Source organism: Rhodobacter sp. JA431, assembly GCF_900217725.1.
GTDB lineage: Bacteria > Pseudomonadota > Alphaproteobacteria > Rhodobacterales > Rhodobacteraceae > Rhodobacter > Rhodobacter aestuarii.
The window spans coordinates 285,700-342,279 of sequence record NZ_OBMP01000001.1 but is presented as its reverse complement, the minus strand read 5'-3'; the positions used below and the strand labels follow the sequence as shown (position 1 = coordinate 342,279).

Sequence of the window (56,580 nt, the reverse complement as noted above, 5' to 3'; positions counted from 1 at the left end):
GGCGGCCTCGCCCTTGGTCAATGCCTCCACTTGGGCGCTGATGCTCACGGGCAAAGTGCTCGAAGATGGCGAGGGTGTTGCGGGCACGCTGCGTGCGATGGTGCGAAGGCTGGGAGAGCCGGTGATCCGCGCTGCCGTGGGCCAAGCCATGCGCGAGATGGGGCGGCAGTTCGTTTTGGGCGAAACCATTGAAAAGGCGCTCAAGCGCGCGCAATCGCGCGAGGCGCAAGGCTATACGCTCAGCTATGATATGCTGGGCGAAGCTGCGCTTACCGCCGCCGATGCCGCCCGCTACCGCGATGCCTATGCGCAGGCGATCACCGCGATTGGCAAAGTGGCCAAGGGTGGTTCGGTACACGACAACCCCGGTATTTCGATCAAGCTTTCGGCGCTCCACCCTCGCTATGAGGTGGCGCAAGAGGCCCGCGTGATGGCCGAACTTGTGCCGGTGGTGCAGGCCCTTGCCCGCCAAGCGGCTGCGGCGGGTATTGCACTTCATGTCGATGCCGAAGAACAAGACCGGCTTGCGCTCTCGCTCAAGGTGATGGAGGCGGTGATGGCCGACCCCGCCACCGCCGGGTGGGAGGGCTTTGGCGCGGTGGTGCAAGCCTATGGCAAACGCGCAGGCGCGGCGATTGAGACGCTTTACGACGCGGCTCGGCGCCATGATCGGCGTCTCAATATCCGGCTTGTCAAAGGTGCCTACTGGGACAGCGAGATGAAGCGTGCCCAAGTGGAGGGGCATCCGGGCTTTCCGCTTTTCACCAGCAAAGTGGCGACCGATGTGGCCTATATCTGCCTTGCGTCCAAGCTTTTTGCGCTGTCAGACAGGCTCTATCCGCAATTTGCAACGCATAACGCTCACACCGTCGCGGCGGTGCTCGAACTTGCACAAGGCCGACCTTTTGAATTTCAGCGCCTACACGGCATGGGGGCGCAACTGCATGACAGTGTGCTGGCCGAAACGGGCGGGCGGTGCCGGATTTATGCGCCCGTCGGCGCGCATCGCGACCTGCTCGCCTATATGGTGCGGCGGCTGTTGGAAAACGGGGCCAATGCCTCTTTCGTGCATCAGATCACCGATGCCACTGTGCCCCCATCCGTGATTGCGGCCTGCCCGTTTGAGCGGTTGCCCTCTGCTGCCCCGCCGGGCGGGCTTGTCGCGCCTGAAGCGCTTTTTGCCGATCGCATCAATTCGCGTGGCTTTGATCTTAGCGATCCTGCCGTTCTGGCCAGCCTTGACGCGGTGCGGGTTGGCGAAACGCCCGATGCCACGCCAATCATTGTGGGGGCGGCGAGCGGACCCACGCGCCCGGTGTGTAACCCCGCCACCGGGGCCATCGTCGCGCAGGTGACGGAGGCCGATGCCGCTACCGTCGCTACCGCTTTAGACGGGGCGCAGGTTTGGGACGCGCCCGCCCATGCGCGCGCAGAGGTGTTGCGCCGCGCTGCCGACCTTTATGAAGAACACCACGGCGCGATTTTCTCCGCACTGGCGCGCGAGGCGGGCAAGACCTTGCCAGATGCGGTGGCGGAGCTGCGCGAAGCGGTTGATTTTCTTCGCTACTATGCGGCGCAAGGGGCCGCGGATTCGCGCGCGCCGCGTGGCCGGATCGTGGCGATCAGCCCTTGGAACTTCCCGCTTGCGATCTTTACAGGGCAAATCGCAGCGGCGCTGATGGCGGGCAATGCGGTGCTCGCCAAACCCGCCGAGCAAACCCCGCTGGTGGCTGCGATGGCGGTGCGGTTGTTGCATCAAGCGGGGGTGCCGCGCGCTGCGTTACAACTGCTGCCGGGCGAGGGGGCAACGGTGGGCGCGGCGCTCACGCGCGACCCGCGCGTGGCGGGGGTGGTCTTCACTGGCTCAACCGAAACGGCGCGCGTTATTGCGCGCTCAATGGCCGCCCACATGGCCTCCGGAACCCCGCTGATTGCCGAAACCGGCGGGCTGAATGCTATGGTGGTGGATAGCACCGCGCTGCCGGAACAAGCGGTGCGCGACATCGTCAATTCAGCTTTCCGCTCGGCGGGGCAGCGATGCTCGGCGCTGCGCTGCCTTTACGTGCAAGAAGATATCGCGCCTCGGCTGATTGAAATGCTCAAAGGCGCGATGGAGGCGCTATCTATCGGTGACCCTTGGGGGATTTCGACCGATGTCGGTCCGGTGATTGATGGCGACGCAAAGGCCGGGATCGCGGTTTGGATTGCCGCGCATCAAAACGAAATACTGCATCAAGTCGCTGCACCAGAAGCGGGGCATTTCGTTGGCCCGACACTGATCAAGGTGGATGGAATTGCCCAAATCGAACGTGAGGTCTTTGGCCCAGTGTTGCATCTTGCAACTTTTTCCGCCGAAGACCTGCCGCAGGTGATTGCCGATATCAACGCGCGCGGTTTTGGCCTGACCTTTGGGCTGCATACGCGGATTGATACCCGCGTGGCCGAGGTGGCGGGGCAGGTGCAGGCGGGCAATATCTACGTCAACCGCAACCAAATCGGCGCGGTGGTGGGCAGCCAGCCCTTTGGTGGAGAGGGGCTTTCGGGCACCGGGCCAAAAGCGGGTGGGCCGCTGTATCTGGGGCGGTTTTTCGCGCCCGCGCCGCGCGACGGCACCATCTCGTCGGAGCCGTTCTCGGCAGAGCAGTTGTTGCCCGGCCCGACGGGGGAGTTGAACCGATTGAGCCTGCATCCGCGCGCCCCCGTTTTGTGCCTTGGTCCGAGCGCGGCAGAGTGTGCCGTGCAGATGACGGCCGTTCAGGCGCTGGGCGGGGTGGCGAGGCAACTGGATCGGGGGCTCACGCCAGAAGAGCTTATGGAAATCAAAGATATTTGTGCGGTTCTTTGGTGGGGCGATACAGAAAAAGGGCGGGCCTATGCGCAAGCGCTCGCGTTGCGCGAGGGGCCTTTGGTGCCGCTGATCACCAGCCTTCCAGACCGCGCGCATGTGATGCATGAGCGGCATCTGTGCGTGGATACGACGGCGGCCGGGGGCAATGCGGCGCTTTTGGGCAGCTGATCCATGCGCAAAACGCATGAGGAGCCGCACAATCGACGGTCGATTTGCGCGGCCCCACGCGCTACCAAGGCCATGGCGCAAGGGCGCGCCAAGGGAGCGTTCGAATGTCTGAAGCACCTCTAACGGGGCTCAAAGTGGTTGAACTGGCGCGGATTCTGGCGGGGCCTTGGATCGGCCAGACCTTGGCGGATTTGGGGGCCGAAGTTGTAAAAGTGGAATCCCCCGAAGGGGATGATACCCGCCGCTGGGGCCCGCCTTTCATTGAGCGCATCCGACCCGATGGCACTTTTGAAACTGTGGCCGCCTATTTCCACGCTGCAAACAGAGGAAAAACTTCGGTCACCTGTGACTTTTCCAACAATAATGATCTGAACCGGCTTAAACGGCTGATTGCCGAGGCCGATGTGGTGATTGAGAATTTTAAACTCGGTGGGTTGAAAAAGTATGGTCTCGATTATGAAAGCCTTTCGGCCACCAACCCCGGTTTGATCTATGTTTCCGTTACCGGATTTGGCCAAACCGGCCCGCGCGCAGCGCAGCCGGGTTATGATTTTCTGATCCAAGGCATGTGCGGGATCATGGATTTGACCGGCCAGAAGGGTGGTGAGCCGCAAAAGGTGGGTGTGGCTTGGATTGATGTGTTCACCGGGCTTTATGGGGTGATTGGCGTGCAAGCGGCCTTGGCCGAGCGTGCACGCTCTGGCCTTGGGCAGCAGGTGGATATGAGCTTGCTGGATTGTGGAGTGGGGGTGCTCGCGAACCAAGCGATGAACCATCTCTTGGGCGGGCAGGTGCCGCATCGCTTGGGCAATGCGCACCCTAATATTGTGCCTTATCAGGTGTTTCCGGCGTCAGATGGGCATTTGATCATCGCTTGCGGCAATGATCGGCAGTTTTTGGCGCTTTGCGATCTGCTCTCGCTTCCCGAACTTGCCCTGAACCCCGATTATGCCTCCAATGCGGGCCGTGTCGCGCAGCGCGATGCCCTTTGCGCACAAATCGCGAAGGCCACAGCGAAACGTCCGAAAGCCGATCTGATCGCTGCGCTAGAGGCCGGGGGTGTGCCTGGTGGTCCGATCAATGATGTGGCCGAGGCCTTGGCCGAGCCGCAGGTGGTGGCACGCGGGATGCGCATTTCCCCCGAGGGTATTGCCGGGCTGCGCACGCCGATTGTCTTTTCGCGCTCTGATTTGGCGCTTGAGAAGGCGAGCCCCGCGCTGGGTGACGGGGAATGGCATTTTTCGGTCGGTTGAGGCGTTGCCATTGCGACCCCGCGCCGCATATCTGGGCGCAAGACGCGCGGGGGACCAGTGCAACAGACGCCGAGATTCGAGTTTGACCGGGGGCCGGAGGGCATCGGGCTGCGCCTGACGCGGCCTGTTTCGGTTATTCGGGCGGATCATCCGCAGGAGATGGCGCAGGCTTTTGCCGAAATCGCGGCTGCGCGGGCGGCGGGCAAATGGCTTGCGGGGATGCTGAGCTATGAGCTGGGTTATTTGTTCTCGCCCAAGCTCGAACCGCTTTTGCCGCAAAAACGGACTCTGCCGCTGATGCTCTTTGGCGTTTATGACGCCCCCGAATTGGCCGTGCCCGAGACACAGCCGAGCGCCGAGGCACCGCAGTTCACCCCGGTGATTTCCCAACATGCCTACCAGCAAGCCTTTGACCGCGTGCAGGCCTATATTGCGGCAGGCGATACCTATCAGATCAACCTTACCTTCCCGCAAACCGCGCCTTATGCGGGCGATCCGCGCGCGCTTTATGCGCGGCTGAAGGCGGCGCAGCCGGTGGGGCATGGGGTGCTGGTCGAGGCAGGGGAATTTGCGCTTTTGTCCCGCTCGCCCGAATTGTTTTTTGCCATTGACGCGGTAGGGCAAGCCACGGTGCGCCCGATGAAAGGTACGGTCGCGCGCGGTGCAAACCCGCAGGCTGACCAAGCTGCTGCTGCTTGGCTAAAGGGGTCGGAAAAGAACCGGGCCGAGAATCTGATGATCGTTGATCTGTTGCGCAACGATCTAAGCCGGATTTCCAAGGTCGGTTCGGTCAGGGTGCCCGCGCTTTATGACATTGAAAGCTATACGACGGTGCATCAGATGACCTCCACCGTCACCGCGCAACTGCTTGGGGGTGTTGATTTTCAGCAGATTTGCGCCGCCCTCTTTCCCTGTGGCTCTGTCACCGGAGCCCCAAAGATCCGCGCGATGCAGATCATCCATGAACTGGAAACCGCGCCAAGAGGTGCCTATTGTGGCGCCATCGGCTGGATCGCGCCCGACGGGGCGATGGAATTCAACGTCGCGATCCGCACGATCGAGCTGCGCGACGGGGTGGCCACGCTCAATGTGGGCGGCGGTCTGGTGCATGACAGTGAAGGGGCATCTGAATGGGCGGAAGCACTGAGCAAGGCAGCCTTCGTGCGCGCGCCCCTTCCGGATTGCACCTGATCGAAACAATGCGCTGGGCGCCGCGGTTTGGCGTTGAATTGCTTTTGGGGCACATGGCGCGTTTGAGCGAGGGTTGCGAAGCGCTCGATATTCCCTGCGATATGTGGCGCGTTGAGCAGATGATTGACGCCGTGAAGGGCGACGAACCGCTGCGGTTGCGTTTGACCGTGGCGCTTGATGGCACACCCGAATTGATGAAAGCGCCGCTGCCCGCGCCGAAGGCGATGTGGCGTGTGGGGCTTGCGAAAGAGCGTGTCGATTCCGGCGATGATTTCCGGCGCATAAAATCGACCGAGCGGGGGATCTATGATCGCGCGCGCGCCGCGTTACCCGAGGGGCTTGATGAGCTGGTGTTCTTAAATGAGCACGATGATCTGGTCGAAGGCACGATCACCAATATCTTCCTATGGCGCGATAATGCGCTGCTGACGCCGCCGGTGAGTGCGGGGGCATTGCCGGGGGTGTTGCGGGCTGAGTTGATCCGCACCGGGCGCGCGCGCGAGGCGCGGCTTGGCTGGTCCGACATCATGGATGGGCGCGTTTATCTGGGCAATGCGCTGCGCGGGTTGGTGCCTGCGGTGGTGATCTGAGGTTTTAAAGCGCGCCCGGCTGTGGCACTTTGTGCGCGCTAACGGAAAGGGAAGACATGCGGAAAGTGGAACTGGGCCGGACCGGCGTGATGGTGAGCGAAATCTGCCTTGGCTCAATGACTTGGGGCACGCAAAACACCGAAGCCGAGGGGCATGCGCAGATTGATTGCGCGCTTGACCGGGGGGTGAATTTTATCGACACCGCCGAGGTCTATCCGGTCAACCCGATCAGCGCGGAAACGGTGGGCCGCACCGAAGAGATCATTGGCACGTGGTTTGCCAAAACCGGGCGGCGCAAAGATGTGGTGCTGGCCACGAAAATCGCAGGCGACGGCATGAAAGCGGTGCGCGATGGCGGCCCGATCACGCCTGCCTCGATCCGGGTGGCGGTGGAAGGCTCGCTCAAGCGGCTGCAAACGGACCATATCGACCTTTACCAATTCCACTGGCCGAACCGGGGCGGCTATCACTTCCGGCAGAACTGGAAGTTTGATCCCTCCAAGCAGCCCGGCAAAGCGGAAATCGAAGACAATATGACCGCCTGCCTTGAGGCGCTCGCCAGCCTGCGCGGCGAGGGCAAGATTGGCCATTTCGGTCTGTCGAATGACAGCGCTTGGGGCACGATGGAGTTCATTCGGTTGGCCGAAGCGGGGCATGGGCCGCGCGTTTCCGCAATCCAGAACGAATATTCGCTGATGTATCGGCTCTACGACACTGATTTGGCCGAACTGGGTGTGCATGAAGGGGTGACGCTTTTGGCCTATTCGCCGCTCGCCACGGGCATGCTGAGCGGGAAGTATTCCGGCGGGGCCGTGCCCGAGGGCTCGCGCCGCGCGATCGTGCGCGAACTCGGTGGGCGGTCGAACCCGCGCGCCTTTGAAGTGGCCGATCTTTACGTGGCGCTTGCGCGTGACGCTGGGCTGGACCCTGTGACGATGGCGATTGCTTGGACGCTGGGCCGCCCCTTCCCGATTGTGCCGATCATCGGCGCCACCTCGATTGCGCAGCTTGAAAAGTCGCTCGATGCGGCGGGGATGGCGCTCGATAAAGCGCTGCTGGCAGAGATTGACCGGGTGCATCATGCCCATCCGATGCCGTTCTAAAATCGCCCTTTTGGGGCTGGCGGTTCTTTTGGCTGCCTGCAAACCGGGGGCGGACGACCCGCCCCCCTTGCCACCAGTGGGGGCCGCCGCCGTCGCGCGTGACAAGGGGCTATGCGAAGCGGGTGGCGGCCAATGGGCAAGCCTTGGCGGTGCGCAATATTGCGTGACCCGTACCAAGGATGCCGGGCGGTCTTGTCGGGCAAGCACGGATTGTGAAGGCGCTTGTCTGGCGCGGTCCATGACCTGTGCGCCCGCCAAACCGCTTTTGGGCTGCAATGAGGTGCTGTCCAGCACGGGCCTGCGGGGGACCGAATGCATCGAATAGCGGTGGGCCTGAGCATCATCGCCCTCTTGGGTGGCTGCATGGCCGCCCCCCAGCCAAGCCTGCGCGATCCGGAAAAGATGATTTCTTCGGCGGCGCTTTTTGACCCGGCGCGGTTCGCGGGCGATTGGGTCGTGGCGCAATCCGCCACGCCGGGCTGTGCCGGTGCGCAGCAGAGCTGGAAATTGCATGGCGCGGGCGCCTATGCGCTTTCGGGGATTGATTGCACGGGGCCCGTGCCTGCGGTGCTCGAAGGGCGCGCAGTGCTGACCGGGCCGGGCGCGCGGCTCAGTCCAACGCAGGGCTTCGCGAAAGAGCCAATTTTTGTGCTCTGGGTCGATCAAGATTATCGCGTGGCTGCGCTTGGGACGCCTGCGGGCAATTGGGGGATTGTGCTCAACCGTCCCGGCATGGCGCGGGGCGATCTGATTGCCGCCGCGCGCGAAGTGCTGGATTTCAACGGCTATGATCTGAGCCGTATCGGGCGCTGATCCTACCCCAGCCTCACACTACCCCAGCCGCGCGAAGGTGGCTCTTGGCCCGCGATTGTCAAAAAACGGGATCGTTGCAGGCGGGCCGCTGGACAATTGCGCCTGCACCTCGGCGAGCACCACCTCGGTGATGAAGGGCAGGTTGAGCGCGCGCGCTTGCGGTAGCGACACCCAATGCAAATGGCTCAGCTCATCACAAGCGCGGCTGAAATCATCGGGGTCGGAGGCGAGTTCCGATGCCTCGACCAAAAAGAACCGCGCATCAAAGCGGCGCGGACGACCCGGCGGGGTAATGGCGCGAAAGAAAAACCGCAGCCCCGCTGCCGAAGGGCGATGACCGGTGGCGGCAAAACCCGCCCAATCTGCCGGGATATCGCCCTGCCAAGCACCGGGCGCGCCTAAGATGAGCCCGGTTTCTTCCCACAACTCGCGGATCGCGGCGACGGCAAGTGCGGGGCCAAGATCGGCCTCGGTCTCTTGTGCAAGTCGTTTGGCGCAGGTCTCGGGCAAGGGGGCGGCAAGCGCAATATCACCATCGCCCGCATCCAGCGCCCCGCCCGGAAAGACGTATTTCGACGGCATGAAGGCTGCGCCTGCGCCACGCATCCCCATCAAAACGGCGGGGCCTTCGGGCAGATCGCGGCGCAAAACCACCAAAGTGGCGGCGTCGCGCAGGGCAGATTTATCTATGCTCATCAAGCCTTACTCCCTTGGATGGGATAGCCTAGCCGCAGCTTGCGCGTGAAAAAAGAGCCAGTGTCACGTCACGGGCGCGTGAAGGGGCGACGGAAGCGCAAGGCTCGCCCGTTTCTCTTGCATCAAACGGCCAAAAGCCGTGCGCGAACAGGAGAATGAAGATGAAATCTGCTTTGACCAAGACGATGATTGCCGCCCTCGCGACAAGCGTGGCCTTGGGGGCTTTGCCGGTGTTTGCGCAAGACGCGCCGCCGCCTGCGCCCGAGGCTGACATGGTGCAAGCTGCGCCGCCCGCCCCGCCGGCACCGGGGCCCGGCCCGATGGATATGGTCTCGGGGCCGTTCCCGCGCTTTGATCTGAAAAGCTTCGATGCCGACGGGGATGGTAAAGTGACCTTGGCCGAGATTGAAGCGAAGCGTGCCGCTACAGCGAAAGCAATGGACACCGATGGCGACGGGCTGTTGAGCGCCGAGGAATTGGTTGCCGCCGAGATGGTGCAGATCGAAGACCGGGTTGCGGCGCGGGTGAAGGACCGCATCGCCGCGCAAGACAGCGATGGCGATGGCAAGCTTTCGGCGGCTGAACTCGCCAGCCCGCCGCTGCCCACGCGTATTTTTGACCGGCTGGACCGGGACAATGATGGCGCGGTTAGCACCGAAGAGTTGCGGATGGCCGAAGCGCGGATGAAAGACCGCTTTGACCGGGGCGGGGATGACCGTCGGGATCGGCACGACTGGCGCGGTGACCGCGACCGCGATGACCGCCGCTGGTTCAATTTCGGGCAGTAACGCCTCATTGGGCGCGGCCCCGCGTTTGCGGCCGCGCCCACGCATTGCGGCAAAGCACGATCCGCGCTAGGCCAATGGAACGATGGATATGGCATTCGATGCGCAAAGCGAATTGAGCGACGAGGCCCTGCTGGTGCTTTACGGCAACGGCGATGGGGCCGCGGCGCGTGCGCTGGTGGCGCGGCTCGGCCCGGTGGCGTTTCGGGTCGCGTTTCGGATGCTCGGTGACCGCACCGAGGCCGAGGATCTGGCGCAAGAAGCGATGCTGCGGCTGTGGAAAATCGCCTCCGAATGGCGCACCGGCGAGGCCAAAGTGTCCACTTGGATCTATCGAGTCACCACGAACCTTGCGACCGACCGTTTACGGCGGCGGCGTGGTGTGGGGCTCGATGAAGCGCCCGAAGTTGCCGATGGCGCGGCTTCGGCCCTTGAGGGGCTGATTGCGCATGACCGCGCGGCGGCGCTTGAAATGGCGCTCGCGCAATTGCCTGCCCGGCAGCGGCAGGCAGTGGTGTTGCGCCACTTAGAAGGGCTGTCGAACCCCGAAATCGCCGAGGCGATGGAGATCGGGGTGGAGGCGGTGGAAAGCCTGACCGCGCGCGGCAAGCGGGCGCTTGCCGCACTTTTGGCGGAACGGCGGGAGGAATTGGGTTATGGGCATGACTAAAATGCACGACGACAATGACCGGGATTTTGAGGGGCTTGAGGCCTTTTTCACCGCTGCGCGTGACGCGTCGCCCGAGCCCACACCCGCGTTTCTGACACAAATGGCGCTGCAAGCCGAAGTGATCGCCACAGAACGGCGAGAGGCTGAGGCTGCCGCATTGGCTGCCCTTGCTGCCCGGCGTCAGACACCGCAAAAGCGCGGCCTTGTCGCGACGCTTGCCGCTGCGCTCGGCGGCTGGGGGGCGCTTGGCGGTATGGCAGGGGGCATGGCCACTGCCACCGTGGCCGGGCTTTGGATCGGCTTGGCCCAAGCGCCCAGCCTGATGCAGTCGATGGGGCTGCAAAGCACGGTGGTCGCTTCGGCCAGTGCGGAAGAAAACTATCTCAATGACGCCGATATTCTGGCTTTGGCGCTGATGGACTAAGGGGTTGGTATGACGAACGAAACAGAACAAACCCCGACGCCCGCAGGGACGCAAGGGCGGCTGCGCGGCGGCACGAAGGTGGTTTTCATCCTGTCGCTGGTGCTGAACTTTTTGGTCATTGGCGTCGTCGCGGGGGGGGTGATTGGCCATATGCGGGGCGAACCGCCGCCGCGCGTTCTGGACCGCGATGGCCCCGATCAGCTGAGCTTTGGCCCGTTGGGCGGCGCCTTCACCCGCGAAGACCGGATCGAAATGCGCCGGGCAGCAGAGGGCCAAGGCCGCGATTTCGGGGCGATGCAGGGGCAGATGCGGTCAGATTTTGAGCGGCTGGATGCCGCCCTGCGCGCCCAGCCCTATGACGAAGCGGCTTTGCATGGGGTGCTGACGGAGATGCGCGCCCGCACGCTCGAACGGATCGAAATGGGCGAACAGGTGATGCTGTCACGCATTGCGGCGATGAGCGATGAGGAGCGCGCCGCTTTCGCAGATCGCATGCAGCGTGGTGTCGAGCGGTTCCAACGTCGTCTGGACGAACGCCGCGAGGATTGGCGCGAGCGCCGCCGCCCGGCGGATTAAGCACATCGCTTCATGCAAAAGAAAACCCGGCCTTGTGCCGGGTTTTGTCATTCGGTTTTGGGCTGTGTTCAGGCCGCGCCGCGTTGAAAGATGGTCACCTGATTGCGCCCTTCGGCCTTGGAGCCCATCAGCGCGTAATCGGCCTCATGGATCACCTGGTCGATGCTGGTGTTTTCCGATCCACCGCCGCCAAGGGCGAGGCCGATCGAGACGGTGAGATCAAGCGTAACGCCGCCCGGCAAATCAAATGGCCGTTCTTCCATCACACGGCACAGCCGCTCTGCCACGATCCGCGCCCCTTCGAGCGTGCATTCAGGCATGGCGACCAAGAATTCTTCGCCACCCACGCGGGCGACAAGATCAACCTGCCGCAGGTTCGCACTGAGCCTGCGCGCGACCTCGATCAGCACCGCATCACCCGCAGCATGGCCATAGGTGTCATTGACCGATTTGAAGCGGTCAAGATCGAGCACCATCACCGCGAAATTGCGCCCCGAAAGCCGCGAGCGTTCCGCAAGCCGGGTCACATGCGGCATTGCATAGCGGCGGTTGTAAAGCCCGGTGAGCGGGTCCACGAGCGCAAGCCGCAGCCCATCGGCCACGCGCTCGCGCTGCCGGTCATGGCGGCGTTTGCGCGCGATATGGGCGGTAAGCCGTAGGGCCGCCTCTTCAGCGAAGGCTGGCTCGGCCAGCCCGGCAGGCGTCAGGTCAGACGCGCCAAGGTCCAGCGCCACGGCAGAGGTTTCGCGCGCCGCATCGCGCACCGCCACGCAAATCACCGAATGGCGCGAGCCCGCACGCGAGCGCAGTTCCGACATCAGCCGCAACCCCTCGCCGGGGCGGGCCAGATCGGCGGCAATCACGTAGGCATCGGGCGGCGGGCTTTCGGCGGCGGCGGAGAGCGCGGTTTGATAATCAAGCACCCGCAACAGATCATTGGGCAGATACCGCAGCATCGCGTTTTTCCAAGCCACGCAGGTTTCGCGGTCGCGCGCGACAAGGCCGATCCGCGCGGGCTGCTCGAACTCTGCCGGTGGGGCTTCGGCAAAGCCCAACTCGTGGCAGGTGTTTTCGCGCATCCGCAGCTCTTCATCGGTTTCGCGCATCCGCATCAGCGAGCGCAACCGGGCGAGCAGGGTCAGTTCTTCGAAGGGTTTGGTGATGAAGTCATCCGCGCCGCTGCGCAGCGCCTCAAGCCGAATTTCGGGGGTGGGGAACGCGGTAACGACAATCACCGGCAGATGCGCGGTGGCCGGGTCAGATTTCAGCCGACGGCAGACATCGATCCCGCTCATGTCGGGCAATTGCACATCCAGCAAGATCAGGTCGGGGCTCTCTTGCGCCACAAGACGCAGAGCCTGCGCGCCGGTGCCAGCCTGAATCGTCTCGTATCGGGCGCCCGAAAGCTTCACCTTCAACACGATCCGGTTCGTTGCGACATCGTCCACGATCAGGACTTTTCCTGCCATGAACCTTTGTTCTCCTTCCACATGCTCGATTGCAACTTTATCATGCCTTAGGAAAGGTTAACAAATCCTTTCACTTTTCGCAGGAGTAGCGCTTTGGACGAAAATTCAGCACAAATTCTTGCGATCCGAGCGCTTGGTTGGATGGCAAGCGAGGATCCGGTTTGGCAGGCCTTTCTTGGCATCAGCGGGGCCGACGCCGCGCAGGTGCGCGCCGAGGCGCAACGGGTGGAGATGCAGCGCGCAGTGCTTGCGCATGTGATGCGCGAAGATGATTGGGTGCGCGCCTGTGCAAGTGCTTTGGGGGTGGCGCCAGAGGAGTTGGTGGCAGCCGCAGCGCGGCTTGAAGGCCCTGCGGGCATGAATTGGACGTGAGGGTTCAAGTGGCTGATATTGAAGCGATCCTGTTCGACAAAGATGGCACACTTTTCGATTTTGAAGCGACGTGGGGCGCGTGGGCGCGGGCACTTTTGATCCGTCTTGCGGAGGGCGATCCGCCCCGCACAGAACGGCTGGCCGAGGCCTTGGGCTATGATTTGACAGCGGGCTGTTTTCACCGTCATTCCCCCGTGATCGCCGGAACGGTGTCTGAAGTGGCTACGCTGATGCTGCCGCATTTGCCGGGGCGGACGGCCCCCGATCTGGTCGCAGAATTGGAAGCGGCGGCGCTTGAAGCGCCCCAAGTTCCGGCGGTGGACCTGCCCCGCTGCCTTGGTGATCTGTGCACGTCAGGGTTGCGGCTTGGCGTCGCAACCAACGATAGCGAGGCCTCTGCAAGGCTTCAACTCCAGCGGGAGGGAGTCGAAACCTTGTTCGATTTCATCGCAGGTTATGACAGTGGTCATGGTGCCAAGCCCGAACCGGGGCCGCTTTTGGCTTTTGCCGCAGCGGTGGGGGTTGCGCCCGAAAGGGTGGCGATGGTGGGCGATAGCCTGCATGACCTTGCCGCCGCCCGTGCCGCCGGCATGACGGCAGTCGCCGTGCTGACCGGCCCCGCTACGCGCGAAGTGCTATCGCCCGCAGCCGATGTCGTGTTGGAGACGATCGACGGATTGGCCGAGTGGCTCGCCTTGGCTCCCGCGCGGGGCTGATCTTTCGGGTAAGGCGCTCCGTCTTTTGGCTGAAAAAGCCATTTCCAACTTGGAAAAGTTCCATGTTGTTGGGGCTTTGTTAAGGGCCGGAGCGATATTTTGACCACGTGGAGGGCCCATGCTCGGCGTAGTCAATAAATCTATTCAGTCTTTTCTTTGCAACCATCACGGCAGTTCGGTCTGGCGTGAGGTGGTGGAACGTATTGGCATTGCCCCGGAAGGGTTCGAGGCGATGCTCGATTATGAAGATCGACAAACCGAGATGCTTTTAGGCGCTGCGGAAACGGTGCTCGATATCTCGCGCGAGGCGCTTTTGGAAGATATCGGCGCTTGGCTTGCGATGACGGAATCCCTGCGGCGTTTGCTGCGCTTCGGGGGGGCCGACTATCTGGAATTTTTGTTTTCTCTCGATGATCTGCAGGGCCGCGCGATGATGGCCTTGCCGGGGCTTGAGCTCCCGGAACTGAGTCTGAATGGCGAGACGCAAGGGCGGTTTACCTTGGTTGTCTCGGGCTGGATGCCGGGCTGGGGTGCGGTGATGGCGGGGATTTTGCGCGCGATGGCTGATGATTACGGCGCTTTGGTGCTGATCGAGGCCTCTGAATTGCAATCTCGTCCCGGTGTCGGCGAAGAGCGCGTTTCGGTTTGCCTGCTCGATATGGACCATGCCGAGGGGCGGAGATTTGATTTGGCGGGTCCTGCCCATGAGGGCAGCCTGTCGACCGAAAGGGTCACTGTATGACGCATTTGGATCGGGATTTGCCGGGCGGCGGGGCGCCTGCGGCATTGACCTTGAGCCCTGATATTTTGGGGCAGTTTATGCCTTTGTTTTTATGGCTTGATAAGCGCGGGCGTATTCGCGCGATGGGGCCAACGCTGACGAAAATCTTGGGCACGGAGGCGATTGGCACGGCTTATGCGCGCCATTTCGTGTTGCGGCGCGCGCGTGGCCATGCGCCGGAAGGGGACCCAATTGGCAAAGCGCGGCGGATCGCGGTCAACCTGCTGCGGCATCCGGGGTTCAACCTACGCGGCACCGCCATTGAAATTGTAACCGGCGGTGGCGGGGGGGAGGACGGCACCGATACGCTGGTCAATCTGTCTTTCGGCATTCATCTCTCTGAAGCGGTGCGCTTTTTTGGCCTGACAGAGACCGACTTTGCGGCCTCTGATCTGGCGATTGAATTTCTGTTTATGTCCGAGGCGAAGGCTGCGGTTTTGAACGAGTTGCAGGCGCTGACGCGGCGGCTTGAAGATGCCCGCCGTGCAGCGCAAAACGAGGCGCTCAGCGATGCGCTGACCGGGCTTGCGAACCGGCGCGCCTTTGATGCGGCGCTTGACCGGGCGCTGAAGGTGCTGGGGCGGGGCGGTCGGCGCTTCGCGCTTTTGCATCTCGATCTCGACTTCTTCAAACAGGTCAATGACACGCTTGGCCATGCGGCCGGTGATGCGGTGTTGGTGCAGGCGGCGAAGGTGTTGTCCGATGAAACCCGGCGCGGGGATCTGGTCGCGCGTGTGGGGGGCGATGAATTCATGATGATCCTGCGTGGCCCGATTAATGCCGAACGTGTTGAGGGCTTTGCCAAGCGTTTGATCTCTCGTCTGGAAGAACCGATCTTGCATGAAAGCGAGCTGTGCCGCGTTTCTGCATCAATCGGTGCGGTGATCGTGGGCGAGAAAGGCGGGCATGATGCCGTTGGTCTGCTCGCCGCAGCCGATGCCGCGCTTTATGCCTCCAAGCATGCCGGGCGTGGGCGCTGCACCGTCTCTGAGGCCTAAGCACGGGCGCGCTGGAATGGTCACGCCCGTGTCACATGCCTGTAGCGCCTGCGCGCGCGATCAGGTAGGGCAGGGGTATGAAGCAGGGGTTTCCAATTGCCACGCGCGGGCAGCGCATCGGCCTTTTGGGGGGGTCGTTTGACCCCGCCCATGAAGGCCATGCGCATATCACCCGCGAGGCGATGCGCCGCTTTGGCCTCGATCGGGTCTGGTGGCTTGTGAGCCCCGGCAACCCACTCAAACCGCGTGGCCCCGCGCCGATGGCGAGCCGCATTGCCCAAGCGCGCCGGGTGATGGCTGATCCCAAGGTCACAATCACCGGGCTCGAGGCGCAACTGGGCACCCGCTACACCGCGCAAACCCTTGCGCGGCTAACCGCGCTTTATCCGGGAGTGCATTTCGTTTGGCTGATGGGGGCTGACAATCTTGCGCAATTCGACCTTTGGGAGGATTGGCGCGGGATCTTCGCGCGGGTGCCCGTTGGGGTGCTGGCCCGCCCCGGCCACCGCATGGTGACAGGGCAAGCGCGCGCGGCACGCATTTATGCTTCGGCACGGCTGCCCGCAGAGCAGGCTCTGCTCTTGCCTTTCGCGCGGCGTCCGGCATGGTGTTTCGTGCAAATGCCGATGTCGGACCTTTCGTCTTCCGCGATCCGGGCCGGGGGCGAGTGGCGGGCACGCTAAAACGGGGAGCGCGCAGGAATGCAAGTCACGCGACGGGGCCTATTGGGTGGTGCTGTGGGCCTTGGGGCCGCGCTGGCCACGCCGAGGCTTTTGCGCGCCGAGGCTGTCGCGATGCGCCCGCTTTCGGGCGAGGAACTGGTCGATGCAGCGCAATTGGGCGGCGATGTCGGCTATATCGTGGCCGATGCGCGCAGCGGCTTGGTGCTGGAATCGCGCGATGCCAACAAGGCGATGGCCCCCGCATCGACCGCGAAAACCATCACCACGCTTTATGCGCTGGAAACGCTTGGCTCTGATTATCGCTTCACCACAAGCCTTTTGGGCACGGGCGCCATTGCTGGGGGCGTGCTACAAGGCGATTTGATCTTGGCGGGGGGCGGCGATCCGACGCTTGATACCGATGGTCTGGCCGATCTTGCCGCGCGTTTGGTGAAAGCAGGGGTTCGTGGGGTCGCGGGGCGGTTTTACACTTGGGGCGGCGCGCTACCCTATGCCTCTGAAATCTCGGACGATCAGCCGGTGCATGTGGGGTATAACCCTTCGATTTCCGGGCTTATTTTGAATTACAACCGGGTGCATTTCGAATGGCGCCGCGGCTCGGGCGGTTACAGCCTTGAGATGGATGCGCGGGGCGCGGCGCATAAGCCCAAAGCCTACACGATTGACGCCTCCCTTGCCGCCCGCAAAAGCCCGGCTTTTCGTTACAGTCAATCGGGGGGCAAAGAGCATTGGTCTGTTGCCTCTGCGGCTTTGAACAAACACGGCAGCCTCTGGTTGCCGGTGCGCCAGCCAGATGCCTATGCGGGCGATGTGTTCCAAACTTTGGCGCGGGCTCAAGGGTGCCCATTGCCTGCGCCGCAGCCGTTGCGCGCATTGCCCGCCGGGGCACAAGTGATCACCGCGCGGCAATCGACCGATCTGCCGCGCATCCTGCGCGATATGATGCGCTATTCGACGAATATCACCGCCGAGGCGGTGGGGATGACAGCAACCGCCGCGCGCGGGGCCAATGCGGCGCGCGGGCCATCTGGCGCCGCGATGAGCCAATGGTTAGCGCAGCGGCTTGGCGGCGGAAAGGCGCGGTTTGTGGATCATTCTGGCCTTGGTGCGAATGATCGCATTTCCGCGCTGGAGATGGTGCGGGCGGTGTCGCTTTTGGGGCCAAAGGTCGGCCTGCGTGGCCTGATGAAGCCGTTTGAACTCCGCGACGACAATGGTGGGAAGCGGCAAAGCCAGCCGTTTCGGGTGGATGCCAAAACCGGCACGCTCAATTTCGTCTCGACGCTGACGGGCTATATGACCGCGCCCGATGGCACCGAACTGACGTTTGCGATTTTCACCGGGGATTTGGCACGGCGTCAGCGCGCGGGCGACAGTGGCTCGGGCGCTTGGGTGCGCCGCTCCAAGGTGCTGCAAAGCCGCCTGCTTGAGCGATGGGCGGCGCTCTACGGCTAAGGCGCGGGCGCAACACGCGCGCCCGCGACCGGTTCAGACGTGCTTTTGGATCAATTCACGCAGGTTGATGCGTGCGCCCATTTTGGTGGCGAGCAGATAAACGCCACCGAATTTACGCTGCAAGAAAAGCGTGTCCATCGGCGGAATGCGCATATGTTCGCGCTGCTCCGACATCGCCATCCCCGCATCGCGCATCCTCAGCGCCAGATCATTGGCGCCAAAGTCGAATTCTCCGTCATGACGCAAGGGTTCGAGCGACATCAGGAACATCGACAGCATCTGATCTTCCAGCGCCTCGGGCATGTCTTCGGACAAAAAGCCAATCTCGCGCGCGGCGGCACGAATGCCCGCGTGATCATCGGCCAGCCCCGCACGCAACAACGTGCGGTAACGCTCTGCGAAGTCTTCGTCAAAGGCGCGCGTGGCCCCGAAATCGAGCAGGATGATTTGCCCGGTCTCCGGGTCGTAACGGAAATTGGCAAAGTTTGGGTCTGTCTGCATCAGCCGGAACACGAACAACTCATCGAAGATCAGCTCAATGATGAGCCGCATCACTCGGTTGCGTTCCTCTTGGTTTGCTTCCTCCAGCACCTCGATCGGCTTGGCTTCGATATAGCTCATCGCCAGCACTTCGCGGGTGGTGAAATCGGCATGCAATTCGGGCACACGGAATTCTGGCCGGTCCTTCAAAAGCTTGCCGAAGAGGTCGAGATATTCGCCCTCGCGCTCGTAATCAGCCTCCTCATGAAGCTGGCGTTTCGCTTCCAAAATCATCGGCGTGATGTCGAGGCCCTTGGGCACCAGCCCCGCAAAGCGCATCAGCCCCGCTACATTATCGACATCGCTGTCAATCGAGCGGCGCACGCCCGGATATTGCACTTTGATTGCAAGGTCACGTCCATCGCGGGTTTGGGCGCGGTGCACCTGCCCGATGGAGGCTGCAGCCAGCGGGCGTACCTCGAATTTCTTGAACCGTTTGAGCCAATCCGGCCCCCAAGCGGTGGTGAGCACTTTTTTAAGCTGCTGCCCCGGCATGTGATGCGCTTCGGCGCGCAGGCGGGCGAGGATGTCGGCCAATTCGGGCGGCAGCATATCGCCCGCATCCATCGACATCAACTGCCCCACCTTCATCGCCGCGCCGCGCATTTGCGCAAGCTTGTCGGCCACTTTGCGGGCATTGGCGGGGGTCATCAGCAAAGCGCCCACATTCGGTCGCTGGCCGCGCGCCAATTGCTTGGCGCCTTCGGCCGCGACGCTGCCCGCGATATTCGCGCCAAGCCCGCTGAGTTTGGCAAAGCGCGAAATCCGCGACGAAGGCACGGCAAGGGGCTTGGTTTCGAACTTGCGCTCGGTCATGGGCTGTCCTTCGGCGGTAGCGGTGCGGCTGAGATAGGCACGCGCATCACTCATGGCAAGAGCAACCGCCGTGGCCATGCGCATGGCCATGGCCATGGTGATCATGCGCCTCGTCTTGATCATGGTCATGCCCGCAGCCACAGCCGCCATGGCCATGCTCGTGCCCATGATCATGGTCATGATGGTGGTGGTGATGCCCATGCGCATCGGCGCGCAGATCGGGCATGGGCGGGTTGGCTTGCGCCTCGGACATGCTGGTGATCAGCGCGCCCACAGCGGTGACGGGATCGGTTTCTTCGGTCACAGCAACCAGCACGCCCCGCGAGGCCATCCGGCGCGAAAAGCCCGCGCCTGCCGAGCCCGCGATCACCACTTTCACGCTATCAAGCGGATGCGGTCCCTCGCCGTGGAATTCGTGCATCGACATGTCTTTGGGCAGATCGAACCGTTCTACCTCGGTGATCTCTTGGCCCGGCGCGGCGTCATAAACAAGAAAGCGGCGGCTTTTGCCGGCATGGCCGGTTACGGTGCGGAAGTTTTGCGAAGCAACAGCGATACGCATGGGGAGATCCTTGAGTGAAGGGGCCGCTTAGCGGGCGGCAGAAGATTCCAGCAAGATCGCTTGCTTGGCGGTCTCGGTCATGTGGCATTCTTGGGCGTGCAGCATCCGGCGCGGCGAAGAGCGATAGAACATCGATTCAAAGTTGCAGCGCATCTGCTCCCATTTGTTCCAGCTCTCGATCATCTTATCGAGGTCATCGGTCATCTTGGCCGCGCCCCCAGCGATTTGCTTGGCATAGGGCCTGTCACGTTCTTCGGCGCGGGTGCGCATTGCCTCTTCGGCATCAGAGAGCCGCGCGCGCCACCATTGGATTTCGCGGTCATTGCACATCGCCAAATCCGTCACCTGCGGGTTGCGCTTGCGCTTGCGGCAATCGGTAGAGGTGAGCCCGATGCAGGCTTGTTTCTCCGCGTCAGTCGTAGCTTCGGCATAGCAATCGGCGGTGGGGTCTTTGCTGCCTGCCAAAGCGGGGGCGGCGGCGACAGTAGGGGCGATCATCAGGAGCGCAAGGAGCAGGTTTTTCGCATGCATCATCGGATCCTCGGAAAGGGTCTATGGAAAGGCACGGTCCGGGCGCCGCCTGCGGTGCGGGCCCGGGACCGTGAACGGCCTGCTGCGGCGTGGATCATTCGGGGGAAGCACGCCAGTCAGGCAAGCGGACCATGCCTGAAGGGGGGCGGTTGCGTCTGTGATCTTATCACGTAACAGATGCGACGGATTGGACCGATCCGTTCACGTATCCGTGCTTTTGAAAGAGAGGGATTATTTGCCGCCGCGCGCGCGCGGCAGGGCGGGGACAGTGGTCGCGATGGGCGCCTGAAACGCCTTGGCTTTCAGTTCTTCAGCCTTGGCGCGGCGGGCCGCGCGTGCGCGAGCGCGGTTGCGCTCGGTCACGGCGGTGGGCAGCATCCACGTCCACAGCTTTTGGTCGGGCAGCGGCAGCACCATGAACCAATGTTCCAAGAGCGCGAGGAGTGTGAGCACTGCCATCAGCACATGGCCAATAAACGCCCCATCGCTTTCAGCCGAGATCGCGCGTTCCATAAAGCAGCCAGCCGCAAAGGTCAGGATCGTGACAGACGCGGGGAACAGGAAGTTCATCCGGGCGATTTTGAAATGGCTGGCCAAATGCGCAAGCGGCGAGGGCAAGAATTGAACATTGATGCGCGGCACGCCCAAGAACAGGTTCAGCTTGGCCGAGATCCGCGCCACGTAAAGAATGGCGAATGTCATCAGCCCGATGCGGTTTTCATTGTCGGCCACAATCACCGTGCAGGCGATCATCGCGACCAAAAGCGCGATTTCGTGCCACAGGATCGTGCCGGTGGCGCGCAAGAAGCGCTCATACATCGTTGCGGTGGGCGGGCATTGCGTGCGGTTCGGGCCCGCAACGACGCCAGACAGGAAGGCCAGTTCAAACCAGCCCCAAACCGACAGCGCCGAAAGAAAGGCCACATGCGCGCCTTGTACCGTGGCATCATCTGCCGAACGGTGCAGATACACAAACCCCAGCGCCAAAAGCGGCAAGCCCAGCACGACCGAAAGCTGATGCGCGCCCCGCCCGGCCAAATCGGCGCGGCGCACGCGCCACAAGATCGCCCCGGTCGAGAACCACCAGATGAACACGGTCGAAAGCGTGACAAGCCACGGATTGGTCATGCGCGGCACCCCCGGTGAAGGGGATGCCGCGCGGGACCGGGGGACGCGCCCATCACCCCGATCCAAACCGCCTCGGGGGCGGTACCTTGTTGGCCGCGCGTCGCCAAAGCGGCGGCGCGGCGCACAGACAGCCGAGAAGAACCGGAAAGGATCATCTCGGCCCCCGTCATTTCATCGCGAGCAGGCGCTCGAAAGCGGCCTTGCTGTCTTCGCCAAAGGCGTAGAGTTCGGCGGACCAGCCGGTGACCGGGTCTTCGAGCGTCAGACGCTTGTTGTCATATTGCACAATACGGACCGGCGGGTTGCCGGTGACACGCTGCACTTCCCGGGTACGGGCAAGGGCCGCGCCAACCACGTTGACGAAGCCGCCATCGGGCATATCCACCAAAACCGAGCCATCTGCATTGCGCACGATCACATGCTGCGAATCGACAGCTTCCAAAATCACTTCGCGCTCTGCGACGATCTTGCCCGCTTCGGGCACGCCCACATGCGGGCGGTTCGTCAGCACCGAATAGGCGACGATGACCAACGAGAGAACGGCGATGCCAATCATCGCGCGAACCATCGCGATCGGGATCAGATCCTTTTCCGGTTCTTTCTTCGGCGCACGAGAGGCGGTGATAGGATGTTGTGCCATGATCCGACCCTTCTTATTGCGCGGGCACAAGGCCAGCATCATCAGCGCTGGGCTTGGCGGAAAGTTGCGGTTCGTTCAGCTTGGCCTGTGCTGCCTCGGCGAGGATCTTGGCGACCTTCTCAGCTTGAGGAATGCAGCGGAAGGCCGGCTGCGGTTTGCGGATGTGCCACGGGCGCGCAGAGGGCCACAGCACAGTGTAAGACAGACGCATCTCTTCAGGGACTTGCAGCGCAAGCGTGCCAATGCCCTTCTTCGAGCGTTTTTGCAGCCCCAGCGCGGCCACTTCGACCACTTTGTAGGGCACGGTGAATGTCACCTGCAACGCGGCGCCAACGCGCAGGATCGCGCGCGCGGAGGTGAGCGTGTAAATCGTTGCGCGGCTTTGCATATAGGCGAGCAAAAGCAGCAAAAGGTAGGTTCCAAGCGCGAAGATGATGTAGAGCACCAGCGTGGGCAGAGCCAAAGCAAGCCCGCTTTCCGACCAGATCACATAGCCGCGCCAGAAAGCCAAAAGCACCATATAGCCGGTGAGCCAGCGAATCTTGAACGCTTCACGCGCTAGGGCCCACATATCCGGGCTGCCTTGCCACAGAATTTCCTCGCCATTCGGCAGAGGGGCAGGGATCCCCGGTTGGGGTTCAAAGTCGAAATCATGGTCTGACATTTCAGACCCTCCGTCTTGGTAGTCAGGCGGAACGGCGCGGGCGCACGCCGTCCCCAAAGTCACGCCTTAGAGCGCGTAGGGCTTGCGGCCCGTCGCGTACATATAGCCACCGGCCACATAAGCGCAGATCTTCTCTTCTTCGAGTTTGGTCACCTGATCGAACGACTTCACATCCGGGATGTCGTCGAACAGATCCGAGGTGATCGCATTGACGCGGACACGGTCCGACCAGATGCGCAGAAGCGTCATCGGGATCAGCTTTTTCTTGCCCGAGTTCAGTTCGATTTCGAGGTAACGGCCCAGTTGTTCCGGCACGTCCACCCACATATCGACAACCTTGCCGACGACCTCAGTGTCGCCCGCTTGCACCGGCATGCCACGCGGGTCACGACCAGCCGAGACGACCATCGCTTCGACATTGCGCATCGGTTTGATTTTCGGCTCGCCATGCGCGTCCATTTCCGGCTCGTCACGACGCGGAACCCACGAAGCCGGGCCAACGCCGTCTTTCATCGGGTCGCCGGTCGGGCGGAACGGATAGCCTTCGTTGGCCGAGGTGCGTTCCAGCGCCAGATCGGTGCGGCGGTGCGCTTCTTCGTTCTCAACCGAAGGCACGGTCACAGTGGTGCCATTGGCGAGCAGGAAGGTTTTGGGCGACGGCACCGGGAACGGGCCTTGGTTCACCGAAACGCCACCGTCGTCGTTCTCGAGCGGGTAGCCTTCGCGCATGTTTTCGGTTTGCAGATAGTAGATGAGGTAGGCGAGGAACGCCCAGAACGACCAGATCGCGAGACTGGCGAGATCGAAATCTCCGAAGAAATAGTGACCGACCATCATTGTTGGTCCTCCTTTGTCAGGTTGGAAATTCGGAAAGGCCGATCCGTGCCTTGCCGGTCTCCGGTTTCTTGGGGAACAGGCTGCCGGGGCGGGCCAGCGGCCCGAGCACGGCAAGAGTAGTGAAGAGCAGTCCGATTTCGGTGAGATAGACCACCGAATAGCCGAGCGCGGGGTCGGTAAGGGCCCCGAGGTAGCCCGCATCGGCGGCGTGCGCCACGAGGTCGCGCAGCGCCCCGCCGGTAAACACCGCAAGCCCCGCCGCCGTGGCTTGCGCTGCGCCCCAGGCTCCGAGCGCGATGCCAGAGGCACCCCGCACGATCACCATCATCGCCACGGTCAACGTGGCAATGCCGAACGTGCCGCTGCCAAGGCCAATCCCCAGCGCGGCAATGAAGAACAGGATTTTGCTTTCGAACAACGCCGAAAACAGCACCGCGGTGAAGGCCACGATGCCAATCAAAATGCCACGCGCGGCCAGCCGGTGCGCCGTAGCGCCCTGCGCGAGCCGCCGCGCGGCCCAGATAAAGCCGACGAGCGCACCGAAGCTCCAGCTTGCGGTGAGCAAAGTCGTCATGCTCACGGGCAGTTTCAGCACCTGTCCACCATAGGGTTCGAGCAGCACATCCTGCATATTGAACCCAAGTGTCCCAATCATCACCACGGCAAGAAGCCGCATCGCCCCCGGTTCGGCGGCCAAAAGGCCCCAAGCCTCGCGGAAAGTTTGGCGCGGCGCCTCCCTTTCTGCCTTTGTCATTGGGCGGATAACCTCTTGTTTCCATAGTGCGATGACGTTCAGGACCAGCGTCATTGCGCCGCAGGCCTGAACCACGCGAATAAGCGTGATCTGGTCAAAATCGCGCAGGAAGAAGCCCACGATCAGGGCAGAGATTCCCATGCCAACGAGGAACATGACGTAAAGCAGCGCGACGACGCGGGGACGGGTTTCCTCGGTGGCACGGTCAGCGGCCAGCGCAAGGCCCGCCGTTTGGGTCATATGCATGCCCAAACCGGCCATCAGGAAGGCGATCCCGGCGAAGACCTCACCGGCCCAATCGGGGCCCATGATCTGATCGCCCGAAAGCAGAATCAGCGCGAATGGCATCAGCGCAAGACCGCCCATCTGCCACAGCGAGCCAAACCAAAGGTAGGGGATCCGTTTCCAGCCGATAGCGGAACGATAGGTATCAGAGCGGTGCCCGAGCACCGCCCGGAAGGGGGCCACCAAGACCGGGATCGAGATCATCGTCGCCACGACAAGCGCAGGCACGCCCATCTCGACGATCATCACCCGGTTCAGCGTGCCCAAAAGCAGCACTTGCGCCATCCCAACCGAAATTTGGAACAGCGAAAGCCGCATGAGCTGGCGCAGCGGCAGCTCCTCAGAGGCCGCCTGCGAAAACGGCATCCAAGTAAGCGCGAGCGAGCCGATCATGCGACGGCTGAGGATCATGGCCGATACTCCAAGCATTCGGAGATGTAAAAGCCCACCGCGACCCGGTCGATGCGCAGAAGCCAGCCGCCCACATGTTTTTGAAGCTTTTCAAGCGCATGCGGGATCATAACCGGCGAGCGGTTGGAGCGGGGGAAGAGTTTTCCCACGCCCCAGAACGCCATCAGAAACGGCGTTTTCGGGGCCACTGTGAAGACGATCGCACTATGAGTGCGGGCGCCCAGATTGGTGAGAATCTCGCCAATATCATGAGCGCGGTAGTAGATCAGGCTGTCCATCGCGATGACGTAATCGAACTGGCCAAGCGCTGGGTCGGTCATGTCGCCCGACATGAAAGTGACCTTTTCGCGCAAGTCTACCGGTAGCCGGTCTTGCGCCACCGAGATGAGCTGGGGCGAAATATCCACCGCCAGCACTTCGGCGCCGCGTTTGGCAAGCTCTGCCGTCATCAGCCCGGTGCCGCAGCCCGCATCGAGCACGCGGCAGCCGGTCAGGTCTTCGGGCAGGCGCGAGAGCATGATCGCGCGCATCTTGTCGCGCCCCTCGCGCACCGTTTGGCGCACCTTGGAGACTTTTGCATCCGATTGGGTCAGCCGTTCCCAGGCGCGGGTCGCGGTGCGGTCGAAATAGTGTTCGACGCGGTCGCGAATAGCGGCATAGTCATTGGCCATATCAGTCAAATCCCAGAAGTTCGAAGATGTGCCGATCCGAAAGCGGCTCGGGGGTCAGGCCCGGTTCATCGACCGAGCGCAGCAGGGTTTCCGCAAGGCGGATATACTCGGCGCGCGCCTGCACCACGTCTTCGGCGTCATCCATCTCAAAGAGCGTGCGCTTTTTGAGCCGCGAGCGGCGGATGCTGTCGAGGTCGGGCATATGCGCGATGCGCTTGAAGTTGGCGGCCTCGCAATAGCGGTCCACCTCGTTGGTTTCGCGCGAGCGGTTGGCCACGCAGCCCGCAAGCCGCACCTTGTAGTTGACCGATTTCGCCTGCACGGCGGCGATGATGCGGTTCATCGCATAGATGCTGTCGAAGTCGTTGGCGGTGACGATCAGCGCGCGATCGGCGTGTTGCAGGGGGGCTGCAAAGCCGCCGCAAACGACGTCGCCCAGCACGTCGAAAACCACCACATCGGTGTCTTCCAGCATGTGGTGTTGGCGCAGCAGTTTCACCGTCTGGCCAACCACATAGCCGCCGCAGCCGGTGCCCGCCGGCGGGCCGCCCGCTTCGACGCACATCACGCCGTTGAAGCCTTCGGTCACGAAGTCTTCGGGGCGCAATTCCTCTGGGTGGAAGTTCACCGATTTGAGGATGTCGATCACCGTTTCTTGCAACCGCCCCGTCAGGGTGAAGGTGCTGTCGTGCTTCGGGTCGCAGCCGATTTGCAGCACCCGTTTGCCGAGCAGCGAGAAGGCGGCGGAAAGGTTCGAAGAGGTCGTCGATTTGCCAATCCCCCCCTTACCATAGACCGAGAACACCTTCGCGCCGCCGACATCGAGGTTTTCGTTCTCATGCACCTGCACGGAGCCTTCGCCATCAAGGCCGGTGAGGTCGGGAATGTCGTCGCGCGGGCTCATGCGGCCCTCCTTTTCGTAGTCTTCCATGTCACTCGGCCGCCACGCCTTCCATCCGGTCTTCCAACTCGTCGGCAGCAGCTTGCAGCGCGGCGAGGGTTTCGGGATCGGGTTGCCAGTAGTTGCGGTCCGAGGCCTCCAACAGCCGCTGCGCCATCCGGCTCGATGCGGCAGAGTTCAGATCAGCAAGACGCTTGCGCATCTCGTCATCAAGCACGAAGGTTTCCGAAAGCCGTTGATAGACCCACGGATCGACCTGTCCGGTCGTTGCCGACCAGCCAAGCGTGTTGGTCACCTGCGCTTCGATCTGGCGCACGCCTTCGGCACCGTGTTTGAGCAGGCCTTCGTAGAACTTCGGGTTGAGCGAACGGGCGCGGGTTTCCAAGGCCACTTGGTCTTGGAGCGTGCGCACCGTGCCCGCACCGCGGGTTTGGTCGCCGATATAGACCGCCGTATCCTTGCCACCCTGCGCGCGCTTTGTGGCGCGGGCGATGCCGCCCAACGTGTCGAAATAGTGGTCCACGGTGGTGACACCCAGTTCCACGGATTCGAGGTTTTGATAGGCCAGATCGACCTTGCCGAGCACGTTTTGCAGCAGGTTCACCTGTTTGGTGGACTTGCCATCGCGGCCATAGGCGAAGGACTTGCGCGCCTCGTAAGCATCGGCGAGTTCGTCTTCATCGCCAAAACCTGCCGAGCCGACCATCGTGTTGACGTTCGACCCGTAAGCCCCTTCGGCATTCGAGAAAACGCGCAGCGAAGCGGTGTCGAAGTCCATCCCCGTGTCTTGCATCGTGGCCAGCACATGGGCGCGGATGAAGTTCTGGGCGAGCGGCTCATCTTCCGCCGAAGCGCAAAGATAGGCGGCTTCGGCCAGAAGCTTGGTTTGCAGCGGCAGCAGGTCGCGGAAGATGCCCGAAAGCGTCATCACCACGTCAATGCGCGGACGGCCCAATTCCGAAAGCGGAATAAGCTCGGCACCGGCCAAACGACCATAAGTGTCAAACCGCGGCCGTGCTCCCATCAGCGCGAGCGCCTGAGAGATCGGCCCGCCATCGGATTTGATGTTATCCGAGCCCCAAAGCACCAGCGCGACCGAACGCGGAAGCGTCGGGTGCGTGGCCAAAAGCCGGGCCGCTTGTGCCGCACCATCGCGCAGCGCAAAGGCGGTGGGCATCCGGAACGGGTCGAAGGCGTGGATGTTGCGCCCCGTCGGCAGGATTTCCGGCGCGCGCACAAGGTCGCCCCCCGGCACCGGCTCGATGTAGCGCCCGCCAAGCGCGCGCAGCAGAGCTTTGATCTCATGCTCTTCTTGCAAGAATTTGTCGGCGCGTTCGCGGTCGGCATTTTCTGGCATCAGATCGAGCATTTCGGCCCGGTGCTCCGCCGTCATCGGCTTGCCCAGAACGTGCAGGCCTTCGGTGATCAGCGCGCCTTCGGTCTCAAGCAGCTTTTCCCAAAGCGTCGAAAGGTCAGAGGCATCCATGTCGACGCCCTTGGCCTGCTCGCGCACGAGCTCGGCCAGATCTTCCGCTTCGGGCGACTCGGGCGGCAGCGCGCGAAGGCGGCCAAGGCTTTCCTTCAGCTCGCTCAGGCCTTTGTAGAGGCCCGATTGCGCCAAGGGCGGCGTCAGGTGGGACACGATCACCGCATTGGAGCGGCGCTTCGCCAAAGTCGCTTCCGAGGGGTTGTTGGCGGCATAAAGATAGACGTTCGGCAGGTTGCCAATCATCCGATCCGGCCAGCATTCCTCACACATGCCCGCTTGTTTGCCGGGCATGAACTCAAGCGCGCCGTGCATCCCGAAGTGGAGAAGCGTATCGGCCTCGAAATCTTCGCGCAGCCAGCGGTAGAAGGCGGCAAAGGCATGGGTCGGTGCGAAGCCCTTTTCAAAGAGCAAGCGCATCGGGTCGCCTTCATAGCCAAAGACCGGCTGGAGCCCAACGAAGACATTGCCAAAATGCCGCCCCAAAACGAAGAGGTCGCGACCATCGGTTTGGTGTTTGCCGGGGGCGGCGCCCCAAACGGCTTCGATGTCTTTGAGCCATTTCGTGCGGGCGACAACTTCAGCCGCCGGGAGGCGGGCCGCGATTTGCGCGGGTTGGCCATGCGTGGCTTCCGGGCCGCACAGAACGGCGGCGCGAAGCTCATCGACCGAGGCGGGCAACTCGCCCATTTGGTAGCCTTCGGCCTTCATCGCATGGAGCATGTTGAAGAGGCTCTCGAACACGGCGAGATAAGCTGCCGTGCCTGCCGCGCCCGCATTCGGCGGGAAGCCGTAAAGCACGATGCCCACCTTACGCTTCGCCACTTCGGAGCGGCGCAGTTTCGCCAGACGCAGCACTTTGTCGACCAGCGTTTCCACCCGTTCGGGGCAGGCGGCCATGGCATGGCTTTCGGCTTCCGGGTCGGGTTTGCAGCCGCGCGCACAGGTGGCGCAGCCCGCCGGGTCATGGCGGCCGCCAAAGACGGTCGGGTTCGTGGCCCCATCAATCTCAGGCAGCGCAATCAGCATGGTGGTTTCCACCGGGCCAAGCCCGCCACCCGAGGCGCGCCACTGCCCAAGCGTTTGGAACTCCAGCGGTTGCGCCGTCACATAGGGCACATCCAGTTCCTTGAGCGCATTCACCGCAGCATCGCTGTCGTTATAGGCGGGGCCCCCCACCAGCGAGAAGCCCGAGAGCGACAGCAGCGTATCGACCTTGCCCTTGAGGAATTCGTCAATCGCGGGGCGACCATCAAGCCCACCGGCAAAGGCGGGCAGAACGGCAAGACCCTTGGATTGCAGCCCTCGGATCACCGCATCGTAATGTGCGGTATCATTGGCCAAAATGTAGCTGCGCAGCATCAGAACGCCGATCGTGGCGACCGGGTTTGCAGGTTGCGGCAGCTTGGCGGGATCGGTGGTGATGCGGCCCGCCATATCCGGGTGGTAAAGACCAACCTCCGGGTAATCGACCGGGGCGGCCACTTTCACGCCACGCCAATCGACATTGTCGGAATAGCGGCTGACAAGGTAGCGCACCATCGACTCGATGTTGTCTTCCGAGCCGCCGAGCCAATACTGCATGCAAATGAACCAGGCGCGCAGGTCTTGCGCTTTGCCCGGAATGAACTTGAGCATCTTCGGGATGCGGCGCAGCATCGACATCTGCTTTTCGGCAGACCCGCCACCCGGCTCGTTTTTGCCGCGCAGCTTTTTCAAAAGCGCCATCGGCCCCGAGGCGGGCTTGGTCATATCCAGATCGCCCATCTTCGTCAGGCGCACGATCTGTGGATCGGCGACCATGCCGACAAAGGCATCCAGACGATCGCGCACAGCGGTCATCTCGGGCAGGATCGATTGGAGATGCTCATCTATAAAGAGCAGGTTCGCCACAATGATATTGGCTTCCAGCACAGCCGTTTTGGCAGCAGCGAGCTTGGCCGGATTTTCTGCCCATTCAGCAGCGGCATGCACGGTAATGTGCAAATCGGGGAAGTCGTGTTGCAAACGCGGGAGCGCCCGCGCGGCCGGACCCGCGGCATGCGCGTCCAGAGTAACGATCACGACGTTATAGCCGCCCGGACGGTGCGGCGGCAGCGGCAGGGTTCCGCTCATCGACTCATCGTGCATAGTGGGCCTTGGCCTCGTAGAGAGTTTCAACGGTGATGTCGCGCACGCCTTTGTGCGCGGCAAAAAGTTCGGTGTTGCGCTTCGCTTTGCCCCGCACAAAGAACGGGATTTTCTTCAGCTCGCGCTCAGCTTCGGGCATCCAACGAATTTCGCCCGAGGGTTCGACTACCGGCACGGCCGGGGTGTCGACTTGCGTTTGGGGGGCCGCTTGCGCAGCCGGTTCGGGCGCTTCAGCCCGCTCGACGTGCTTGCCGCCATGATGGCTGGCACCAGCCGCGTCGTGGAATTCAAAGTCTTCGCGGAACATCGTCAGAAGGTGCTCTTCGAGCCCCATGACGAGCGGATGGATCCAGCTATCAAAAAGAACGTTCGCGCCCTCAAAGCCCATCACCGGGGCGTAGCGGGCCGGGAAGTCTTGGACATGGACCGGGGCCGAGATCACCGCGCAGGGGATGCCCAGCTTCTTGCCGATGTTGCGCTCCATCTGCGTGCCAAGGATCAATTCCGGCGCGGCGGCCTCGATCGCTTGTTCGACTTCCAGATAGTCATCGGTGATCAGCGGCTCGACGCCATAGTCCGCGGCGGCAGCGCGCAGGGCGCGGGCCATTTCGCGGTTATAGCAGCCCATGCCGACAACCTCGAAACCCACTTCCTTTGCGGCGATCCGTGCCGCGGCGATCACATGAGTGCCGTCGCCAAACAGGAAAACCCGCTTGCCGGTGAGGTAAGTCGAGTCGACCGAGGCGCTCCACCACGGTTGACGCAGGGTGCTTTCATCGGCTTGCACGGGCAGGCCGGTGAGTTTGCTGACCTCGGCCAGAAAATCGCGGGTCGCGCCCACGCCCATCGGCACCACTTTGGTGTAGGGCTGTTTGCAGGTGCGCTCCAAATGCCGCGCGGCGCTTTCCCCGGTTTCGGGGTAAAGCAGCACGTTGAAATGGGCTTGGCCCAGTTTGCGCAGGTCATCGGGGGTGGCGCCCATCGGGGCCACGACATTGACCTTCACGCCCATGCCTTCCAAAAGCTTCGTCACCTCAACCACGTCATCGCGGTGGCGGAAGCCAAGGGCCGTGGCGCCAAGGATGTTGCAGCTGATTTCAGCCGTGCGCTCCATCGGCTTGGCAAGTGCGCGCACCAAGGCGCGGAAGGTCTCATCCGCGCCGAAGTTTTCTTTGCGCGAGTACGAGGGCAACTCGAGCGGCACCACAGGAACCGGCAGCGCCAATGCGCGGGCGATCCCTTCAGGGTCGTCTTGCAGCAACTCAGCCGTGCATGTCAGCGCGACGGCCATCGCCTGCGGTTTGAACCGCTCATGCGTTTTCTGGATCGTTTCCTTGAGCAAAAGCCCAGTATCGGCGCCCATATCCGCGGCTTGGAAGGTAGAAAAGGCCACCGGCGGGCGGGCATTGCGCCGCTCGATCATTGTAAAAAGCAGATCGGCATAGGTGTCGCCTTGCGGCCCGTGCAGGACAAGATGCATGTCCTTCATCGAGGTGGCAACGCGCATCGCGCCGACATGCGGCGGGCCTTCATATGTCCACAGCGTCAGTTTCATGCGGTGGTCCCCCCGGCCAGAAGCGCGCGACGGCGCAGCGGGCGCGAGAACAGTCCGGCCAGATCGCCCGCCTGTTCGTAGAAATGGATCGGCGTGAAGACGAGTTCGATCGCCCACTTGGTGGTATGGCCCTTCGCCTCCAGCGGGTTGGCAAGGCCAAGCCCGCAAACGGTGATGTCGGGGTTGATCGCCTCGTGCCGGTCAAGCTGGGCTTCAAGATCTTGGCCTTCGCTCAACTGCGCGGTCGAAGGCAGCATCTCAAGCTCAGGCGCCATGATCGCGCGGTGCAGGAACGGCGTGCCCACCTCGGTTGGGACCATGCCGCATTCGCGCGCCAGGAACCGTGCGAGCGGAATTTCCAGCTGGCTATCGGGGAAGAGGAAGAGCGATTTGCCCTCCAGCGTGCCTTTATGCGCGGCAAGTGCTTTCTTGGCACGGGCACGCGGCGCAGCGGTTACTTCCTCAAACTTCTCGGCGCTGACGCCATAAATGTCGGCGACGGCTTTGAGCCACGCGGTCGTGCCTTCTTCGCCAAAGGGGAAGGGGGCCGCGATCCGTTTCGCACCACGGCGTTCCAGCGCGGCGGCCGTATCGCCCAAGAAAGGCTGGGCGAGAATAAAGCGCGTGTTCGGCCCGACGGTGGGGGCCGCATCTTTGCGCCGCGCGGGCAGCATCCGCACCGGGCCAACGCCCAGTTGCGACAGAAGCGAGGCGCATTGATCTTCGACCACATCGGGCAGGGCGCCAACGACGATCAGTTCTTCTTCGTCGGAGGCGGCAAGCGTTGGCACCATCGCGGCAAGGCAAGCGTCTTCGCCTTGGGTGAAGGTCGTATCTAGTCCGGAACCGGAATAGGAATAAACCCGCACATGCGGCGCGTGGCGGGTGTTGAGCCGCTCCGCCGCGCGTTCAAGGTCAAGCTTGATCACTTCCGAGGGGCAGGAGCCCACAAGGAACAATTGGCGAATGTCAGGGCGGCGCTCCAACAGGCGCGCGACTTCGCGGTCCAATTCCGCGTTGGCATCGGCAAGGCCTGCAAGGTCTTGCTCTTCCAGCACGGCGGTGCCGAAGCGCGGTTCGGCAAAGATCATCACGCCTGCGGCGGCTTGCAGTAAGTGCGCGCAGGTGCGCGAGCCCACCACTAAGAAGAAGGCGTCCTGCATCTTGCGGTGCAACCAGACGATCCCGGTCAAGCCACAGAAAACGGCCTTCTGGCCACGTTCGCGCAGCACCGGAGATTCGGTGCAGCCCATGGTCGGCGAATCGAGGCTCATGGCGTCCCCCGTTCCATCGTGAGGGGGGCAGAGGCGTCGGAGGCCGACTCACTTGCCGATTGCAGGCGTGCCTGACGCAGTTTCCACAGGAACTGTCCGGCATTGATGACATATGTGCCGTAAGCGGCCAGCGCGATGTACATTTGCAGCGCATCGCTTTGATTTGTGAACAGCGCCCAGAGATAGGCGGTGTGCAGAGCGATCACGCCGAAGGAGAAGACATCCTCCCAAAAGAACGCGGGTGCGAACAGGTATTGCCCGAAGACAACCTTTTCCCAAATAGCCCCGGTGACCATGATCGTGTAAAGAAGTAAGGTTTTGATAAGGATAGATATTGTGGCGGCTTCATAGCCGCTGCCGGTGAGCAAGAAACGCATCACCAGCACCAAAGAAACGGCGAAAGCGAGGAACTGGAGCGGCGCAAGAATCCCTTGCACAATGGTCCAGGGGGAGGCGTCACGCCGCGCACGTTCTTCGGGCGTGTACAGGCCTTTAGACGACGAATGTCGGGGAGTGTGTGGCATAGTGGCAGCCAGCCTTTCTTCGTGGGCGCGCAGTAGCTGTCAGGTTAGGCAGTGGCTCCGAAGTGTCAACGAAAACTTACACTCTGACTCCGCGCCCAAACGCCGCTACTGCGGTGGGTGCTATTGTGATGCATCGGGATGTGACGGGGAAATGACGCCTTCCGACGCAGCTTAATTGCCTGCGGCGAAGGGTCGCAAAGCCCTGTGCTGCTAGGTTTTTCCGTATTCTGGAAGGGGCTGTCAGTGATGGTCGTCACGTGCGCTCGATATCGGGCGTGTGATGGTGTCGCAGCTTGTCAATTTCGATGGACATAGGGGGAGTGTTGGTGTCGAATGATGCGCGGGGGAAAGACCCCTGTTCAATGTTCCGCTCGCGGGTGGTAGGGAAGACCGTCTCGCGAACGTACGGGTTTCGGGGACTCTGATGCGGGATGTCAGTTTTGAAGTCGAGCATGGCAACGGCCTAGATGGGTTCGTTGGGCTTGCTCTTGAAGCGATGGGGCGTCTTGCGGCGCGCCGTCGAAATGGAGTGGGAGAGCTGCGGACCGCGCTTGTCAACAGGTTGGTCGAGCTTGCCACAGGGCCTGAGCTTGGAGCTATGGACCTGTGTCTCGATGAATTCCGGGCGGCATTTGTCGCCCCGGAAGATATTGCCTCCCTTTATGTGCCAGCCGCCGCCCGAAATATCGGGACGGCTTGGGAAGCCGATCAGATTGGCTTTGCCCAAGTGACGGTTGGCATCGCGCGTTTGCAGGAACTTCTGCACGCGCTGCAAGCGGATGTGACGGCGGATGTCTCTGATCCGTCGAACACCTCGACGGTGCTTTTGATCGTTCCGCCTGGAGAGCAGCACACGCTTGGCTCTTTGGTGGTGGCGATGGGGCTTCGCCGCCGGGGGATCTCGGTGCGGATGCTTTTTGCTCCGGGGTTGAGTGATTTGTCCCGTTTGATGGCGACGAACCGCTTTGATGCGGCATTGATTACTGTCGGAAGTATGGAGAGGGTTGAAATCTCCGCGAAACTGGTGAAAACCCTTTCCAGCCTGACGAAAGGGCGGATGCGGGTTGCAATTGGTGGCGCTATCGTCGCCCAACGCGCGGAAGCTCTCGCCAAGACCGGCGCCGATCTGGTGACCAACGACTTGTCCGTGGTTATTTCCGAGTTTGCGCTGGCGTGACTGAAAACGGTTCGGGGGTCGAGAACGACGGGGGAAGGCTGAAAGAAGAGGCACGGGTTTAAGAAAGGTTCCGGCCGTGACATCTGATGGAAGCTTCTTGATGCGACGGGAGGCCTTGCTAAGGGTTCCTCCCGCTTTGCTCGCGGACATCGTCACTTCGGCCTGCGATATCGCGCTGGTCGTTGCACCGGAAGGTATTGTCGATCTCGTCCTCACCAATCCTCAGCTTGGCCCCAGTGACCGCTTTGCCCAATGGCAGGGCAAGCCGCTTTCGGAATTGTTCGGGCCGGAAAGCCTACAAAAGCTCCAACGCCGTATGGAAGCCGAGGTTGAGTTGCATCGCCCGATGGTGCTGGAACTCACCCATGTATGCGACGCGATCCATTTCCCAATCCGGTATACGCTAACGCGCACGGATGAAGACGGAACGCTTTTGATGATTGGGCGCGACATGCGCCCGATCGCGGAAGTTCAGCAGCAGCTTGTGAAGGCGCAGCTTGCGCTTGAGCGCGATTATGAGGCCCAACGCGAGCTTGAAACCCGCTATCGGGTGTTGATGGAAGCGAACCCCTCTGCGCTTTTGATCGTGTCTATGTCGACGGGCCGCATTGTCGATCTTAACGGCTCCGCCACAACGCTGATTGGTGCGACGCGGGGCGAATTGATTGACGCCCCGGTGGCCAATGAGCTTGAGGGGCGCCGGAAGGGCGAGTTTATCGACGCCTTGGCCAAGTTGGCGGGCAGCGATCTGCAAAACTCGCTCGATCTGACGATTCGGCGCTCCAAGCGCAAAGTGGCGGTGTCGGCGACGCTGTTCCGCGCGGCGGGGGATCGTTTGTTGCTGTGCCGTTTGGGCCAGCCCGAAGCCATGCGTCCGAAAGCCGATGACATGTCGGAGCTTTCTGAGCGGCTCTTCCACAAAAGCATCGACGCGATGGTGTTTTTGGAAGCCGATGGCACGATCCGCGCAGCCAATGATGCGTTCCTTTACCTTACCGATGCGGGCTCTGCTGCGATGGTGCAGGGGCGGTCCTTTGCCGATTTCTTGTCGCGTGGCTCGATCGACCTCAATGTCATGCTCGATAACGTCAAGCGTATTGGCCATTTGCGCCATTACGTGACGCGGCTGAATACCGATTTCTCGGGCCAAGTCTCGGTTGAGCTTTCGGCCACGCTTTTTGCGGAACGCGCCAGCCCGACGATTGCGCTCGTGATCCGCGATTCCAACCTGGCCGATGCGACCCGTATTTTGCCCGGCGTGGCGGGCAACGAAGGGCTGCGCAATGTGATGCAGATGGTCGGCTACGCGACCTTGCGCGACATCGTCGCCGAGACAACCGAGATCATCGAAAAGATGTGCATCGAGACGGCGCTTGAGCTGACCGGCAACAACCGGGTGGCGGCGGCCGAGCTTCTGAGCCTGTCGCGGCAGTCGCTTTATGTGAAGCTGCGCAAATTCGGGCTTCTGAGCAAAGAAGTCGACTGAGTCGTAGAAGCGACAGGCCGAGTCGTTTTTCTCCCATGGCATGGGCGGGTGAGTTTGCGCGCGAAATTCCTAGCGCGTGATTCACCTTTTGCCAATTTTGCTAGACGGTTTGTCGCAGTTTGCCCCCCTTGAAAGCGCAGCGGGAGTGTCAGGTTTGGCAATCTGGCGGCCGCTGGAAGGCTGCGCCACCCCGTCGCAGGCGGGCGTTCCGCCACAAGCCTGTTTTGCAATTGTCATAATAATCAGCATCTTGCGCTGTGTGTGGTGGGTCTGCTTCACAGGTGCGGCAATTTTCTGCATTTGACCTGTGCCAATTAATATGGTTGGGATTGTTGTCAACTGAGGTTTACACCTACGCCCTGGAGGGTCAGCCATGCGTATCCTTTTCGTCCACCCCAATTACCACTCCGGCGGTGCCGAGATCGCGGGGAACTGGCCCCCTTCTTGGGTTCCTTACCTCGCCGGTCACCTGAAAAAATTCGGCTACGATGATATTCACTTCATCGATGCGATGACGATGAACGTCTCGCATGACGAACTGCGCCGTCGGATTGCCGAATTGCAGCCCGATATCGTCGGCGTTACCGCGATTACCCCCTCGATCTACGAGGCGGAAGAAACGCTGAAGATCGCCAAAGAAGCTGCGCCGAATTGCGTTGGCCTTCTGGGCGGTGTGCACGCGACCTTCATGTTCCGCCAGGTGCTGTCGGAAGCGCCGTGGATTGACGCGATCGTGCGCGGTGAAGGCGAAGAGATCATGGTCGAAGTCGCGCAATGCGTGGACGAGGGCCGTTGGCCGGAAGACCGAAAGGCGATCAAGGGCCTTGCCTACACCGAAGGCGAAGAGATCGTTGCCACTCAAGCGGCGCCGACTGTCAAAGACATCGACAGCCTGAAGCCGGACTGGTCGCTGATTGAGTGGGATCACTACATTTACATCCCGCTGAACGTGAAAGTCGCGATCCCGAACATGGCGCGCGGCTGTCCGTTCACCTGCTCGTTCTGCTCGCAATGGAAATTCTGGCGCGACTATCGCGTCCGCTCGCCCAAAGCGGTGGTCGATGAGATCGAAGATCTGGTCGAAAACCACGGCGTGGGCTTCTTCATCCTTGCTGACGAAGAACCGACGATCAACAAGAAGAAATTCGTCGAATTCTGCCAAGAGATGATCGACCGCGGTCTGAACCACAAAATCAAGTGGGGCATCAACACCCGCGTGACCGACATCTACCGCGACCGCGATTTGCTGAAGTTCTATCGTGAAGCGGGTCTTGTGCACATTTCGCTTGGCACCGAGGCTGCGGCCCAGCTCAAGCTCGACATGTTCAACAAAGAGACCACGGTCGCCGAGAACAAAGAAGCGATCCGTCTGCTGCGTGAAGCCGATATCTTCACCGAAGCGCAGTTCATCGTTGGTCTGGACAACGAGACCAAGGAAACGCTGGAAGAAACCTACCAAATGGCGTGGGATTGGCAGCCGGACCTTGCGAACTGGTCGATGTATACGCCTTGGCCGTTCACGCCGCTGTTCCAAGAACTGCGCGATCAGGTCGAGGTCTTCGACTTCTCGAAATACAACTTTGTGACGCCGATCATGAAGCCCAAAGCGCTGACCCGCGGTGAGCTGCTTGACGGTGTGATGAACAACTACCGCCGCTTCTACATCAAGAAGGCGCTGTTCCACTATCCGTGGCGCGGCACGGGCTTCCGCCGTCGGTATCTTCTGGGCTGCCTCAAGGCATTCTTGAAAGCCGGTGTGGGCCGCACCTTCTATGACCTTGGCAAAGCTGGCTATTGGGGCCCGCAGTCGAAAGACAAGGTGGATTGGAAATTTGACGATACCCGTCAGATCGCCGATGCGCAGGTTGCCGACTGGGAAGCTGCTGCCGAACGTTCGCGCAAGCACAAAGAACGCCAAGAGGCGGTGCGCGCGCAAATGAAAGAGCGGGCGGGCGAACGCAGCAATGCGAACTTCGTGTTGCCGGAAGGCGCCGAGGACGAATTCGACCTGTCGCCTGAAACCCACGAAGCCCGTTCGGCCGAACACGCCGGGGAAACCACGGCGCCGATGGCTTGCGGTGGTGGCAAGGCCCAGATGGTCGACGCCGCGGAATAAGGGGGTAAGGTCATGAGCGCGGCGCCGCTTGACGCGCAGGACGAGCCCCGTATCGGGCCGAATGCGATCTTGCAAACCATCGCCGTGCTCGACCGCCACCTTGGCCGGTCCGAGCGCGACCGGATCATGAAACTTGCCGGGGTGCCCGTCCCCCCGGCAGACAGCGGAATGCTTCCAGAATCCCAATGCCATGCCGTGCACCAGGCGCTGCGGGTGGACCAGGGGGAAGCCTCCGAGGGTCTTTTATGGCTCTCGGGGCTTGCCACTGGGGATTATATTTTGGCCAATCGCATTCCCGGCTTTGCGCAAAAGATCATCAAGTTCTTGCCTGCCTCCCTTGGGGCGAAGGTTCTAGCCAAAGCCATCACCAAACATGCCTGGACCTTTGTTGGCTCTGGCCAGTTTCAGGTTGAGGGGTGCAAGCCCCTCACGTTCCGTATCGACGGTAACCCGCTGCGCGCGGAAAGCGCCGAGCACCCCGCCTGCCATTGGCACGCGGCGGTGTTTCAACGGCTGTTCTCCACGCTTGTCTGGCCCGATTGCAAGGTGGAGGAAATCTCCTGCGCCTCGATGGGGTCGGGGCCTTGCCGTTTTGTTCTGCACCCGCAGGGCGGCCGCGCGTCGCATCCTGCGCCTGTCCACTCGGGCTGAGCCATCCGCTCGCCCGCCCAATCGGTTCGATCGACCATGAGCGCCCCAGACAGTCTGACGACCCAACGTACCCTTCCCGAGCCGCGCGCGATGCTGCGGCTCATCAAGCCGGTGACATGGTTCCCGCCGATGTGGGCCTATTTGTGCGGCGCGGTCTCTTCTGGCGTGGCGATGGGGGCCAATATCGGCGTGGTGATCTTGGGGATCATTCTCGCCGGGCCGATTGTTTGCGGCATGTCTCAGGCTGCCAATGATTGGTGCGACCGTCATGTCGATGCAATCAACGAACCTGATCGCCCGATCCCGTCGGGGCGCATTCCGGGCTATTGGGGGCTTTATATTGCGCTCATAATGTCGGCGCTGTCGCTTGTTGTGGGCTGGCAGCTTGGCACGTGGGGTTTTGGCGCCACTGTGTTGGGCGTTGCCGCCGCTTGGGCCTATTCGGTCGAGCCCGTGCGCCTGAAACGCTCGGGCTGGTGGGGGCCGGGTCTTGTGGGGATCGCCTATGAAGGTTTGCCGTGGGTCACCGGGGCTGCCGTTCTGTTGGCGACCACGGGCGCCGCACCGGGCTTCCCGATTGTGCTGATGGCCACGCTTTATGCCCTTGGCGCGCATGGCATCATGACGATCAATGATTTCAAAGCGATTGAAGGCGACCGCAAGCTGGGCATCAAATCCTTGCCTGCCGTCTACGGCCCGGAAGTTGCCGCGAAGATCGCCTGCACCGTGATGGGCCTTGCGCAAGCTTTGGTCATCACCATGCTGTTCCTGTTCTCCAAACCCTACCATGCCGGTGCAGTGCTGCTGCTTCTGTTCGGCCAATTCTGGGCGATGTCGGTTTGGATGCGCGACCCGGAGGGCAAAGCGCCTTGGTATAATGGCACCGGCGTTGCGATGTATGTCTCGGGCATGATGATCACCGCCTTCGCGATCCGGGGCATGGTGATATGACACTCGGCTGGCTCCAGATCTTTCGGCTGGGGCTGGTGCAGCTGTGCATCGGCGCGGTTGTGGTGCTGACCACCTCCACCTTCAATCGGTTGATGGTGGTCGAACTGGCGCTGCCCGCGATTTTGCCCGGCTTGCTCGTGGGGCTGCATTACGCGTTGCAAATCACCCGCCCCGCTTGGGGGCTGCGTTCCGATACCAAGGGCAACCGGACCTTCTTCATCATCGCCGGCATGGCGGTCTTGGGGCTGGGCGCGTTCTTGGGCGCTGTGGCGATCGCGGTGCTGGCGGCAAGCTTTATCGCTGGGCTGGCGATCGCGATTCTGGCCTACACGTTGATTGGTTTTGGCGTTGGGGCTTCTGGCACCTCGCTTCTGGCGCTTCTGGCCTCGGCCACCGAACCGCGCCGCCGCGCCGCTGCTGCGACCATCACTTGGCTGATGATGATCTTTGGCATCGCCGCCACCGCAGGCACTGTGGGCCATTTGCTGGATCCCTATTCGGTCGAGCGGCTTTTGTGGATCGTCGGGGCTGTCACAACCGGCGCTGTTGTCGTGACCATGCTGGCCGTTTGGGGCGTTGAAGCCCGCGTGAAGCACCCCGAACCCGAAGAGCGCCCGACGGCGCTGCGCGAGGGCCTGCGTGAGGTGTGGTCTGAACCCCAAGCCCGCAATTTCACCTTTTTCCTGTTCCTGTCGATGACCGCCTATTTCTTGCAGGAACTGATCTTGGAACCCTATGCCGGGCTGGTTTTCGACTATACCGCCGGGCAAACGACCAAACTTTCGGGCCTGCAAAACGGCGGTGTGTTCATTGGCATGCTCACCGTTGGCATCGCGCTTTCGGGGCTGAAAATCGGCACCTTGCGCGGTTGGGTCGTGGGTGGCTGCCTTGGCTCTGCCGCGGCGCTTGTGGCTGTGGCGGGCGTGGGGCAGGTGCCTGGCGCACCGATTGCCCCTGCGGTGATCGGGCTTGGCTTCTTTAACGGGATTTTCGCCGTCGCCGCGATTGGCGCGATGATGTCGCTTGCCGGTGAAGGCCGGTCTTCGCGGGAAGGCACGCGGATGGGCCTTTGGGGCGCGGCGCAGGCGATTGCGGCGGGCTTTGGCGGCCTGCTTGGTGCAGGTGCCGCCGATGTTATGCGCCTTTTCCTACCCGATGCTTCGGCGTTTGGGATCGTTTTCGGGGCCGAAGCGCTCCTCTTCCTTGTCGCGGCCGTGATGGCGACCGGTGTGGTCGCTGCGCGGGGCGCGGCGCATGTGCCCACTGTGATTGCGGGAGAATAGAATGGAATACGATGCTTTCGTGGTCGGTGGCGGCCCTTCGGGTTCGACGGCGGCTTGGGATTTGGCCCGCGCGGGTCATAAGGTGGCGCTGCTCGACCGGGCTGGGCGCATCAAGCCCTGTGGCGGCGCGATCCCGCCGCGGCTGATCCGCGACTTTGATATTCCCGATCACCTGCTGGTGGCGAAAATCACCTCGGCGCGGATGATCGCGCCCTCCTCGCGCTTCGTCGATATTCCGATTGAGAACGGTTTTGTCGGCATGGTCGACCGCGAAGATTATGACGAATGGCTGCGCGAACGCGCCCGCCAAGCCGGGGCCGACCGGCTCACCGGTACCTGGCTGCGCATTGAACGCGAGACCGGCAAGACCGTTGTCGTTTACCGCGACAAGGAAAGCGGCGAAGAGAAGAGGGTCGCGGCCCGTATCGTGATCGGTGCCGATGGCGCGAACTCGCAGGTGCGCAACGAAGTGCCCGCGACGAAAATCCCGCTGGTCTTCGCCTATCACGAGATCATCGCGGCGCCGACGAATGTGGCGAACTACGACCCGACGCGTTGCGACGTTTATTATGATGGCCGCATCAGCCCCGATTTTTATGGCTGGGTCTTCCCGCATGGCAAAACCGCTTCCATCGGCATGGGCACCGAGCTTGATGACGTTGATCTGAAAAAATGCACCGCTCTTTTGCGCGAGATGTCCGGCCTTGATAAGGAAGAGACGATCCGCAAGGAAGGTGCGCCGATCCCGCTGCAACCGCTTGATTGCTGGGACAATGGCAAAGACGTTGTGCTGGCGGGTGATGCCGCTGGCGTGGTCGCGCCGTCCTCGGGCGAGGGGATCTATTACGCCCATGCGGGGGGCCGCGTGGCGGCCGAAGCCGCAATGGCCTTCCTCAAAACCGGCAAGGCGAAAGAGCTCAAACAAGCGCGGGCCAAGTTCATGAAAGAGCATGGCACTGTCTTCAAAGTGTTGCGCTCGATGCAAGATGCCTATTACCACACCGATGAGCGGCGCGAGCGGTTTGTCAGCCTGTGCCATGATGTCGATGTGCAGCGCATGACCTTTGAGAGCTACATGAACAAAAAGCTCACCTCTTTCCGCCCGATGGCGCATATCAAGATCGGCTTCAAAAACCTTGCCCACCTGTCGGGCTTGGTGTCGCCGAAATGGGTGTAAGCATGGACGAGACCATGATCCCCACTTGGGTCGATGGTGTTCTGACCCCGGTGGAAAAGATGGAGGCACATCGCAAAGGGCTGCGGCACTTGGCGATCTCTGCCTTTGTCACGCGTGGCGACAAGGTGCTTTTGCAGCAACGCGCGCTGAGCAAATACCACACGCCGGGGCTTTGGGCGAACACCTGCTGCACCCATCCCTATTGGGGCGAAGATGCGCAAACCTGCACCGCGCGGCGGCTTGATCAGGAGCTTGGCTTGCATGGGCTCGATCTGCGCCATGTGGGGCAAGTGGAATACCGTGCCGATGTGGCCGATGATATGATCGAGCATGAGGTGGTTGAGATTTTCACCGCCGAAGCGCCCGAAGGTGTGGAGCCCGTGCCAAACCCCGAGGAGGTGGAAACCACCGAATGGGTGCCGATTGATGAGATCGCGACGCGGATTGCCGCAAACCCAGAGCGCTACACGCCTTGGTTGCAAATCTATATCGAGAAGCATCGCGAGATGATCTTCGCCCCGGCTGAGGCCTGAGGCGCGGCCTTCTAACAGGTTAAAAGAAAGGGCACCGGTTCGGTGCCCTTTTTCGTTTCGGGAAGGTGGGGGGCTAGACCTTCACCACCTCGCCCACATAGGTGCCGGGCGCGGGCGCAAGGGCAGGGTGATCGGCATCGCCCACGGCGCGAGCGGGCACCAGCTTACCAGAGCGGCTTGCCAACCATTCACCCCAGCGCGGCCACCAGCTGCCTTGGTTGTATTGTGCCACGGCTTTCCATTCATTCGGGTTCTCGACCGGCGCTTCAGAGGTGTAATGGCCGTATTTCTTTTTGCTGGGCGGGTTCACGATTCCGGCGATATGGCCCGATTCCGACAAGATGAAGGTTTTGTCCTTCGATCCCATTTGCGCCACCCCGTTGAACGAGGCGATCCACGGCGCGATGTGGTCTGTTTCGCAAGCAATCGCGCAGAGCGGCACCTTCACCTCAGACACCTTCAGCACTTCATCAAAGAGCGGGAAGCCTTTTGAGGTGAAGCTGTCTTCCTGACAGAGGCCGCGCAGGTATTGCATCGCCATCTTGCCGGGCAGGTTGGTCGAATCGCCGTTCCAATAGAGCAGATCAAAAGCAGGTGGCGATTCGCCGAGCATGTAAGAACGAATCGCAGGTTGGTAGATCAGGTCATTGGCCCGCAGGTAAGAGAAGGTGCGGGTCATGAAATAGCTACTCAGCACCCCATCGGCCTTGCATTGTGCCTCGATCCCATCGACGAAATCGTCTTGCAAGAAGGCGGTAAACTCGCCCTGATCGGAAAAATCGGTGAGCGTGGTAAAGAAAGTGGCCGAGTTGATCGAGCGGTCTTTGCGCTTGTTCAAAAGGGCGAGCGTCAGCGACAGCGTGGTGCCTGCGATGCAATAGCCCACCGCATTCACTTTGGGCTCGCCGGTGATTTTCTTCACCTCGTCAATCGCGGTCAGATACCCGTCTTGCACGTAATCCTCCATGCCGACATCGGCATAAGAGGCATCGGGGTTTTTCCAACTCACCACAAAAAGCGTGAAGCCCTGATCGACGATCCAGCGGATCAGGCTGTTTTGCGGCTTCAGGTCGAGAATGTAGAACTTATTGATCCAAGGCGGAAAAATGATCAGCGGGGTTTTGTGAACCTTTTCCGTGGTGGGGCTATATTGGATCAATTCCATCATATGGTTGCGATAGACAACCGAGCCTTCTGCCGTGCCGATATTCTCGCCAACCTTAAAGGCATTGCGGTCTGAGAGCGTTACGATCAGATCGCCTTTATTCTCCTCAATATCGCGGACAAGGTTTTCAAGGCCGCGCACCAAGCTTTCCCCCTCGGTCGCGACGGCGCGTTCAAGCGCGTCGGGGTTGGTCGCCAAGAAATTTGTCGGCGCCATCAAATCCACAATCTGCTTGGTGAAATAATCCAAACGGCGGCGGTTGACCGGATCCAGCCCCTCAACCTGCGCCGCGCCTTCTTCAATCGCTTTGGCCGCGATCATGTATTGTTGTTTGACGAAATTGAAATAGGGATGCGTGTCCCATAACGGGTTGGAAAAGCGGCGATCTTTTGGCCCTGGGTCTGCGGGGGGCTGCAATTTGCCTTGGGACAGCGCATGGCTTGCCTCAAGGTAATGGGTCATTGCCTCGCCCCAGTATTTTACCTGCGTTTCAAAGATCTTAGCGGGGTTATCCGTCATCGCCTTCATCATTGCGGCGGATGAACTGAGATAAAGGTCCATTCCCGGCCCTTCCAGCGCCAGATTGGGGGCGCGCTTGTGTGCGAGCGCCTCGACCAGCCGGGTTGTCAGGGTTTCTATTCTCGCCAGATTGTCTCGCATTTGCTGCGATGCAGCAGATTCGACCTTCTCGGGCGTTGTCATAACGTTATTTCCTCCCTATCCTTAAATATGAAACATAACGTCGCACGCATCAGGGGCAAGCGGGGTTGTGCGTGATTTCGAGGGAGCGCCATGAAAGGCATTTACAGCTACGACCTGATGGAGACCATCAGGAACACGAACGAGTGGATGGGCGCCTCGGCACGCGCCATCGCCTCTTATCCGGTTTGGGGTTTGACGCCCCATCCGATGTTCAAGCTGATGTCCGCTTGGGGCCGCGTCGCCGAGCGCAGCTTCGCGCGCATGGTGATCAAGCCCGACTGGGGCATTCGCTCGATTCCCGCTGCCGATGGCAAGGACCATCTGATTGATGTGGAAACGCTGCTCGATAAGCCCTTCGGCGCCCTGATCCATTTCAAGGTGCAAGGCCGCGCGCCGATGAAGCGCCGGGTCCTTTTGGTGGCGCCCATGTCGGGCCATTATGCGACGCTGCTCCGTTCCACGGTGCATAGTCTGCTGCCCGATGCCGACGTTTACGTGACAGATTGGCATAATGCGCGTGATATTCCGGCCTCCGAGGGCAAGTTCGACATTGAGGATTACACGCTTTACCTTGTCGAGTTCATGCGGCTTCTTGGCCCGGATATCCACGTGATTGCCGTGTGCCAGCCCGCGCCGCTGACCTTGGCGGCGACCGCCTACCTCGCCGAAGAAGACCCAGAGGCGCAGCCGCGCACGCTGACGCTGATTGGCGGGCCGATTGACCCTGATGCCGCCGCCACCGAAGTGACCGACTTTGGCCGCCGGGTGACGATGGGCCAGCTTGAGCAATTGGTGATCCAGCGCGTTGGCTTCAAATACAAAGGCGCGGGGCGTCTGGTCTATCCGGGGCTGATGCAATTGGCTTCGTTCATCTCGATGAACATGGATAAACACTCCAAAGCTTTCACCGACAAGATCATGGCCGAAGCGCAGGGCGAAGGCTCTGAGCATGATCACCACAACATCTTCTATGATGAATATCTTGCGGTGATGGATATGACCGCAGAGTTCTACCTCTCGACGGTGGAGCGGATCTTCAAAGGGCTGGAGATTGCGCAGAACAAATTCACCGTGGCGGGCAAGCGCGTCGATATTGGTAAGATCACCAAGGTCGCGGTGAAAACCGTCGAAGGCGCGAATGACGATATCTCTGCCCCCGGCCAATGCGTGGCGGCTTTGCGGCTTTGCACCGGTCTGCCGGAGGAAAAGAAGGCCCAGCACCTAGAACCCGGCGCGGGCCATTATGGCATCTTCGCGGGCCGCAGCTGGCGCAACAACATCCGTCCCTTGGTGCTCGATTTCATCGACGCCAATTCGGATGACCCCGAACCCAAAGTGGCCAAGATCCGCGCTGTTTAAGCGGGGGTAGCGGGGGGCGTGCCCAGCCCGTGCCCCGCGAGCCATTCTGCCAAAAGGGCCGAGAGCCCATCAGGGGCCACTTCATGCAGCAGGTGGCCACCCTCCATCATCCGCAATTCGACCTGTGGCATCGCATGGGCCGCGCTTTCTGAAACTGCGGGGGGCACCGCTTTGTCGCCCTTGCCTGCCAGCAAAAGCGCAGGCTTGCGTAGCCGGGGCAGGTTCAAGATCAATGGATCAAGCCGCCATTGCGCCATCATATCGAGCGCGCCGGCGACATGTTCGGTATCTTGCACAAGCGTGGTGTATTGCGCCTTGCCAGCGGCATCGATCACCGAGCCCGTGCTATCAAGCAATTGGCTCACCCGCGCAGGCGATGCCCAAAGCCGTGCGGCCACGGGCGCGGTGAGCGGAAAGGCTGCGAGGCCCCGTGCAATCAGCGGAAACAGCACCCCCGCCACGCCCTCAAAGTGATCCAGCGCGGCATTGATGCCTACCACGCGCGGAATGCCGGTGTTGAGCGCCATTTGCAGCGCAATCGCCCCGCCCGCGGAATGGCCAATCACTGCGCCGGGTTGCACGCCCATCGCGTCACATAGCCAGCACAAATCCTCGGCGATCCGGCTCAGGCCCAATCGGTCGCGGTCTTTGGTGCGGGTGCAGCCGTGGCCCGGCAGGTCGGGCACGATCAGCCGGTAATGTTTGGCAAGGCCCGGAATGGTGCGCCGGAAGCTGTGGCCAGAGGCGCCAAGCCCATGCAAGAGCAGCAAAACGGGGGCGTCGCGGGGGCCAGTGTCGACCACCCACCAATCAATGCGCTCGACCCGCACCATCTGCGCGGCAGACCGAAAGGGCCAGTTTGCCGGCAGGTTGCGCGGGTCCATCGCTTACGCCTCCAAAGCCGCCCCCAGCACATCGGCCATCCGATGCGCATTGGCACGGGGCAGGGCGATGTAATGACCGCCCATGTTTTGCGCCAGTTCTTGCAGCCGCCGATTGGGCCGCATCGCGGTATCAATGATCACCGCAGGCGTGCCCGCCGCGCGAATGGCTTTGGCCATCTGCGTGGCTTGCTCTTCGGCGAGTGCGCGGTTGGCGCTGCCATCCAGTGCGATATTGCCCCGGCCATCGGTCAAGAGCGCAATCGTCGGCGTCATGCCACGGCTACGGGCTTGCTTGGCGGTGGACATCGCCATTTCAAGCCCACTCGCAAGCGGCGTGCCGCCACCACCGGGCAGACCCGACAGATGCCGTTTCGTTTGCGTGAGCGAGCGGCTGGGGGCCAGCAGCAATTGCGCGCCTTCCCCCCGGAAGCTTACCAGCGAAACGTGATCGCGTTGGCTATAGGCTCGCGCCAGCAACAATTCGACAGCGCCCTTGGCCTCGGAAAGCCGTGCCATCGCCGCTGAACCAGAGGCATCCACGGTGAAGATCAGCACGCGGTCGGACATTTCCTTGCGCCGCCGCAAGTGAATGTCAGAGCTATCGACCAAAAGCACCTGCTGCTTGCGCGCGGGCGGGGCGGATTTGCGCCGCAGCCCTTGCCAAGGCGCCGCGCAGCGCAGCGTGGCGACAAGGTCGATCCGGGCATTGTCTTCCAGCCGACCTTTGCGCGAGGGCAGGGGGCGTCCGCGCCGGTTGCCAATGCGCTCTTCACCCGAGCCTGCGCCGCCATTCGCCGCTTTCAGCCGCGAGCGCAGATCAATGGTCTTGAGCAGATCGTCGGGCAACATCGCCCGCACCGCCTCGACCACAATTTCACTGGGTAACCCCTCGCCTGGATCGCTCTCTTCCTCGCGGTCCTGCTCGGGCCGAGGATCATCCTCGGGTGCGGGGGGCGGCGGTGGCGGGGGTTGGTCTTCCATATCCTGCAGCGGGATCGCGCGATGTGCGAGGGTCAACTGCGCGGCGGCAAGCACGTCTTGCTTTTCCACCACGATCCGGCCATCGAGCGCGGCAATGATCCGCGCTGCGACCAGCGCCAGCATCGGCGCGCGCAGGCTCATGATGTAAAGCTTCTGACAGCCCTCTACCACTTCGCGCACACGGTCATGCGGCATCTGCACTTGCGGCAGCAGATCGCGCGCCCGCGCCACTTGCTCGGCATCGGGCATGATCGCCGCCGGGTCAATCGAGCGGGTCTCGGTCAGGTCGATAAACAGGCCCAGCCGATCCGCAATCGAAAACGGCAGACCTTCTTCGGCCTCGGCGGCCTCGTCCAAAGCGACCAGCGCATGTTGGCGCTGATCAAGCGCCTGCGCGAGCCGCGCGCCCAGCTTGGGCGTGCAGCGCTCGGCCATCGGCAAAACGAAGACGCGCGGACTATCCAGCAGGCCGCCACGCAGCACCGGTTTCCCGGTATGCAGCGTTTCGGCCACATCAAGCCCGCCATAAAGCGCTTGGTCGTCCACATTGGGCGGCAAGCGGCGCAGCGGCATCGGGAAAGGCAGCTGCGCCAATGTGTCGGTAAAGGTCGTGCGCACCGGGCCAGCCCGTGACCGCAGCCACAAACCGCCCATCGCTGCCGGATCAACCGTCAGCACTGCAAGCGCCGAGCGGAGGTGTTCTTGGTCCATTTTAGGGCAACGTCTCTTCAACAGTGCGCGCCACACGGGCGGTAGAGCCAGCTTCATCCAGCGGATCACGGCGCAGACGGTGCGACAGCGCCATCCCTGCCACTTTGCGCAGGTGATCGCGGGTGACGGTGCCTGCGCCTTCCAGCGCGGCCAAAGCACGGGCGGAACGCAAAAGCGTCAGCTCACCGCGCAGACCATCCGAGCCAAGCGCGATGCACAACGCCGCACAGTCATAAAGCGCGGTATTGGGCGCTTCGACATTGGGCAGCAATTCGCGCGCTTTCAGGATCTGCTCGCGGATTTCCATATCCTTCGGGCGCCATTCCTCAAGGAATTTGATCGGATCGGCGTCATAGGTATCGCGCAGGCGGATCACCTGAACGCGGGTTTCCACGTCACGCGGGCTGAGCACTTCGACCGAAAGACCGAACCGGTCGAGAAGCTGCGGACGAAGATCGCCCTCTTCGGGGTTGCCCGAGCCCACGAGCACAAAGCGCGCCGGGTGGCGGATCGAGAGGCCATCGCGTTCGACGACGTTTTCACCCGATTGCGCCACGTCGAGCAGCAGATCGACGATGTGATCTTCCAGAAGGTTACATTCGTCGATGTAGAGGTAGCCACGGTTTGCCCGCGCCAGAAGGCCCGGCTCAAAGGCTTTTTCGCCATGCGAGATAGCGCGTTCAATATCGAGCGCCCCGACAACGCGGTCTTCGGAAACGCCAAGCGGCAGGTCCACCACCGGGGTCGGCTTGCGCACGATCTCGGTCGAATGGACCGTCGCCCATTCGGGCACCATGTCCACTTTGGGCGAGTTGACCGGGCAGCCTTGCACAGCGTCAATCTCGGGCAGCAGCGCAGCCAGCGCGCGCACAGCGGTGGATTTACCGGTGCCGCGGTCGCCAAAAACAAGAACGCCGCCGATGCCGGGATCGACCGCGGTCAGGAGGAGGGCCAGTTTCATATCCTCCTGACCGACGATCGCCGAAAAGGGAAAGACAGGTCGTTGCCGCGCGCCTTCTGCTACGGGATGAATTTGAGCGACAGCGGATGTCATGCAGCTTCCCTTTCCAAGTCTTTTCGGGCGTCCAGCGGGTTCTTGCCCAACCATGTGCCCTCGATTCCAAGCAGGCGGAACCGGGCGTAAAGTTCTTCCGTGAACCATCCTTGTTCGCGCGCGGCGCGGATGGCCCGTCCGTGCGGGGTATCGCCCCGCGCGAATTGCGACATTGCCTTCACATCGGGCCAGATCGAGAACGTGACCTGATGGAACAGCGGGATTTCCCCGATCCCGATCTTGAAGATCAGATTCGGGTCGGTGCCGACTTTCTGAGAAATGTCGGGCACGCGCGACCAGAAACGGGTCGCCATATGCGGCTTGATCGCCGCGCGGGTCAGCGCCACCACCGGGCCTTCGCCGGGATCGACGTCAGGTTCGGGGATGAACGGGTTGCGCCCGCCCCAACTGCCACGCGACGAAGTCGGCGACAGGTGAATGAACAACTGCTCGTCAGAGTGTTTGCGCCAATTTTGCCAGACCGGATTGTCATGGATGACGCCTTGGGCATCTTCTTCATTGGCGAAGGCTGACATGATGGCCCAAACGTGCCAATTGGGCTTGGGGGTGAAGCCTTCTCCGGTGCCCGAGCCGCACAGCTTAAAGAAGCGCAAACGGGGTTCTGCATGGAGTGGTCTGCGGGCGAAAACCATCTGTGACATGAGCCACGGCAGATGGCTGGTTCCTTCAAAGCGAAACAGGCTGAGTGTTGCGACGGCCATGAGGCACCCCTCTCCCCATATTTCCCCAAGTGTAAATGCATATTTACATACCCCCCCCATGATGGGAAGGGGGACAGACGTTTTGTCGCTGTGCGACCATGTCAGTTGTAAATCGAGATTGACGCCTTATCATTTGGCGCATGCAACGGAATTCCACTGAAAAGACCATGTCCATGAACAATGAAGGCAAGGGCCGCGCCGTCGTCATCGGCGCCGGTCTCGGAGGGTTGGCGGCCGCCATGCGGCTGAGCGCCAAGGGTTGGAACGTGACGGTCGTCGATAAGCTCGACCGGCCCGGCGGGCGCGGCTCGTCGATCACCAAAGGGGGCTATCGATTCGACCTCGGTCCGACCATCGTCACCGTGCCAGACCGCCTGCGTGAACTTTGGGCGGATTGCGGGCGTGATTTCGACAAGGACGTAAAACTGGTCGAGATGGACCCGTTCTACAAAATCCTGTTCCCCGATGGGGAAAGCTACACGGCTTACGGCGACGATGAGAAGGTCAAGGCCGAGGTCGAGCGGATCAGCCCGCGTGACGTGGAGGGCTTCCGCCATTTCATGTGGGATGCCAAGGCGCGCTACGAATTCGGCTACGAAAATCTGGGTCGTAAGCCGATGCACAAGCTGTGGGACCTGATCAAGGTTCTGCCGACCTTCGGGATGCTGCGCGCGGATCGTTCGGTCTATGGCCACGCCAAGATGATGGTGAAAGACGATCACTTGCGTTTTGCGCTGTCGTTCCACCCGCTTTTCATCGGCGGCGACCCCTTCAATGTCACCTCGATGTATATCCTGGTCAGCCAGCTTGAGAAGAAATTCGGCGTTCATTACGCGATGGGCGGCATTCAAGCGATTGCCGATGCGGGCGTGAAGGTGATCGAAAGCCACGGCGGCAAGGTCATGCTCAACACCGAGGTCGATGAGATCATGGTGACGCGGCAGGGCAAAGCTTATGGCGTGCGGCTTGCCGATGGCACCGAACTGCCCGCCGAGGTGGTGGTGTCGAACGCCGATGCTGGCCACACCTACAAACGCCTTCTGCGCAACACCACGCGTTGGCGCTGGACCGATGAGAAGCTCGATAAGAAACGTTGGTCGATGGGGCTTTTCGTTTGGTACTTCGGTACCAAAGGCACCAAGAACATGTGGAAAGACGTGGGCCATCACTCGGTCGTCGTTGGTCCGCGCTACAAGGGGCATGTGAACGACCTGTTCATCACCGGCAAGCTGGCTGATGACATGTCGCTTTACGTCCACCGCCCGACCGTGACCGACCCGAGCGCCGCGCCTGCGGGCGATGATACCTTCTACGTGCTCTCGCCGGTGCCGCATCTGGGCCATGACAATGGCGTGGATTGGTCGCGCGATATGGAGGCCTATAAGGCCAAGGTGCTCAAGGTCATCGAAGAACGGCTGCTGCCGGGCGTCGCCGACAAGATCACCGAAGAGGTGGTGTTTACCCCCGAGACCTTCCGCGACCGGTATCTGTCGCCGTTCGGGGCGGGCTTTTCGCTTGAGCCGCGCATCTTCCAATCGGCTTGGTTCCGTCCGCATAACATCTCGGAAGAGGTGGATGGGCTCTACCTCACCGGCGCTGGCACCCACCCCGGCGCGGGTGTGCCCTCGGTGATTGGCTCGGGCGAATTGGTGGCCGATATGATCGGTGCCGCTCCGGGCTTTAAGGGCGAGGTGAAAGCCGCGCCGAAAGCTGAGGCACCGACGGCAGCCGCTCCGAAAGCAGAGGCGCCGAAACCGGCGCCCGCACCTGCCGCGGCTCCGGTGAAAGCCGAAGCGCCGAAACCCGCACCGACGCCGACCCCGGCAGCGGTGAAGGTCGAAGCGCCGAAAGCTGCTCCGGCCCCGGTTGCGAAACCTGCGCCTGCAGCGGCCAAACCTGCGGCGGCTCCGGTTGCCCCGGCTAAGCCTGCGGCTCCGGTCAAAGCGGCGGCTCCGAAACCGGCCCCCAAGCCTGAACCGGAAATGGCGGAAACGGCTGAAAAACCGATGGCCGCGCCTGCGGCTGCGAAACCTGCTGCGCCTGCGGCGGCCAAACCGGCCCGGGCGCCCAAGCGGCCGCGCGGCAAGGGGCGGAAATGATCGCACCGGAAGACATGGCAGTTTGCCGTGAGCTGATCCGTACGGGCAGCTATTCTTTCCACGCAGCCTCGCGGGTTTTGCCCGCGCGGGTGCGTGACCCGGCGTTGGCGCTTTACGCCTTTTGTCGGGTGGCTGATGATGCCGTGGACGAGGTCGCCGCTGCCGATAAAGGCGCGGCGGTCCTGTCGCTCAAGGAGCGGCTAGACCGGATTTACGCGGGCAATCCGCGTGATGCCGCGTCTGACCGGGCTTTTGCTTCGGTGGTCGAAGAATTCGACATGCCGCGTGAACTGCCCGAAGCGCTGATTGAGGGGCTGGAATGGGATGCCTCTGGGCGTCGCTACCAAAACCTGTCCGAATTGCAGGATTATTCTGCCCGCGTCGCTTCGGCGGTGGGGGCGATGATGTGCGTGTTGATGCGGGTGCGTGACCCCGATGTGATCGCGCGCGCCTGCGACCTCGGCCTGGCGATGCAGCTCACCAATATCGCGCGCGATGTGGGGGAAGATGCCCGTGCCGGGCGGCTGTTCCTGCCGCTTGATTGGCTTGCCGAAGAGGGGATCGACCCGGAAGAATTTCTGGCCAATCCGCAACCCTTGCCCGGCATCTGTCGCTGCACCGAAAAGCTTATCACCCGTGCCGACTGGCTTTACTGGCGCGCCGCCACGGGCGTGCGGTGTTTGCCCGCCGATTGCCGCCCCGGCATTTTGGCGGCAGGCCGCGTTTATGCCGCCATCGGCGATCAGGTGGTCCGCCAAGGCCATGACAGCGTGACCAGCCGTGCCTATACCTCGGGGCGTCGCAAGATCTTCTTGATGGTGGGCTCCGTCTTCTCGTCCTTCGGCTTTTCGCTTTTGCCGCGTTCGGCGCGGTTGCATGCGAAACCCGAGCCCGAGGTGGCTTTCTTGGTCGATGCGGCGGCCCGCAAGCCCGAAGGCCCGGACCGTGCCGATAAGCTGATCGGCGCGATGATGGCGCTGAAAGCGCGTGATCGCGGGCTGGCCTAAGCCTCACGCGTCAAAAAACTGCGGCAAAACGTCCAAAGTGGCGATCTGGGTGGAACCGGGTCGCCACTTTCGCGTTTTCTACCTAAAGACCTCACCCTTCCCAAACGGAGGCTTCCCGTGAACCTGCTTTTCTTTTTTATTTTCCTCGCGTCGTGCCTGACCGCAGGCATGACGGGGGCCGTTTTCAAGCCCGGCAATTGGTACGACAGTCTCAATAAGCCAGAATGGACCCCGCCCAATTGGGTGTTCCCCACGGCTTGGACGACGCTGTACATCCTGATGTCGATCGCTGCGGCCCTTGTTGCCGCGAAAGCCGGTGAAAACCCTGATGTCGGCTTGGCGCTGGCGGTCTGGGGGCTGCAAATCGGCTTCAACACGCTGTGGACGCCGATCTTCTTTGGCCTGCACCGCTTGGCCGCTGGCATGGTTGTGCTGGTGGGGCTGTGGCTTTCGGTCTTTGCGATGACCGTGCTCTTTTGGCAAATCGACTGGGTCGCAGGCGTTCTGCTTCTGCCCTATGTGGCGTGGACCACGATCGCTGGTGCGCTGAACTGGAGCGTGTGGCGGCGCAACCCGCATGAGCCTGCGGTGCAGCTCGACTAAAATGCAAAAAGGGCGCGGTTGAACGCGCCCTTCAGAAGACAGGGGCGCACCTAAGGTGCGCCCTTTGTTTTTGCTTAGTCTTTGAATTTCCAGCCTGCGCGGCGTGGCACCCGCACCGCAAGCATCGGCTTGATGATTGGCTGCCGGAACCGCACCAGGTCGAGCGCTTCGTGCATGCCGACGCTGACTTCGCCGTCAATCGTCGTTTCCATCAGCGCGCGCGAGTAGAAGGGCGCTTCCAAAAGCGAGAACACCCCCTTCGGCGTCGCGCCCGGATCGCAGCGGGTTTCGCGGCGCACGAACCACGGCGTGCGTTTCATCTTGACCAGCGGCGGCGGGGTCTCGATTTCGCGCACCACACCCGCATGGTCGGATTGCACGGCGAGCGCGACCTTGGTGCCGTCAAGCCGCACCGCATCGTAAAAGCATACGGTGCGGTCGCGCAGCGGGAAGCGCCCCCAAGTCCAGAACGAGAAATCTTCTTCCAACGCACGGGTTCCGAAGTTGGCGTCAAAATAGCCATGCCCCGTCCAGCTATGCCCGGGGGCCAGATTGACCTCCACCTTGGCCATCGGCGCGAAGGGGCGCCAGGTGTGGCCCGCATCTGGGGTGAGTTTCACTTCCGCATTGGTGACCGATTCGGGGGTGAGCACGATGCGCCCCTTGAGCTTGCCCAGTTTCGGCAGCGCCCCCCATTCATCGACATCAATCACCAGCTCTGTGCCGGTCCAATGCACCTTGCTGGGCCCGACTTCAAACGTGTCACGGGTCTGGCGCAGGGCAGAGCGGCCGCGGTCGGTCATCGTGAAACGACCTTCGCGCCCGGTAGTCACAAGGTTGATGCAGCAATGGTTTTGCGGTTCTTTGCGGCCCGACCAGCGATACCACGGCGAAAACACCGAGCCGATGAAGGCGATCATCGAAAACGCCTTGGTGCCATCGTCGGAAATGCCGTCGCAATACCACCAAGCGTAGCCGTTCGGCCCTACTTCGCGGCGGAAATCCGGTCCGAGGTTAAGGCCTGTGCCGCGTGCCTCCCGGAAGTCAGCGCCATGGGAACCCCCGCTCCAGGATGGGTGCCCCCACCCGCCAGATAGAGCCCCTTCAGATCCGTCCGCGCCAGTGGCCGTTGGAATGTTGCCAGCGTCCCCTCCGGCGAGCCCCCGTAAATCGCCCCCTGCGACCCCGGGAACCGGCGTGACAGAAGCGCCGGTGTTGTCAGCGCCGGGCCCTCCGGCTCCGGTTCGAAGGTCAGCCCCATGCTCTCCAGAATCGGGAAAGTGCGTGCCCTGCATTGCGATTCCTCCTGCGGGAAAGGTTGGTGGCCCGCAGGCCCGTTCATGATGATCTCAAAGCGCTCCCATTCGGGGAGTTCTGTGCCCATCTCGCGGTCTTGCGCGCAGATATAAAGCGTTGGCTCTTCGGGCATCCGGCCCACGCCGATGGGGCCAAATTCTAGCTCCGGATCGGCCGTAAAGAAGACGTTGTGATGCGCGAGCTCCACGCCTCTGGGTTTGGCCCCAAAGGCCCAGACCCACGCCGAAAGGCTTGGCTCGGGGCGCTTGGTATCTTCCATTGAGGCGCGGGCGGCATCGCCCAATAGCCCATCGCGCAACGCGCCCGGATCGCCGTTGAAAACGCAACCAGAGCAGGGGATCGAGGTGCCGTTTTCGATTTCAACCGCCGTGACGCGCCCTTCTTTGCGGACAATGCGTTTGGCGCGGCTGTTGTAATGGAATTGCACGCCCATCCGCTCGGCCACGCGCGCAAGAGCGGCAGCGACACCATGCATCCCCTCGGCAATTGCCCAAACGCCCTGAACCTCGGCTTGCCAAATGAGCGACAAAACGGCGGGTGTCTGCGCCGGGCGACCACCGACATAGGTGGCATAGCGGCCGAAAAGCTGCACCAGACGCGGATCGTTGAAATGCGCATTGAGCAGATCAAGCATCGACAGACCGGGCCGCAGGGCGGGCCACAGCTTCGGGCGCGCCAGAGTCGCGGCAATGATTCGCCCAAGACTCGGCTTTGGCGCGGCAATCACCGGCTCATTGAACGCCTCCCACATGCCGCGGGTGACTTTATCGAAGCGGCGGAATGCCGCAGCTTCCTTGGCACCAAAGGCAGCCTCAATCGCTTCGACATTGGCATCAAAGTCGGTGAAGAGGTCGAGCATAGCGCCGTCGGGCCAAAAATGGCGGGCCAAACGGGGCAGGGGAATCAGCGTCAACTCGTCTTCGGTGCGGGTGCCGCATTCGGCGAAGATCGCATCCAGAACATGGCGCATCGTCAATACTGTCGGGCCGGTATCGGCCAAACCACCAGGTGTCGGCACGCCACGCGCCTTGCCGCCGGGCAGGTCGCCCGCCTCCACAACCGTCACCCGGACGCCTTTAGCCGCCAAACCGAGGGCCGCTGCGAGCCCCCCCATGCCGGCGCCAATTACCACGACGCCCGTATCGCCTTGCATTCCGCGCTCCAAAAACATGTCCCGGGGGAGTGCAATTTTGTCCCATCCCCACCGGTGTAAGTTTCAGTTTACACATAGAGGGGCGAATGCCAATGTGCTCAATGACGCAGCGGAGGGCCCCGTAATGTCCATGGATACCCGTATCGAGA

53 protein-coding genes and 1 pseudogene (2 of these 54 cut by a window edge) are annotated in these 56,580 nt (G+C 61.9%); 30 read left to right on the top strand and 24 right to left on the bottom strand.

The features are described 5' to 3' along the window. The 7 genes from putA to CRO18_RS01345 all read left to right on the top strand — a co-directional run. Positions 1-3,016, top strand: partial view of a bifunctional proline dehydrogenase/L-glutamate gamma-semialdehyde dehydrogenase PutA gene (gene putA, locus CRO18_RS01375; RefSeq protein WP_097080794.1) — the 3' portion only. The gene continues 332 nt to the left of window position 1, outside the view; the window shows 3,016 of its 3,348 coding nt (coding positions 333-3,348); the start codon falls outside the window, past its left edge; its stop codon occupies positions 3,014-3,016. Positions 3,017-3,120: 104 nt separating this feature from the next. Beyond that, positions 3,121-4,269, top strand: a complete 1,149-nt coding sequence (locus CRO18_RS01370; protein WP_097080793.1) for a CaiB/BaiF CoA-transferase family protein — start codon at positions 3,121-3,123, stop codon at positions 4,267-4,269. Positions 4,270-4,326: 57 nt separating this feature from the next. Further along, positions 4,327-5,460, top strand: a complete 1,134-nt coding sequence (locus CRO18_RS01365; protein ID WP_097080792.1) for an aminodeoxychorismate synthase component I — start codon at positions 4,327-4,329, stop codon at positions 5,458-5,460. Positions 5,461-5,468: 8 nt separating this feature from the next. Further along, complete coding sequence (locus CRO18_RS01360; protein WP_170952519.1) at positions 5,469-6,050, top strand: aminotransferase class IV; 582 nt, start codon at positions 5,469-5,471, stop codon at positions 6,048-6,050. A 56-nt stretch (positions 6,051-6,106) separates the two neighbouring features. Next, on the top strand, positions 6,107-7,153 hold the full coding sequence (locus CRO18_RS01355; RefSeq protein ID WP_076484862.1) for an aldo/keto reductase: 1,047 nt from the start codon (positions 6,107-6,109) through the stop codon (positions 7,151-7,153). Continuing rightward, positions 7,131-7,478, top strand: a complete 348-nt coding sequence (locus CRO18_RS01350; protein ID WP_083952102.1) for a hypothetical protein — start codon at positions 7,131-7,133, stop codon at positions 7,476-7,478. Before CRO18_RS01355 ends, CRO18_RS01350 begins: the two co-directional genes overlap by 23 nt. Beyond that, the gene (locus CRO18_RS01345) at positions 7,466-7,966 is read left to right on the top strand and encodes a lipocalin (protein ID WP_143128583.1); all 501 of its coding nucleotides are present in this window, start codon (positions 7,466-7,468) and stop codon (positions 7,964-7,966) included. The genes CRO18_RS01350 and CRO18_RS01345 overlap by 13 nt, the downstream gene beginning before the upstream one ends. 18 nt (positions 7,967-7,984) lie before the next feature. Here the strand turns inward: CRO18_RS01345 and CRO18_RS01340 are convergent, their stop codons facing one another. Beyond that, positions 7,985-8,662: an NUDIX hydrolase gene (locus CRO18_RS01340; protein WP_097080789.1), complete on the bottom strand. Its 678-nt coding sequence runs from the start codon at positions 8,660-8,662 to the stop codon at positions 7,985-7,987. Between the two features lie 161 nt (positions 8,663-8,823). Here CRO18_RS01340 and CRO18_RS01335 point away from each other — a divergent pair, with 161 nt between their 5' ends. The 4 genes from CRO18_RS01335 to CRO18_RS01320 all read left to right on the top strand — a co-directional run bounded on the left by CRO18_RS01335 (position 8,824) and on the right by CRO18_RS01320 (position 11,117). Next, on the top strand, positions 8,824-9,450 hold the full coding sequence (locus CRO18_RS01335) for an EF-hand domain-containing protein (protein WP_170952518.1): 627 nt from the start codon (positions 8,824-8,826) through the stop codon (positions 9,448-9,450). A gap of 82 nt (positions 9,451-9,532) precedes the next feature. Beyond that, positions 9,533-10,117, top strand: coding sequence for an RNA polymerase sigma factor (locus CRO18_RS01330; protein ID WP_097080787.1), 585 nt, complete (start codon positions 9,533-9,535; stop codon positions 10,115-10,117). Beyond that, positions 10,110-10,541: a hypothetical protein gene (locus tag CRO18_RS01325; RefSeq protein ID WP_143128582.1), complete on the top strand. Its 432-nt coding sequence runs from the start codon at positions 10,110-10,112 to the stop codon at positions 10,539-10,541. The genes CRO18_RS01330 and CRO18_RS01325 overlap by 8 nt, the downstream gene beginning before the upstream one ends. A 9-nt stretch (positions 10,542-10,550) precedes the next feature. Next, a complete protein-coding gene (locus tag CRO18_RS01320) occupies positions 10,551-11,117 on the top strand; it encodes a periplasmic heavy metal sensor (RefSeq protein ID WP_076484855.1) in 567 nt (188 codons plus the stop codon). A gap of 68 nt (positions 11,118-11,185) precedes the next feature. On the opposite strand, the gene CRO18_RS01315 is transcribed toward CRO18_RS01320, so the two are convergent. After that, entirely contained in the window at positions 11,186-12,586 is a 1,401-nt protein-coding gene (locus CRO18_RS01315) for a diguanylate cyclase (RefSeq protein WP_076484854.1), read from the bottom strand. 93 nt (positions 12,587-12,679) lie between these two features. On the opposite strand from CRO18_RS01315, the gene CRO18_RS01310 reads away from it, so the two are divergent. The 6 genes from CRO18_RS01310 (at position 12,680) to dacB (ending at position 17,591) form a co-directional block, all read left to right on the top strand. After that, complete coding sequence (locus tag CRO18_RS01310) at positions 12,680-12,958, top strand: DUF3572 domain-containing protein (protein ID WP_076484853.1); 279 nt, start codon at positions 12,680-12,682, stop codon at positions 12,956-12,958. Between the two features lie 8 nt (positions 12,959-12,966). Next, positions 12,967-13,674 (top strand): HAD family hydrolase, encoded by a 708-nt coding sequence (locus CRO18_RS01305; protein WP_097080785.1) that lies wholly within the window; start codon positions 12,967-12,969, stop codon positions 13,672-13,674. Between the two features lie 118 nt (positions 13,675-13,792). Beyond that, the gene (locus CRO18_RS01300) at positions 13,793-14,416 is read left to right on the top strand and encodes a heme NO-binding domain-containing protein (RefSeq protein ID WP_097080784.1); all 624 of its coding nucleotides are present in this window, start codon (positions 13,793-13,795) and stop codon (positions 14,414-14,416) included. After that, the gene (locus tag CRO18_RS01295) at positions 14,413-15,453 is read left to right on the top strand and encodes a diguanylate cyclase (RefSeq protein WP_249275966.1); all 1,041 of its coding nucleotides are present in this window, start codon (positions 14,413-14,415) and stop codon (positions 15,451-15,453) included. Before CRO18_RS01300 ends, CRO18_RS01295 begins: the two co-directional genes overlap by 4 nt. A gap of 77 nt (positions 15,454-15,530) precedes the next feature. Further along, complete coding sequence (locus CRO18_RS01290) at positions 15,531-16,136, top strand: nicotinate-nucleotide adenylyltransferase (RefSeq protein WP_097080783.1); 606 nt, start codon at positions 15,531-15,533, stop codon at positions 16,134-16,136. A gap of 18 nt (positions 16,137-16,154) precedes the next feature. Beyond that, complete coding sequence (gene dacB, locus CRO18_RS01285) at positions 16,155-17,591, top strand: D-alanyl-D-alanine carboxypeptidase/D-alanyl-D-alanine-endopeptidase (protein ID WP_097080782.1); 1,437 nt, start codon at positions 16,155-16,157, stop codon at positions 17,589-17,591. A gap of 33 nt (positions 17,592-17,624) precedes the next feature. On the opposite strand, the gene CRO18_RS01280 is transcribed toward dacB, so the two are convergent. From CRO18_RS01280 to bchF, 14 genes are all read right to left on the bottom strand, one after another. Then, positions 17,625-18,947: an AarF/ABC1/UbiB kinase family protein gene (locus tag CRO18_RS01280; protein ID WP_097081091.1), complete on the bottom strand. Its 1,323-nt coding sequence runs from the start codon at positions 18,945-18,947 to the stop codon at positions 17,625-17,627. A gap of 46 nt (positions 18,948-18,993) precedes the next feature. Continuing rightward, a complete protein-coding gene (locus CRO18_RS01275; RefSeq protein ID WP_097080781.1) occupies positions 18,994-19,509 on the bottom strand; it encodes a NifB/NifX family molybdenum-iron cluster-binding protein in 516 nt (171 codons plus the stop codon). A 27-nt stretch (positions 19,510-19,536) separates the two neighbouring features. Then, on the bottom strand, positions 19,537-20,043 hold the full coding sequence (locus CRO18_RS01270) for a lysozyme inhibitor LprI family protein (protein WP_097080780.1): 507 nt from the start codon (positions 20,041-20,043) through the stop codon (positions 19,537-19,539). Positions 20,044-20,271: 228 nt separating this feature from the next. Beyond that, a complete protein-coding gene (gene puhE / locus CRO18_RS01265) occupies positions 20,272-21,168 on the bottom strand; it encodes a putative photosynthetic complex assembly protein PuhE (protein ID WP_097080779.1) in 897 nt (298 codons plus the stop codon). Between the two features lie 166 nt (positions 21,169-21,334). Continuing rightward, positions 21,335-21,808, bottom strand: coding sequence for a photosynthetic complex assembly protein PuhC (puhC, locus tag CRO18_RS01260; RefSeq protein ID WP_097080778.1), 474 nt, complete (start codon positions 21,806-21,808; stop codon positions 21,335-21,337). Between the two features lie 13 nt (positions 21,809-21,821). After that, positions 21,822-22,472: a photosynthetic complex putative assembly protein PuhB gene (gene puhB, locus CRO18_RS01255; RefSeq protein ID WP_097080777.1), complete on the bottom strand. Its 651-nt coding sequence runs from the start codon at positions 22,470-22,472 to the stop codon at positions 21,822-21,824. A 66-nt stretch (positions 22,473-22,538) separates the two neighbouring features. Next, positions 22,539-23,306 carry a photosynthetic reaction center subunit H gene (gene puhA / locus CRO18_RS01250; RefSeq protein WP_097081090.1) on the bottom strand — a complete coding sequence of 256 codons (768 nt, stop codon included), beginning with the start codon at positions 23,304-23,306 and terminating at the stop codon, positions 22,539-22,541. Between the two features lie 19 nt (positions 23,307-23,325). Further along, entirely contained in the window at positions 23,326-24,759 is a 1,434-nt protein-coding gene (locus CRO18_RS01245; protein WP_076484844.1) for a PucC family protein, read from the bottom strand. After that, on the bottom strand, positions 24,756-25,430 hold the full coding sequence (gene bchM, locus CRO18_RS01240; protein ID WP_076484843.1) for a magnesium protoporphyrin IX methyltransferase: 675 nt from the start codon (positions 25,428-25,430) through the stop codon (positions 24,756-24,758). The genes CRO18_RS01245 and bchM overlap by 4 nt, the downstream gene beginning before the upstream one ends. A 1-nt stretch (position 25,431) precedes the next feature. Next, positions 25,432-26,334, bottom strand: a complete 903-nt coding sequence (bchL, locus tag CRO18_RS01235; RefSeq protein WP_076485035.1) for a ferredoxin:protochlorophyllide reductase (ATP-dependent) iron-sulfur ATP-binding protein — start codon at positions 26,332-26,334, stop codon at positions 25,432-25,434. Between the two features lie 28 nt (positions 26,335-26,362). Further along, positions 26,363-29,932, bottom strand: a complete 3,570-nt coding sequence (locus CRO18_RS01230; protein WP_097081089.1) for a magnesium chelatase subunit H — start codon at positions 29,930-29,932, stop codon at positions 26,363-26,365. Between the two features lie 4 nt (positions 29,933-29,936). Continuing rightward, the gene (gene bchB, locus CRO18_RS01225) at positions 29,937-31,502 is read right to left on the bottom strand and encodes a ferredoxin:protochlorophyllide reductase (ATP-dependent) subunit B (RefSeq protein WP_076484842.1); all 1,566 of its coding nucleotides are present in this window, start codon (positions 31,500-31,502) and stop codon (positions 29,937-29,939) included. After that, a complete protein-coding gene (locus tag CRO18_RS01220) occupies positions 31,499-32,776 on the bottom strand; it encodes a ferredoxin:protochlorophyllide reductase (ATP-dependent) subunit N (protein WP_076484841.1) in 1,278 nt (425 codons plus the stop codon). The genes bchB and CRO18_RS01220 overlap by 4 nt, the downstream gene beginning before the upstream one ends. Next, the gene (gene bchF, locus CRO18_RS01215) at positions 32,773-33,300 is read right to left on the bottom strand and encodes a 2-vinyl bacteriochlorophyllide hydratase (protein ID WP_097080776.1); all 528 of its coding nucleotides are present in this window, start codon (positions 33,298-33,300) and stop codon (positions 32,773-32,775) included. Before bchF ends, CRO18_RS01220 begins: the two co-directional genes overlap by 4 nt. 424 nt (positions 33,301-33,724) lie before the next feature. Here bchF and CRO18_RS01210 point away from each other — a divergent pair, with 424 nt between their 5' ends. Beyond that, positions 33,725-34,477: a B12-binding domain-containing protein gene (locus CRO18_RS01210; protein WP_076484839.1), complete on the top strand. Its 753-nt coding sequence runs from the start codon at positions 33,725-33,727 to the stop codon at positions 34,475-34,477. Positions 34,478-34,613: 136 nt separating this feature from the next. After that, a complete protein-coding gene (ppsR, locus tag CRO18_RS01205) occupies positions 34,614-35,963 on the top strand; it encodes a transcriptional regulator PpsR (protein WP_249275965.1) in 1,350 nt (449 codons plus the stop codon). A gap of 81 nt (positions 35,964-36,044) precedes the next feature. Here ppsR and CRO18_RS18745 read toward each other — a convergent pair whose 3' ends face one another. Further along, entirely contained in the window at positions 36,045-36,263 is a 219-nt protein-coding gene (locus CRO18_RS18745; protein ID WP_170952516.1) for a hypothetical protein, read from the bottom strand. 73 nt (positions 36,264-36,336) lie between these two features. Between CRO18_RS18745 and bchE the strand changes: the two genes are divergently transcribed. The 6 genes from bchE to idi are packed head-to-tail and all read left to right on the top strand — an operon-like array spanning position 36,337 to position 42,674. Beyond that, a complete protein-coding gene (gene bchE, locus CRO18_RS01200) occupies positions 36,337-38,079 on the top strand; it encodes a magnesium-protoporphyrin IX monomethyl ester anaerobic oxidative cyclase (protein ID WP_097080774.1) in 1,743 nt (580 codons plus the stop codon). A gap of 12 nt (positions 38,080-38,091) precedes the next feature. Beyond that, positions 38,092-38,730, top strand: a complete 639-nt coding sequence (gene bchJ, locus CRO18_RS01195; RefSeq protein ID WP_097080773.1) for a bacteriochlorophyll 4-vinyl reductase — start codon at positions 38,092-38,094, stop codon at positions 38,728-38,730. Positions 38,731-38,766: 36 nt separating this feature from the next. Then, positions 38,767-39,681: a chlorophyll synthase ChlG gene (gene chlG, locus CRO18_RS01190; protein ID WP_076484836.1), complete on the top strand. Its 915-nt coding sequence runs from the start codon at positions 38,767-38,769 to the stop codon at positions 39,679-39,681. Further along, positions 39,678-40,964, top strand: coding sequence for a BCD family MFS transporter (locus tag CRO18_RS01185; RefSeq protein WP_097080772.1), 1,287 nt, complete (start codon positions 39,678-39,680; stop codon positions 40,962-40,964). The genes chlG and CRO18_RS01185 overlap by 4 nt, the downstream gene beginning before the upstream one ends. Before the next feature lies 1 nt (position 40,965). Further along, positions 40,966-42,141 (top strand): geranylgeranyl diphosphate reductase, encoded by a 1,176-nt coding sequence (locus tag CRO18_RS01180; protein ID WP_097080771.1) that lies wholly within the window; start codon positions 40,966-40,968, stop codon positions 42,139-42,141. A 2-nt stretch (positions 42,142-42,143) separates the two neighbouring features. Further along, complete coding sequence (gene idi, locus CRO18_RS01175; RefSeq protein WP_249275964.1) at positions 42,144-42,674, top strand: isopentenyl-diphosphate Delta-isomerase; 531 nt, start codon at positions 42,144-42,146, stop codon at positions 42,672-42,674. 73 nt (positions 42,675-42,747) lie between these two features. Here idi and phaC read toward each other — a convergent pair whose 3' ends face one another. Next, a complete protein-coding gene (gene phaC / locus CRO18_RS01170) occupies positions 42,748-44,541 on the bottom strand; it encodes a class I poly(R)-hydroxyalkanoic acid synthase (RefSeq protein ID WP_097080769.1) in 1,794 nt (597 codons plus the stop codon). 90 nt (positions 44,542-44,631) lie between these two features. Between phaC and phaZ the strand changes: the two genes are divergently transcribed. Beyond that, on the top strand, positions 44,632-45,900 hold the full coding sequence (gene phaZ, locus CRO18_RS01165) for a polyhydroxyalkanoate depolymerase (protein WP_076484831.1): 1,269 nt from the start codon (positions 44,632-44,634) through the stop codon (positions 45,898-45,900). Here the strand turns inward: phaZ and bchO are convergent. The 4 genes from bchO to crtA are packed head-to-tail and all read right to left on the bottom strand — an operon-like array spanning position 45,897 to position 50,252. After that, a complete protein-coding gene (bchO, locus tag CRO18_RS01160) occupies positions 45,897-46,784 on the bottom strand; it encodes an alpha/beta fold hydrolase BchO (RefSeq protein ID WP_097080768.1) in 888 nt (295 codons plus the stop codon). The genes phaZ and bchO overlap by 4 nt on opposite strands. A 3-nt stretch (positions 46,785-46,787) precedes the next feature. Next, on the bottom strand, positions 46,788-48,476 hold the full coding sequence (locus tag CRO18_RS01155; RefSeq protein WP_076484829.1) for a magnesium chelatase subunit D: 1,689 nt from the start codon (positions 48,474-48,476) through the stop codon (positions 46,788-46,790). A gap of 1 nt (position 48,477) precedes the next feature. After that, positions 48,478-49,530, bottom strand: coding sequence for a magnesium chelatase ATPase subunit I (gene bchI / locus CRO18_RS01150; protein WP_076484828.1), 1,053 nt, complete (start codon positions 49,528-49,530; stop codon positions 48,478-48,480). Continuing rightward, positions 49,527-50,252 carry a spheroidene monooxygenase gene (gene crtA / locus CRO18_RS01145; protein WP_097080767.1) on the bottom strand — a complete coding sequence of 242 codons (726 nt, stop codon included), beginning with the start codon at positions 50,250-50,252 and terminating at the stop codon, positions 49,527-49,529. The genes bchI and crtA overlap by 4 nt, the downstream gene beginning before the upstream one ends. Positions 50,253-50,419: 167 nt before the next feature. Here crtA and CRO18_RS01140 point away from each other — a divergent pair. The 3 genes and pseudogenes from CRO18_RS01140 to CRO18_RS01130 form a co-directional block, all read left to right on the top strand. Further along, positions 50,420-51,970: pseudogene (locus CRO18_RS01140) on the top strand (phytoene desaturase); the annotation flags it as partial. A gap of 377 nt (positions 51,971-52,347) precedes the next feature. Further along, complete coding sequence (crtB, locus tag CRO18_RS01135) at positions 52,348-53,358, top strand: 15-cis-phytoene synthase (RefSeq protein WP_097080766.1); 1,011 nt, start codon at positions 52,348-52,350, stop codon at positions 53,356-53,358. A gap of 117 nt (positions 53,359-53,475) precedes the next feature. Then, the gene (locus CRO18_RS01130) at positions 53,476-53,961 is read left to right on the top strand and encodes a TspO/MBR family protein (RefSeq protein WP_097080765.1); all 486 of its coding nucleotides are present in this window, start codon (positions 53,476-53,478) and stop codon (positions 53,959-53,961) included. Positions 53,962-54,035: 74 nt separating this feature from the next. Here the strand turns inward: CRO18_RS01130 and crtC are convergent, their stop codons facing one another. Both crtC and crtD read right to left on the bottom strand, forming a co-directional pair. Then, positions 54,036-54,881 carry a carotenoid 1,2-hydratase gene (crtC, locus tag CRO18_RS01125; RefSeq protein WP_097080764.1) on the bottom strand — a complete coding sequence of 282 codons (846 nt, stop codon included), beginning with the start codon at positions 54,879-54,881 and terminating at the stop codon, positions 54,036-54,038. 65 nt (positions 54,882-54,946) lie between these two features. After that, a complete protein-coding gene (gene crtD / locus CRO18_RS01120; RefSeq protein ID WP_083952137.1) occupies positions 54,947-56,431 on the bottom strand; it encodes a 1-hydroxycarotenoid 3,4-desaturase CrtD in 1,485 nt (494 codons plus the stop codon). A gap of 124 nt (positions 56,432-56,555) precedes the next feature. Here crtD and CRO18_RS01115 point away from each other — a divergent pair, with 124 nt between their 5' ends. Continuing rightward, positions 56,556-56,580 carry the start of a polyprenyl synthetase family protein gene (locus CRO18_RS01115; RefSeq protein ID WP_076484824.1) on the top strand. 845 nt of this gene lie beyond the right edge of the window, so 25 of the gene's 870 nt are visible here — the first part of the coding sequence; it begins with the start codon at positions 56,556-56,558; its stop codon lies off the right edge, out of view.

Excerpts from the sequence above, each read along its gene's own strand:
- CRO18_RS01220 (WP_076484841.1), bottom strand. The coding sequence starts at position 32,776 with ATGAGCCTCGATTCGCCGACCATGGGCTGCACCGAATCTCCGGTGCTG.
- crtB (WP_097080766.1), top strand. The coding sequence starts at position 52,348 with ATGATCGCACCGGAAGACATGGCAGTTTGCCGTGAGCTGATCCGTACG.
- crtD (WP_083952137.1), bottom strand. The coding sequence starts at position 56,431 with ATGCAAGGCGATACGGGCGTCGTGGTAATTGGCGCCGGCATGGGGGGG.
- CRO18_RS01245 (WP_076484844.1), bottom strand. The coding sequence starts at position 24,759 with ATGATCCTCAGCCGTCGCATGATCGGCTCGCTCGCGCTTACTTGGATG.
- CRO18_RS01210 (WP_076484839.1), top strand. The coding sequence starts at position 33,725 with ATGCGGGATGTCAGTTTTGAAGTCGAGCATGGCAACGGCCTAGATGGG.
- phaC (WP_097080769.1), bottom strand. The coding sequence starts at position 44,541 with ATGACAACGCCCGAGAAGGTCGAATCTGCTGCATCGCAGCAAATGCGA.
- puhB (WP_097080777.1), bottom strand. The coding sequence starts at position 22,472 with ATGTCAGACCATGATTTCGACTTTGAACCCCAACCGGGGATCCCTGCC.
- CRO18_RS01295 (WP_249275966.1), top strand. The coding sequence starts at position 14,413 with ATGACGCATTTGGATCGGGATTTGCCGGGCGGCGGGGCGCCTGCGGCA.
- puhA (WP_097081090.1), bottom strand. The coding sequence starts at position 23,306 with ATGGTCGGTCACTATTTCTTCGGAGATTTCGATCTCGCCAGTCTCGCG.
- dacB (WP_097080782.1), top strand. The coding sequence starts at position 16,155 with ATGCAAGTCACGCGACGGGGCCTATTGGGTGGTGCTGTGGGCCTTGGG.
- CRO18_RS01155 (WP_076484829.1), bottom strand. The coding sequence starts at position 48,476 with ATGGACCAAGAACACCTCCGCTCGGCGCTTGCAGTGCTGACGGTTGAT.
- bchE (WP_097080774.1), top strand. The coding sequence starts at position 36,337 with ATGCGTATCCTTTTCGTCCACCCCAATTACCACTCCGGCGGTGCCGAG.
- CRO18_RS18745 (WP_170952516.1), bottom strand. The coding sequence starts at position 36,263 with ATGCAGAAAATTGCCGCACCTGTGAAGCAGACCCACCACACACAGCGC.
- bchJ (WP_097080773.1), top strand. The coding sequence starts at position 38,092 with ATGAGCGCGGCGCCGCTTGACGCGCAGGACGAGCCCCGTATCGGGCCG.
- bchO (WP_097080768.1), bottom strand. The coding sequence starts at position 46,784 with ATGGACCCGCGCAACCTGCCGGCAAACTGGCCCTTTCGGTCTGCCGCG.
- CRO18_RS01280 (WP_097081091.1), bottom strand. The coding sequence starts at position 18,947 with ATGACCGAGCGCAAGTTCGAAACCAAGCCCCTTGCCGTGCCTTCGTCG.
- bchB (WP_076484842.1), bottom strand. The coding sequence starts at position 31,502 with ATGAAACTGACGCTGTGGACATATGAAGGCCCGCCGCATGTCGGCGCG.
- CRO18_RS01300 (WP_097080784.1), top strand. The coding sequence starts at position 13,793 with ATGCTCGGCGTAGTCAATAAATCTATTCAGTCTTTTCTTTGCAACCAT.
- crtA (WP_097080767.1), bottom strand. The coding sequence starts at position 50,252 with ATGGCCGTCGCAACACTCAGCCTGTTTCGCTTTGAAGGAACCAGCCAT.
- CRO18_RS01290 (WP_097080783.1), top strand. The coding sequence starts at position 15,531 with ATGAAGCAGGGGTTTCCAATTGCCACGCGCGGGCAGCGCATCGGCCTT.
- phaZ (WP_076484831.1), top strand. The coding sequence starts at position 44,632 with ATGAAAGGCATTTACAGCTACGACCTGATGGAGACCATCAGGAACACG.
- bchI (WP_076484828.1), bottom strand. The coding sequence starts at position 49,530 with ATGACATCCGCTGTCGCTCAAATTCATCCCGTAGCAGAAGGCGCGCGG.
- bchF (WP_097080776.1), bottom strand. The coding sequence starts at position 33,300 with ATGCCACACACTCCCCGACATTCGTCGTCTAAAGGCCTGTACACGCCC.
- CRO18_RS01330 (WP_097080787.1), top strand. The coding sequence starts at position 9,533 with ATGGATATGGCATTCGATGCGCAAAGCGAATTGAGCGACGAGGCCCTG.
- puhC (WP_097080778.1), bottom strand. The coding sequence starts at position 21,808 with ATGGCACAACATCCTATCACCGCCTCTCGTGCGCCGAAGAAAGAACCG.
- CRO18_RS01355 (WP_076484862.1), top strand. The coding sequence starts at position 6,107 with ATGCGGAAAGTGGAACTGGGCCGGACCGGCGTGATGGTGAGCGAAATC.
- CRO18_RS01320 (WP_076484855.1), top strand. The coding sequence starts at position 10,551 with ATGACGAACGAAACAGAACAAACCCCGACGCCCGCAGGGACGCAAGGG.
- CRO18_RS01370 (WP_097080793.1), top strand. The coding sequence starts at position 3,121 with ATGTCTGAAGCACCTCTAACGGGGCTCAAAGTGGTTGAACTGGCGCGG.
- CRO18_RS01325 (WP_143128582.1), top strand. The coding sequence starts at position 10,110 with ATGACTAAAATGCACGACGACAATGACCGGGATTTTGAGGGGCTTGAG.
- CRO18_RS01180 (WP_097080771.1), top strand. The coding sequence starts at position 40,966 with ATGGAATACGATGCTTTCGTGGTCGGTGGCGGCCCTTCGGGTTCGACG.
- chlG (WP_076484836.1), top strand. The coding sequence starts at position 38,767 with ATGAGCGCCCCAGACAGTCTGACGACCCAACGTACCCTTCCCGAGCCG.
- bchL (WP_076485035.1), bottom strand. The coding sequence starts at position 26,334 with ATGAGCCCGCGCGACGACATTCCCGACCTCACCGGCCTTGATGGCGAA.
- CRO18_RS01275 (WP_097080781.1), bottom strand. The coding sequence starts at position 19,509 with ATGCGTATCGCTGTTGCTTCGCAAAACTTCCGCACCGTAACCGGCCAT.
- CRO18_RS01230 (WP_097081089.1), bottom strand. The coding sequence starts at position 29,932 with ATGAGCGGAACCCTGCCGCTGCCGCCGCACCGTCCGGGCGGCTATAAC.
- puhE (WP_097080779.1), bottom strand. The coding sequence starts at position 21,168 with ATGACCAATCCGTGGCTTGTCACGCTTTCGACCGTGTTCATCTGGTGG.
- idi (WP_249275964.1), top strand. The coding sequence starts at position 42,144 with ATGGACGAGACCATGATCCCCACTTGGGTCGATGGTGTTCTGACCCCG.
- CRO18_RS01350 (WP_083952102.1), top strand. The coding sequence starts at position 7,131 with ATGCCCATCCGATGCCGTTCTAAAATCGCCCTTTTGGGGCTGGCGGTT.
- CRO18_RS01360 (WP_170952519.1), top strand. The coding sequence starts at position 5,469 with ATGCGCTGGGCGCCGCGGTTTGGCGTTGAATTGCTTTTGGGGCACATG.
- CRO18_RS01335 (WP_170952518.1), top strand. The coding sequence starts at position 8,824 with ATGAAATCTGCTTTGACCAAGACGATGATTGCCGCCCTCGCGACAAGC.
- CRO18_RS01315 (WP_076484854.1), bottom strand. The coding sequence starts at position 12,586 with ATGGCAGGAAAAGTCCTGATCGTGGACGATGTCGCAACGAACCGGATC.
- bchM (WP_076484843.1), bottom strand. The coding sequence starts at position 25,430 with ATGGCCAATGACTATGCCGCTATTCGCGACCGCGTCGAACACTATTTC.
- crtC (WP_097080764.1), bottom strand. The coding sequence starts at position 54,881 with ATGATCGCCTTCATCGGCTCGGTGTTTTCGCCGTGGTATCGCTGGTCG.
- CRO18_RS01185 (WP_097080772.1), top strand. The coding sequence starts at position 39,678 with ATGACACTCGGCTGGCTCCAGATCTTTCGGCTGGGGCTGGTGCAGCTG.
- CRO18_RS01345 (WP_143128583.1), top strand. The coding sequence starts at position 7,466 with ATGCATCGAATAGCGGTGGGCCTGAGCATCATCGCCCTCTTGGGTGGC.
- CRO18_RS01270 (WP_097080780.1), bottom strand. The coding sequence starts at position 20,043 with ATGATGCATGCGAAAAACCTGCTCCTTGCGCTCCTGATGATCGCCCCT.
- CRO18_RS01340 (WP_097080789.1), bottom strand. The coding sequence starts at position 8,662 with ATGAGCATAGATAAATCTGCCCTGCGCGACGCCGCCACTTTGGTGGTT.